The organism is Chryseobacterium sp. G0201, assembly GCF_003815655.1.
GTDB lineage: Bacteria > Bacteroidota > Bacteroidia > Flavobacteriales > Weeksellaceae > Chryseobacterium.
The window spans coordinates 2306857-2364527 of the sequence record NZ_CP033917.1; the positions used below are offsets into that span (position 1 = coordinate 2306857).

The 57671-nt window shown below is 33.9% G+C and carries 49 protein-coding genes (2 of these 49 only partly in view); 34 read left to right on the top strand and 15 right to left on the bottom strand.

The features are described from left to right. The 9 genes from EG348_RS10410 to EG348_RS10450 all read right to left on the bottom strand — a co-directional run. A protein-coding gene (locus tag EG348_RS10410) for a pectinesterase family protein (protein WP_123983058.1) crosses the window boundary here: on the bottom strand, window positions 1-395 show its start. The gene continues 577 nt to the left of window position 1, outside the view; the window shows 395 of its 972 coding nt (coding positions 1-395); it begins with the start codon at window positions 393-395; its stop codon lies off the left edge, out of view. Window positions 396-400: 5 nt separating this feature from the next. Further along, complete coding sequence (locus tag EG348_RS10415) at window positions 401-1315, bottom strand: alpha/beta hydrolase (RefSeq protein ID WP_123983059.1); 915 nt, start codon at window positions 1313-1315, stop codon at window positions 401-403. 21 nt (window positions 1316-1336) lie between these two features. After that, a complete protein-coding gene (locus EG348_RS10420; RefSeq protein WP_123983060.1) occupies window positions 1337-3004 on the bottom strand; it encodes a glycoside hydrolase family 28 protein in 1668 nt (555 codons plus the stop codon). A gap of 87 nt (window positions 3005-3091) precedes the next feature. Next, on the bottom strand, window positions 3092-4732 hold the full coding sequence (locus EG348_RS10425) for a glycoside hydrolase 43 family protein (protein ID WP_123983061.1): 1641 nt from the start codon (window positions 4730-4732) through the stop codon (window positions 3092-3094). Window positions 4733-4777: 45 nt separating this feature from the next. Further along, a complete protein-coding gene (locus EG348_RS10430; protein WP_123983062.1) occupies window positions 4778-6034 on the bottom strand; it encodes a glycoside hydrolase family 105 protein in 1257 nt (418 codons plus the stop codon). A 62-nt stretch (window positions 6035-6096) separates the two neighbouring features. Then, on the bottom strand, window positions 6097-7512 hold the full coding sequence (locus tag EG348_RS10435; protein ID WP_123983063.1) for a polysaccharide lyase family 1 protein: 1416 nt from the start codon (window positions 7510-7512) through the stop codon (window positions 6097-6099). A gap of 42 nt (window positions 7513-7554) precedes the next feature. Then, entirely contained in the window at window positions 7555-8577 is a 1023-nt protein-coding gene (locus EG348_RS10440) for a pectinesterase family protein (RefSeq protein ID WP_123983064.1), read from the bottom strand. Window positions 8578-8671: 94 nt separating this feature from the next. Further along, on the bottom strand, window positions 8672-10486 hold the full coding sequence (locus EG348_RS10445; protein WP_123983065.1) for a RagB/SusD family nutrient uptake outer membrane protein: 1815 nt from the start codon (window positions 10484-10486) through the stop codon (window positions 8672-8674). Between the two features lie 13 nt (window positions 10487-10499). Next, complete coding sequence (locus EG348_RS10450; RefSeq protein WP_123983066.1) at window positions 10500-13520, bottom strand: SusC/RagA family TonB-linked outer membrane protein; 3021 nt, start codon at window positions 13518-13520, stop codon at window positions 10500-10502. An 891-nt stretch (window positions 13521-14411) separates the two neighbouring features. Between EG348_RS10450 and kduI the strand changes: the two genes are divergently transcribed. The 8 genes from kduI (at window position 14412) to EG348_RS10490 (ending at window position 24465) form a co-directional block, all read left to right on the top strand. After that, window positions 14412-15248, top strand: a complete 837-nt coding sequence (gene kduI / locus EG348_RS10455) for a 5-dehydro-4-deoxy-D-glucuronate isomerase (protein WP_123983067.1) — start codon at window positions 14412-14414, stop codon at window positions 15246-15248. 8 nt (window positions 15249-15256) lie between these two features. Continuing rightward, complete coding sequence (locus EG348_RS10460; protein WP_123983068.1) at window positions 15257-16039, top strand: gluconate 5-dehydrogenase; 783 nt, start codon at window positions 15257-15259, stop codon at window positions 16037-16039. 18 nt (window positions 16040-16057) lie between these two features. Then, window positions 16058-17455 carry a glucuronate isomerase gene (gene uxaC, locus EG348_RS10465; protein WP_123983069.1) on the top strand — a complete coding sequence of 466 codons (1398 nt, stop codon included), beginning with the start codon at window positions 16058-16060 and terminating at the stop codon, window positions 17453-17455. Between the two features lie 206 nt (window positions 17456-17661). Next, entirely contained in the window at window positions 17662-18669 is a 1008-nt protein-coding gene (locus tag EG348_RS10470; protein WP_123983070.1) for a sugar kinase, read from the top strand. Window positions 18670-18867: 198 nt separating this feature from the next. Next, a complete protein-coding gene (locus tag EG348_RS10475) occupies window positions 18868-19527 on the top strand; it encodes a bifunctional 4-hydroxy-2-oxoglutarate aldolase/2-dehydro-3-deoxy-phosphogluconate aldolase (protein ID WP_123983071.1) in 660 nt (219 codons plus the stop codon). Window positions 19528-19691: 164 nt separating this feature from the next. Then, window positions 19692-21221, top strand: coding sequence for an MFS transporter (locus EG348_RS10480; protein ID WP_123983072.1), 1530 nt, complete (start codon window positions 19692-19694; stop codon window positions 21219-21221). A gap of 160 nt (window positions 21222-21381) precedes the next feature. After that, window positions 21382-22845 (top strand): tagaturonate reductase, encoded by a 1464-nt coding sequence (locus EG348_RS10485; RefSeq protein WP_123983073.1) that lies wholly within the window; start codon window positions 21382-21384, stop codon window positions 22843-22845. Window positions 22846-22851: 6 nt separating this feature from the next. Continuing rightward, complete coding sequence (locus EG348_RS10490; protein WP_123983074.1) at window positions 22852-24465, top strand: UxaA family hydrolase; 1614 nt, start codon at window positions 22852-22854, stop codon at window positions 24463-24465. Window positions 24466-24584: 119 nt separating this feature from the next. Here EG348_RS10490 and EG348_RS10495 read toward each other — a convergent pair whose 3' ends face one another. The 6 genes from EG348_RS10495 to EG348_RS10520 form a co-directional block, all read right to left on the bottom strand. Beyond that, window positions 24585-25355, bottom strand: coding sequence for a hypothetical protein (locus EG348_RS10495; RefSeq protein ID WP_123983075.1), 771 nt, complete (start codon window positions 25353-25355; stop codon window positions 24585-24587). A 190-nt stretch (window positions 25356-25545) separates the two neighbouring features. After that, complete coding sequence (locus tag EG348_RS10500; protein ID WP_123983076.1) at window positions 25546-26574, bottom strand: LacI family DNA-binding transcriptional regulator; 1029 nt, start codon at window positions 26572-26574, stop codon at window positions 25546-25548. A 346-nt stretch (window positions 26575-26920) separates the two neighbouring features. After that, the gene (gene xylE / locus EG348_RS10505; protein WP_123983077.1) at window positions 26921-28342 is read right to left on the bottom strand and encodes a D-xylose transporter XylE; all 1422 of its coding nucleotides are present in this window, start codon (window positions 28340-28342) and stop codon (window positions 26921-26923) included. 127 nt (window positions 28343-28469) lie between these two features. Further along, window positions 28470-29798 (bottom strand): xylose isomerase, encoded by a 1329-nt coding sequence (gene xylA, locus EG348_RS10510; RefSeq protein WP_123983078.1) that lies wholly within the window; start codon window positions 29796-29798, stop codon window positions 28470-28472. Between the two features lie 510 nt (window positions 29799-30308). Beyond that, complete coding sequence (locus EG348_RS10515; protein ID WP_123983079.1) at window positions 30309-32786, bottom strand: AAA family ATPase; 2478 nt, start codon at window positions 32784-32786, stop codon at window positions 30309-30311. A gap of 66 nt (window positions 32787-32852) precedes the next feature. Next, a complete protein-coding gene (locus EG348_RS10520; RefSeq protein WP_123983080.1) occupies window positions 32853-33917 on the bottom strand; it encodes a PKD domain-containing protein in 1065 nt (354 codons plus the stop codon). A 130-nt stretch (window positions 33918-34047) separates the two neighbouring features. On the opposite strand from EG348_RS10520, the gene EG348_RS10525 reads away from it, so the two are divergent. The 26 genes from EG348_RS10525 to EG348_RS10650 form a co-directional block, all read left to right on the top strand. Then, complete coding sequence (locus tag EG348_RS10525; protein WP_123983081.1) at window positions 34048-34686, top strand: NlpC/P60 family protein; 639 nt, start codon at window positions 34048-34050, stop codon at window positions 34684-34686. A gap of 8 nt (window positions 34687-34694) precedes the next feature. After that, window positions 34695-35630, top strand: coding sequence for a hypothetical protein (locus EG348_RS10530; RefSeq protein WP_123983082.1), 936 nt, complete (start codon window positions 34695-34697; stop codon window positions 35628-35630). Between the two features lie 10 nt (window positions 35631-35640). Then, on the top strand, window positions 35641-36648 hold the full coding sequence (locus EG348_RS10535) for a TssN family type VI secretion system protein (protein WP_123983083.1): 1008 nt from the start codon (window positions 35641-35643) through the stop codon (window positions 36646-36648). 2 nt (window positions 36649-36650) lie between these two features. Further along, window positions 36651-37454 carry a hypothetical protein gene (locus EG348_RS10540; protein WP_123983084.1) on the top strand — a complete coding sequence of 268 codons (804 nt, stop codon included), beginning with the start codon at window positions 36651-36653 and terminating at the stop codon, window positions 37452-37454. 15 nt (window positions 37455-37469) lie between these two features. Then, complete coding sequence (locus EG348_RS10545) at window positions 37470-37952, top strand: DUF4280 domain-containing protein (RefSeq protein ID WP_123983085.1); 483 nt, start codon at window positions 37470-37472, stop codon at window positions 37950-37952. 21 nt (window positions 37953-37973) lie between these two features. After that, window positions 37974-40148: an N-acetylmuramoyl-L-alanine amidase gene (locus EG348_RS10550; protein WP_123983086.1), complete on the top strand. Its 2175-nt coding sequence runs from the start codon at window positions 37974-37976 to the stop codon at window positions 40146-40148. Between the two features lie 5 nt (window positions 40149-40153). After that, on the top strand, window positions 40154-41026 hold the full coding sequence (locus tag EG348_RS10555; RefSeq protein ID WP_123983087.1) for a hypothetical protein: 873 nt from the start codon (window positions 40154-40156) through the stop codon (window positions 41024-41026). Window positions 41027-41062: 36 nt separating this feature from the next. Continuing rightward, window positions 41063-41959, top strand: coding sequence for a hypothetical protein (locus EG348_RS10560; RefSeq protein WP_123983088.1), 897 nt, complete (start codon window positions 41063-41065; stop codon window positions 41957-41959). Window positions 41960-41979: 20 nt separating this feature from the next. Next, window positions 41980-42789 (top strand): hypothetical protein, encoded by an 810-nt coding sequence (locus tag EG348_RS10565; RefSeq protein WP_123983089.1) that lies wholly within the window; start codon window positions 41980-41982, stop codon window positions 42787-42789. After that, window positions 42786-43658, top strand: a complete 873-nt coding sequence (locus tag EG348_RS10570) for a hypothetical protein (RefSeq protein WP_123983090.1) — start codon at window positions 42786-42788, stop codon at window positions 43656-43658. The genes EG348_RS10565 and EG348_RS10570 overlap by 4 nt, the downstream gene beginning before the upstream one ends. 56 nt (window positions 43659-43714) lie before the next feature. Beyond that, entirely contained in the window at window positions 43715-44260 is a 546-nt protein-coding gene (locus tag EG348_RS10575; protein WP_123983091.1) for a hypothetical protein, read from the top strand. A 102-nt stretch (window positions 44261-44362) separates the two neighbouring features. Continuing rightward, the gene (locus EG348_RS10580; RefSeq protein ID WP_123983092.1) at window positions 44363-44743 is read left to right on the top strand and encodes a hypothetical protein; all 381 of its coding nucleotides are present in this window, start codon (window positions 44363-44365) and stop codon (window positions 44741-44743) included. Between the two features lie 157 nt (window positions 44744-44900). Then, window positions 44901-46061 (top strand): hypothetical protein, encoded by a 1161-nt coding sequence (locus EG348_RS10585; RefSeq protein WP_123983093.1) that lies wholly within the window; start codon window positions 44901-44903, stop codon window positions 46059-46061. A gap of 20 nt (window positions 46062-46081) precedes the next feature. Then, a complete protein-coding gene (gene tssO / locus EG348_RS10590) occupies window positions 46082-46594 on the top strand; it encodes a type VI secretion system TssO (protein WP_123983094.1) in 513 nt (170 codons plus the stop codon). Between the two features lie 11 nt (window positions 46595-46605). Then, window positions 46606-47175, top strand: coding sequence for a hypothetical protein (locus EG348_RS10595; RefSeq protein ID WP_123983095.1), 570 nt, complete (start codon window positions 46606-46608; stop codon window positions 47173-47175). Beyond that, the gene (locus tag EG348_RS10600) at window positions 47172-47870 is read left to right on the top strand and encodes a hypothetical protein (RefSeq protein WP_123983096.1); all 699 of its coding nucleotides are present in this window, start codon (window positions 47172-47174) and stop codon (window positions 47868-47870) included. Before EG348_RS10595 ends, EG348_RS10600 begins: the two co-directional genes overlap by 4 nt. Before the next feature lie 21 nt (window positions 47871-47891). Then, a complete protein-coding gene (locus EG348_RS10605) occupies window positions 47892-48320 on the top strand; it encodes a GPW/gp25 family protein (RefSeq protein ID WP_123983097.1) in 429 nt (142 codons plus the stop codon). 4 nt (window positions 48321-48324) lie between these two features. Next, on the top strand, window positions 48325-50151 hold the full coding sequence (locus EG348_RS10610) for a type VI secretion system baseplate subunit TssF (RefSeq protein ID WP_123983098.1): 1827 nt from the start codon (window positions 48325-48327) through the stop codon (window positions 50149-50151). Between the two features lie 25 nt (window positions 50152-50176). Further along, the gene (locus EG348_RS10615) at window positions 50177-50626 is read left to right on the top strand and encodes a hypothetical protein (RefSeq protein WP_123983099.1); all 450 of its coding nucleotides are present in this window, start codon (window positions 50177-50179) and stop codon (window positions 50624-50626) included. Between the two features lie 26 nt (window positions 50627-50652). After that, on the top strand, window positions 50653-52026 hold the full coding sequence (locus EG348_RS10620) for a DUF5458 family protein (RefSeq protein WP_123983100.1): 1374 nt from the start codon (window positions 50653-50655) through the stop codon (window positions 52024-52026). A gap of 166 nt (window positions 52027-52192) precedes the next feature. Beyond that, window positions 52193-52537, top strand: a complete 345-nt coding sequence (tssD, locus tag EG348_RS10625) for a type VI secretion system tube protein TssD (RefSeq protein WP_123983101.1) — start codon at window positions 52193-52195, stop codon at window positions 52535-52537. Between the two features lie 223 nt (window positions 52538-52760). Further along, on the top strand, window positions 52761-53147 hold the full coding sequence (gene tssD, locus EG348_RS10630; protein ID WP_123983102.1) for a type VI secretion system tube protein TssD: 387 nt from the start codon (window positions 52761-52763) through the stop codon (window positions 53145-53147). 227 nt (window positions 53148-53374) lie between these two features. Next, window positions 53375-53764 carry a type VI secretion system tube protein TssD gene (tssD, locus tag EG348_RS10635; RefSeq protein WP_123983103.1) on the top strand — a complete coding sequence of 130 codons (390 nt, stop codon included), beginning with the start codon at window positions 53375-53377 and terminating at the stop codon, window positions 53762-53764. Between the two features lie 110 nt (window positions 53765-53874). Further along, the gene (locus EG348_RS10640; RefSeq protein WP_123983104.1) at window positions 53875-55806 is read left to right on the top strand and encodes a type VI secretion system Vgr family protein; all 1932 of its coding nucleotides are present in this window, start codon (window positions 53875-53877) and stop codon (window positions 55804-55806) included. Between the two features lie 9 nt (window positions 55807-55815). Next, a complete protein-coding gene (locus EG348_RS10645) occupies window positions 55816-57216 on the top strand; it encodes a hypothetical protein (RefSeq protein WP_123983105.1) in 1401 nt (466 codons plus the stop codon). 79 nt (window positions 57217-57295) lie between these two features. Further along, window positions 57296-57671, top strand: partial view of a hypothetical protein gene (locus EG348_RS10650; RefSeq protein WP_228414861.1) — the 5' portion only. Its footprint extends 158 nt past the window's final position; only the first 376 of its 534 coding nucleotides appear in the window; its start codon is at window positions 57296-57298; the stop codon falls past the right edge of the window.

Consider the following 57671-nt stretch of genomic DNA (forward strand, 5'->3'; position numbering starts at 1 on the left):
TTACAAGAACTGTTTTGAATCGTCAGATTACTAATTTTAATATCATCGCCCATTACCAATAAAGTGTAGGAATTGAATGTCGTCATTTTTTCATTAAACGAATCGAGTTTTCCTGAAAAATCATTGTTGGTAATGATAGTATTGTCTTTATTTTCGCCTTCTAGCGTGATTTTATGTTTTGAAGATGTAATAACAACTTTTTCATTATAAGTTCCGGATTTAATGAAAATCAAAGCTTCTGCCGGACCTAAATCTCGAATTGAATTGATCGCTTTCTGAATCGATGTAAAATCTCCGCTTCCGTCTTTGGCTACGGTAATTTTGATGTATGGATTATTTCCTGCTAAGAGAAAATTTGCCATTGAAATGAAGAGAATTAAAAATAATTTTTTCATAAAAGCTATTTTAAAACTTTATTTAAAAAGTCAACCGTTAAATTCAATGTTTCTGTAAACCAGGGTTCTGCAGACCAAAATGAATGTGGAGAATCTTTAATTTCATGAAATTTTGTCGAAATATTATAACTCTTCAGTTTCTTCATCATATCGTCTCTTCCTGCATGAAAACGAGGTTGTGAACTGTTGATGAAAAGAGTAGGAGGTGTATTTTTATCCACATATTCCAAAGGTGAAGCTTCTTTCCAGATTTTCGGATTGTCTTTTTGTGGATAACCCAGCCAATAGGCATCGTAAGTTCCTTCTTTGCCGGATTCTTCATGAATGAAAGAAACAACGCCATCTACATTGACGATTGCCTGCAATTTATTCTTTTTCTTAACCCCAACTAAAGTCGCAATTTGGGCTCCGGCGGATTCACCCAAAACCACCATTTTCTTTTTGTTTAAAGAATATATTGAATGATTTTTCTTTAACCATTGAATTCCCGTTTCAATATCTTCAACTCCTGCAGGATATTTTGCGACATCAGCCAACCGATATCCGATTGCGATGACAACATATCCTTTTGAGGCTAATTCCATTGCCATAAATTTTTCATTCTCCTTACTTCCTGAAACCCAGCCACCACCGTGAACCATAGCAATTCCCGGATACGTTTTTGATTTATCGAGAGGGTAGTAGACATCAGCTTTTAAGGAAAGTCCGTTGATGTTGGTATATTCTACATCTTTATCAACTCCGATGTTTTGCGGAACAGGTCGGTCGATAGGTGTGATGAAAGAATATTTTTTCTTGAATTTTTCATACGTCGCTTCATTGGTGTAAGGAGTAGCATTCGGTCGTGGAACTTGACCGAATGCTAATGTGCCTCCTAACCAAAAAATAGAAATATAAGTAAGTTTTTTGCTAAAATTCATGTTGTCAAATAATTAAAATATTTATTTAACCGCATTTTTAGCTACATCAGTTCCGATAGAAAGTGAATTTTTATCAGACTTGACTTCTTTTGGTAACAGGACTGCTTCTGTTTTATTTCCTAAAACCTTAACGAACGGCTTAGTTGCAGATTCAAATTTTACTGTTGAAAGGTTGATATTTTTACTGTTGTAAACTGTTGCTCCTGTTCCTTCAGAATATTTCAGTTTAACATTTTTTAGTTGAATTCCCTCTGCATCAACGATTGTTAAAGCTTTTTTCGTGTCGAACTGAGAATCTTCAATAACGATATTTTTAAGATTCATTTCAGCTAAACCAAACAAAGTGATCGCTTCATAAGAATTAACAGCATTAATGTTTTTAAAGAAAATATTTCTGAAAATCGGAGTTTCTTCTGTTACCGGATACGCCTTTTCCGGTGCTTTGTTGCCTTCTTGTTTTTGTCCGTCTTCCAAAACCGGAGAAGCTCCTTCATAGAACATATTGAAACCAATTGTCTGTGTCGGAATGTTGATCATATCAATATTTTTAATGTAAATATTTTCAACGATTCCACCTCTTCCACGGGTTGTTTTGAAACGAAGACCAATATCAGTTCCGATGAAAGTACAGTCGGAAACATGGATATTTCTCGCTCCGCCGGACATTTCACTTCCTACCACAAAACCTCCGTGAGCGTGGTAGACCACATTGTTTTTAATGATAACATTTTCAGTTGGCATATTTCTTTTTCTTCCGTCTTCATTTTTCCCTGATTTAATACAAATTGCATCGTCACCAACATCGAAAGTATTATCGTAGATCAAAACATTTTTACAAGATTCCAAGTCTACACCGTCACCGTTTTGAGAAAACCAAGGATTTCTAACCGTAAGATTTCTTAAAATAACATTGGTACACATCAATGGGTGAAGGTTCCAAGCCGGAGAATTCTGGAAAGTTGGGCCGTCTAATAAAACTTTGTCGCATCCAACCAGACTTACCATAACTGGACGAAGGAAATCTTTAACCGTTGTTAGTTCTTCTTTAGAAATTTTATCAGGAACATTGAAGCTTGAACTGCTTTCAAATCCTTTTTTATAGCTTTCTGAAGGATACCAGTTTTTACCATCAGCAGATAGAATTCCGCCAGATTTTACGATTTCTTTCCATTCAGATTCTGCGACTTTGCTTTTTTTGATGGCTCTCCATGCGTCACCGCTTCCGTCAATCACCCCTTTTCCAGTGATAGCAATGTTAGTTGCATTTCTTGCTGAAATTGGAGACTGGCAACGAATGGTATTTAGTCCTTCAAAACTTACATCAACTAAAGGATAATCTGCTTTATCTTTACTGAAAACGATAAAAGCACCTTCTTCCACATGAAGATTAATGTTGCTTTTTAGCTCAATTGGGCCTGTGAGCCACATTCCGCGGGGAACGACTAATTTTCCGCCTCCTTTTTTACTTAAATCCTCGATCGCTTTTTTGAAAGCTTCTGTATTTTTTATATTTCCGCCTGCAACGCCACCATATTGAGTGATTGAAACGGTGTTTGCGGCAAAAGAAGTTTCTGTAACCTGAGGCATTTTAAACTCAATGTTTTTATAAATATCCAGATTCTGAGCATACGTTTGCCCTGAAAACATCATTGCGGCTACTAAACCGATAACTTTGAGAGACTTCTTCATTTTATTTTTTTTGAGTTTTAATTTTTTTAATTGATTTTAAAATTAGCTGGCATAGCTTTTATTTTAAGGATATTCTGTGGGAAATAATTAATTTTTAGTAATTCTAAACCAATCAAAATCGGCATATCCTCCGCGAGAGGCTTTTGCTGTGCTTACGCTGTACAAACCGACTTTAGCTCCAATCCATTTTCCTGGTTTTGCTTGGAAAACGTCGCCTGCTTTTGTGAAATTTTTTCCGTTTTCACTGTAACTGAATTGACATAAACCATTCGGTTCGTTTACATTTACTTTTAAATAAACTTCGTTTCCTTTTAATTTTGTTTCAAATAAAACTTTTTCTTCACCGCCTTTATCTGCTTTTTCAGCTCTTCTCAGTTGTAGATAATATCCGTCGGGTTTGTTGGTAATCACGATTGATTCATGATCTAATCCCATGATCAATAATCCCGCTGTTTTTCCTTCTTTGGCATCTTCGGGTGTTAATTTCACTTTTGTTGAAGCCGCAAAGTTTGGTGCCGGGAATTTTTGGGTTAATAAATTCGGAACGTTCCATAGATTTTTTTCACCTTCAGGAACTTTCATGGAAAATAATCTTAAAAATTTTTGTCCCGGAAGTTTGGATGACCAGACGATATTTTCGTTGGCACTCCATTGCCATTGAATTCCTAATTTTTCACCATCAAATTCATCTGTTTCATTTGGGGTAACGATAGGGTAGGATTGCCCAACGTTTGGTTTTTTATAGGTTAAAACCGGTTCGCCGATTCCGTTTTTATTATTATCGATTCCGATGACAGGCCAGTCTTTTTCCCACTTCATAGGCTGTAAATGAACAATTCTTCCACCCGCATCCACATCCTGAAAATGGTAAAACCAATCTTCACCTGAAGGCGTATCTACCCAAGCTCCCTGATGAGGTCCGTTGATTTTTGTGGAGCCTTGTTCCAACACAACTTTCTCTTCGTAAGGACCGTAAATATTTTTTGATCTTAAAACCAATTGCCAACCTGTGGCAACTCCTCCTGCAGGAGCAAAAATATAGTAATAACCATTTCTTTTATACATTTTAGGACCTTCAACGGTTGGATGTGCATCGTGACCATCAAAAACGTGAACTCCTTTATCCAAAACCTTTGTTCCTTCAGGATTCATTTTATTTAGGCTTAAAATACTTTTCACTCCGGCGCGGCTTCCCGCCCAGCCATGAACTAAATAGGCGTTTCCATCTTCATCCCAAAACGGACAGGAATCGATCAAGCCTTTTCCTTCCATTACCAAAACAGGCTTTTCCCAAGTTCCCAATGGATCTTTGGTTTTAATCATATAAATTCCGAAATCGGGATCTCCCCAATAAATGTAAAATTCACCTTTATGAAATCTGATGCTTGGAGCCCAAACTCCGTCACCTCTTTTTGGGGTAGAGAAATGTTCGCTTGGAAGAACGTCAGTAAGTGCATAATTCACTAATTTCCAGTTCACCATATCTTTTGAATGAAGAATGGGCAATCCCGGAGCTTCATTGAAACTTGAAGCTGTCATATAATAATCGTCACCGACACGAATCACATCCGGATCGGAATAATCTGCATACAAAACAGGATTTCTAAAGTTTTTTCCCTGATCTGCAGTCCAGACTTCGGAAACGTAGTTTTTTTCCTGTGCGTTAAGATATGTTGAAGCAATTGAAAATAGTGTGATTGCTGCTATATTTAAAATTTTTGTCCTCATAAAATCAGATTCATTGTTTAGGTGGTAGGAATTGGATTGTAGGTTTTATTTTTCAAATTCTATACTTGCCAAGATAAATGGTCCTGTTCCTTTTGCATCGTTGGAACGAATTTCTTCGTTTACATAATATTCGTAAGAACCATCTCTGTAAGGTTTTCCTCCTAAACCTGCGACAGCACAGCATTTATTTAAATTAACTACACCATTTTCGTCTACAGAAATAAGGTTTTTGATAATTCCGTCATAGCCTTTTTTGGCGGCAGCTTTATAAGATTTTGGAAGATAACCGTTGTTGACTGATTTAATGATTGTGTAGACAAACATTGATGATGCAGTAGCTTCTGTATAGTTTCCTTTTTCTCCTGCTTTATCCAATACCTGATACCAAAGTCCGTTGTCTTTATCCTGAACTTTTATTATGGCGTCTGTATAAGATTTTAAGTAAGAAATCAATTTTGCTCTTCCCGGATGGTCTTTCGGTAAATAATCCAAGACGTCTACCATTGCCATTCCGTACCAACCCATTGCTCTTCCCCAGAAATTAGGAGAAACTCCGTTTTCTTTATTTGCCCAAGCCTGTTCTTTACTTTCGTCCCAAGCGTGATACAGCAATCCTGTTTTTTTGTCTACCAAATGTTTTTGAATCAAATCAAACTGTAAAACAACATCATTATAAGCTTTTGTTGCATCTGCGCCTTTTGCAAAATCTTTGGTGTAGTGAGCATAAAATGGTTGTCCCATGTATAAACCATCCAGCCACATTTGGCTTGGATAGATCTTTTTGTGCCAGAAACCACCTTCTGATGTTCTTGGTTGTCCGTCAATCTGAGAACGAAGCATTTTCAAAGCTTTTAGATACTTTTCTTTTTTCTCTTTTTCGTAAAGATAAAGAAGTACATTTCCGCTGTTTAGAAGATCTATATTGTATTTATCTAATTCGTAGGTAAGGATACTGCCATCTTCTTTCACCAGTTTTTCTCCAAAGCTGCTGATATATTCGTAATATTCTTTTTTGCCTGTTTTTGCATAAACCTGTTCAGCTCCATCCAAAACAATTGCTGATGGATAAGTCCATTTCGGGCTTTTGCTGAAATCAAGCATCCATGATTCCGGGAAACGGTTGATTTCAGAAAGCAGCATTCTTTCAGACCATTTTAGATTGGTTGGAACTATTTTTCCTGATTTTGAATTTTCTGTTGCAGGTTTTGATGCTACAGATTTAGTTTGGGCACATGCTAAGAACATTCCTGAACCTAAAATTGCGACAGCGTATGCTTTTATCTTATTATTAATGAAATTCATGATTTTAAACTTTAAAGTTGATTATTTTTTTTACCGGATTTAACAAAGAGTTTTCATGGTTATTAGAATTGTCTTTCGGTTATTTTTTTAACAATATCATTAAAATAGACTTCAATATTATCGTAGTTTTTATCTAAATCCTTTCCGTTGGCGTTGGCCACTTTTGGGTTTAATTTATTTTTAATTTCCCATTCATCGGGCATTCCGTCGTTGTCTGAATCGAGTAGAGGTTTCCCTTGTTTCAGGTCAGGGAATCCGCCGACATCTTTTTGAGAATCGATGATTCCGTTGGTACTTCCTTTTGAACCTTTGTAAGTGAAACTTACATTTTTTACATCTTTCAAAACATGCAGATCCACTGCATCTCTCAACAAACTTGCTCCACCGATCTGTAAAATCTTCTCGTAAGCTTCTTTTGCAGACTGCGTTTTTACATTATTCTGAATATCGTGTGGCTGATTGATTTTTATGGAGTTTTTATCTTTATCCGTCAAATTATAAGATGGTTTCATCTGACTGAAAACACCTTCCGTCCAATTGTCTTTTGTGACTTCAGGATTTCCTTCAACAACATTTCCGTTGATGTAATATTTCCCCCAGATGTTGTAAACTTCTGTCTCGGGTTTTTCGTTTTTATCGATGGCAACAATTCGTTGTTTTGTCATTGTTGCAGGGCCGGGTTTGTAGTAATTATTAACAATATTGACGTTCATTCCTTCGCCTCCGTAAACATTGTTGTGTCCCCAATTGTAAATGACATTATTTCTAAAATCGGTAAGATCGGTCAAGGCAAATTTACTTCCCGCATATTCTCCCAATCTTGGATTTCTGCTGTCGTGATGAGCGTAAATATTATGATGAAAAGAGGCAAATTTTCCGCCTGCAATTCCGCCATAGCCGTGAGCACCTTTTTGATGGGCAGAATTTCTCAGACTTTCGGCAATTACACACCATTGGAGTGTTGTATTTTCATTGACATAAATGGAAACCGTTTCGTCTGTAGACCAACTCATCGAGCAATGATCAACCATCAGATTTTTGATGAATCTTGCGCCCAAAGCATCACCTTCAAAGTTTTTCTGATCACCCATTCTGAAACGCATGTAACGTATAACCACATTGTCTGCACCAACGAAAGTTTCGTAATTGGCAACGGTAATTCCGTCTCCAGGAGCGGTTTGTCCGGCAATGGTGACATCACCTTCTTTTATTTTTAATGAAGATTCAAGATAAATTGTTCCACTTGTTTTAAAAGCAATATATCTCGAACCTTTTTGGTCTAAAGCGTATCTCAAAGTACCTTCTGAACCGTCATCTGTCAATTTAGTAACAAAATAAACTTTTCCGCCACGACCACCTGTTGTGTACCTTCCGAAACCTTCAGCTCCAGGAAAACTCAACACCTCCTGAGCATTTACCAGTGAGGAAATACTGCATAAAATTCCTAATGTGAATAGTTTTGTGAAGTGTTTTTTCATGATTGAAAATTCTTTGGTGTTTTTGAGGTTTAGATTAAAAATTTATTTCAAGTTTTTTGTGATGTTCCAGTTGTCGTTTCCTTTGAGAATATTTTCTGGTGTGTATTTTTTCCTTTCTTCTTTGCTTAATTGGTGTGACCATGAAACTCTTTTTGAAATATTGGCTCCAGTACCTTTTGAATCAGATTCTGCATAAAAAGTTGTCTTTTCTGCATCGGGTTTGCTCCAATTATGCCAACCTTCAGGTTTTATGGTTGAATTGATTTCACAATCGATGTAAACAGTTTTAGCAAAAGGTCGCCACGGTCTTCCTAAATAGACTGAATTTTCTTTAGCATTTCCGATGATTTTAGATTTAATAAAAACAAATCCAAACTCGTTTTCCTGTGGAGTAGAAGCGGCTGTTACATAACTTGCTGTTTCTTTGGAGTAAATTGTACAGTTTTCAAAAACGACTGTTCCGGCTCCGAAAATATAATCGGTTGTACCCTCGATGTAGCAGTTTTTGAAATAATTTCTTGAAGGTTTTGTTTTATCCTGTAAATCCTGAGCTCCTTTTAAATATAAAGTGTCTTGGTTTCCTAAGAATTTACAGTTTTCAAAAATGATCCTGTCACCTGAAGTCAAAAGAGCAACGGCTTGTCCGACTCTTCCTGAACTGTTTTCAAAAGAAATATTTTTCGCTGTAAGATCATTTGAATAAATAAAAATCGTTGAAGAACCAGTTGTTCCGATATCTTTTCCTTCCGAATTCTTTTTTGAAGCAAAATCATCGTACGTGATAATTGTGTTTTCGGGATTTTCTCCTTCCATCAAAATTGCTCCTTTTGTTTCGGGAACGGTAATTTTTTCTTTGTAAATTCCTGCTTTAATTAAAATTTTTGTTCTTGCTGAGGTTCCGTTTTCAACAGCGTCAATGGCTTGTTGTATTGTGGTGAAGTTGCCTTTTCCGTCTTTCGAAACCACGATTGTTTTATCATTAGCTTTGAAAGAAAGAAGGCTTAAAATTAATACAGAAAAAACAGAAAACAGAATAAAATTTTTATGAAAAGTGGAAGCTTTCATTGAATTTGATTTTGGATTTTTTTAAAAATACAGACTTAGCTCTTGTTACGGAGTAAGTCTGTATCTAACTTGATATGAATGTATTTTTTATCTCCTAGTAACCGTAATCTTGGGTAAGATTGTAGTTAGACTGGATGATATCGCTATAAATTGGCAATAATTCTCTCTTATTTGGCTGGAAATACTGCGCAAAACCTTTTACCGGATCACTGATGTAAGTTGGTAAAACCGCTGCTCTCCAAGCAATTTTTGTATAACCTGTAGGCGTCGCATCTTGTGAAGCCATGTAAAATACCTGAGATTTGTCTCCGCCAGTGTAATAAATATCGATGTCGTTGATATTTTGCTGTGCCGATTTTGTAGGATCGTAAACCGATTTTTTAAAGTAAAGGTTTAGCGGAACGTTTGCATATTGACCAGTTCCGTTTGCGAAAGCTGTCAGTTTTTGTCTTGTTTCTGTGATTTTAGAACTTAATAAATTCCAACGGATCAAATCGTATTTTCTGATTCCTTCAGAGCCCAATTCTAATAATCTTTCCTGTACAACATAATTGAAGAATCCTGTTTTATCAGTCGGGATTGTTCCTACCTGAGCTAAGTTTCCTGTGTATGCTCTGTTTCTAACTGCTTTCACCGCATTGATTGCATCTGCAGAAGGCGCTCCGTGAATTTCATTATCTGCCTCAGCAAACATCAATAATACATCTGAAAAACGTAGCAAAGGCCAGTCTACCGCAAGGTTTTGAGAAGGTCCTGTGATATTCGTCCAAGATTTTCTGTATTTTGAATCTGTGAAAGAAATTGCAGTCACTAATTCTGCCTGATTGGTGTTGTTTACTTTGAAAATTCCCACGTTCATGTCTCTTCTTAAGTCATATTTAGTAAACTCATAGAAGTAAGTTGGAAGTGCGTTGATTCCACCACCGCCTTTCCAGTTAGAGTTGTCATCATGTTTTAATCCATTATAATAACCAATTTTACTGTCTGTTCTGGCATTACCTCCAAAAGCTCCCACGCAGAAAATAATTTCGTTTGTAGTATCTTGAGAATTGCTGTGTAAAGCTTTGAAAACAGATTCATAACTAGGATTTAAGCTATGTTCTCCTGCATGATTCATGATGTCTTTACACTCGTCTAAAGCAATCTGATAATAAGTTTGAGGATTAGATCCCTGCGCCATTACCTGCGGACTTCTTCTTAAAGAATATCCTGCTCTTGCCAATGCAATTCTTGCTCTAAGACCTTTTACAAAACCTTTTGAAATTCTTGCGTTGGTTGTGCTTCCTTCTGATCTCCATGGAACTAATGCTGAAGCCTGTGCAAGATCCGCAATCATTCTTTCGTAGATGATATCTCTATCTGTTTTTGGAAGATAAAGATCTGCCATATCTGCTGACGGCTTATCCTGAAATGGTACATCTCCCCAGTTTCTGATCAATTCATAATAAAATTGAGCTCTTAAGGTTAATGCTTCACCAAGATAGCGATCCATTAGTTTTTTATCCGCATCAGAACCTGTCTTGTAAACCGGAGAAAGTGGAATATTTTTAATGCAAAGATTTGCTCTTTCAATTCCTGAATATAGTTTTAAGAAAGGTTTATTAAGTTCTGTATTTGTAGTACAAGATCCGAATGTAGCAATTCCTCTTCTGTCGTTACAGTTGTAATCTCCGGAAGTTCTGAAATCGTCGCTTGAGTGAGGATAGATCAATGATAATCTCTGTCCGTATCCATCGTCACCGGCAAGCTGGCTGTAAACACCTACTAAAGCAGAAAATGTATCTGATGTACTATCAAATTGTTGCGCTTCTGCCACACTTGAATAATTTTCTGCATCCAGATAATCATTACATGAATTCAGCGTAGTTAAAGAAAGAATGCAACTTAAAATAATTATTGTCTTTTTCATGTTTAAGTTTTAATTAAAAGGTTATATCAACACCTGTTAAAATAAATCTGCTTCTAGGATATGCAGCATAATCTACCCCCGGAGTCAAAGGATTTTTTCTTGTACTTGCTTCAGGATCGTAACCTTTATAACCTGTAATGGTAAATAGATTATTAACCGTAGCATACAATCTGAAATTCCTGATACCAAGGCTTTCCAGTGAATTTTTTGGAAGGCTGTATCCTATCGTTACATTGTTTAATCTTAAGAAAGATCCATCTTCAATGGCATAAGAATGTAGAATGTAACTTCCCTGTGGAGGTGTCCACATTGTTGTATTGGCATTCAAAGCGGCTAAGGCAGTAGGATCATTCACTTTGACACCGTTATTGTCAAACCATCTCCATCTGTCTGCAACTTCCGCTGCCATGTTGTTGTCTCTGTATAAATATTGAGTGGTAAACTCTATTTTATTAGCATTGTACACTTTATTTCCAACAGAGAAATTAAAGAATAAGCTCATATCCCAGTTTCTGTATCTGAAATTCTGGCTGAAACCTCCGAAAAATTTCGGTTGAGCACTTCCTAATTCTGTCTGGTCTGCTGCTGTGATCTGTCCGTCACCGTTAAGATCTCTTAATTTAAGATCTCCCGGCTGGATTGGCTTTGAACCGTTTGCCACGGCACTGCTACTCGCAACTCCTGCCTTTAAAGTATAGGCTTGTGTTGCAGTATTATAGTCGAAATCACTGATCTCATATCTTCCTTCTGTAACGTAACCGTAATAAGTTCCTACAGGATTCCCAACTTTAGCAACAAAATCAAATAAATTGTTTACCCATCCTGAAGGTACAAGATATTGAGTACTGTTTGGTCCGTTACCGGCACCTAAACTCTTAATAACATTTCTGTTGGCAGAGATATTAAAATCAGTCTTCCATGTAAAGTTTTCTTTATTTACGATAATACCTCCTAATGAAACTTCAACTCCTTTATTCTGAGTTTTCCCTGAATTTTGAAATTGAGAATCATAACCTGAAGTCTGTGGAATTTTAGCTAAAACCAAAAGATCCTTTGTATCGGTAATATATCCGTCTACACTACCGTACAATCTTCCGTTGAACAATCCGAAATCAATACCTAAGTTTTTAGAAACGGTAGCTTCCCATTTAATATTAGGATTCGCTAAAACAGTTCCCGTAGTTGCTCCAGGCGTTACACCGCTTCCGAATGTATATCCGAAATCTGTAGAGGTAGTAAAGAATGTATTGTATAAATAAGGAGTAATTCTGTTGTTTCCGGCTAAACCATATCCAAAACGAAGTTTAAGCTCATCCAGCCATTCTTTGTTTTTAAGGAATTTTTCTTCTTTTATTTTCCATGCTACTGAAACCGCAGGGAATGTTCCCCATCTGTTTTCGTAGTCAAAAATATTGGAAGCATCTGATCTAACGGAAGCCGTTATGATATATTTGTTGTCATAAATATAATTGACTCTACCAAAGAATGAAGCTAGTCTGTCCGGAGGTAATGCGCTCGTTCTTGGTGCATCCTGAATCATTCCTGATGGCGGACTTGCAGCCTGAATATTGGCAAATGCCTCGTTCGGAAGAATAGAAACCGGAAGCCATTTTGTATAAGTACTCGATACTTCACCATCCGTCTGTACCGTTTCCTGACCCAATAATAAATCAAGTTTATGATTTCCGAATTTCTTTGTGTAGTTTAAAGTATTCGTATTGGTGATTCTTCTGGTTTGGTTTCTCGTTAATTGTACAATCGGCTGATTGTTATTGGCTCTGGCATCACTTGTAATGCTTCCCCAAAACTGATTCACAAAATTGTCTTTCTGTACATAACCTATAACACTTCTGAAAGTTAAGTCTTTGGTAATATTATAGTTTAAATAAGCATTTAATAATAAATCATTGGTTCTGGCGTCCTTTATTTCATTGTCATTCAACAATAAAGGGTTAACCAAGTTGGTGTTTGTTGCATAGTTAGGATCAAAATCGTCGATAGGAACATTACTTCCTCCTTCGAAAGGTTGATATCTTACCGCATTTCTCAGTCTGTTTGTTCCCTGAGAACCTGTAGCAGACGTTCCTGCTCCGGAAATTAGCTGTCGGCTGTATCTTGCATTGAATCCAACTTTTAATTTTTTAGAAATATCATAATCATATTTAAAGTTGGCCATACTTCTTCTGAAACCGGAATTTAGCATGATTCCGTCTTCTTCCACATGATTTAATGTTAATGAGAATGCAGATTTATCAGATCCTCCTGTTAGGCTTAAATTATGCGTAAAGTTGAATGCTTCTTGTCCGAAAAGTTCATTTTGCCAATCTCTTTCTTTAATATTTTGATATTTGGTCGCAATTTGGTCATAGGTTCCATATCTTGTATTAAAAGCTGTAATGTCTTCAGCGATACCGTTTTTGTTGTAAAGTTCATACTGATACATTACAAATTCATAAGGATCTAAAACCGGAATGGTATTCATGATTTTTCTAACCCCTGTATAACCGCTGTAGTTAATCGTTGTAAGCGCTTTTTTGCGTCCTCCTTTTGTTGTAATTATAACAACACCGTTTGCACCTCTGGATCCATAGATAGAAGTGGAAGCAGCATCTTTTAATACCTCAATTGATTCAATTTCTTTTGGCGAAATGATAGATAGTGCATTATCCATCTGGATTCCGTCTACGATATATAAGGGTGCGTTACTCTGTGTGATAGAAGTACCACCTCTTACCTTAATTTCAACTTCTGCACCCGGCGAGCCCTCACTTGCAGTGACCTGTACACCGGCAATTCTTCCCTGGATGGCTTCTGCAGCACTATTTACTGGCATATCCTTTACAGCTTCGGCTTTTACAGAACCAACAGCGTTGGTAACGTCTTTTTTAGAAACTCTGGAATATCCTACCAAAACAACTTCGTCGATTTTGGTTTCTTTTTCTGCTTTCGTTTCTTTTTCTTGAGCCATTGCAAGGACGGGAAGTAGAAAGAAAGTTAAATATAACCACTTTACTGATTGTACTCTTTTATCCATTATTGTATCCTTATAGTTTTAATTCTTGGTTGAAAGTTTTTTTTCAAGCTTTGTTGTTTTCTTTTTGTGGATTTAGTAAGTATTCTATTCTTTTTAGTGATTAATATTTTTAAAAATTTTACGCTTTATTCAAGTGCAATCGATTGCGTAATTTTTCGTTATAAATTATCTTGGCTCCTAAACTAATATTATTTTCCATTACGCAAAGAAAAAAATATTATTTTTTCATTAATTTGATTGTTTAAGTTGTTAAATTTAACAGAACATTTGTTCGTTAGTTTGTTTTAATTGATTGATAGTTAAATATTTATTGTTGAATTAAGAAATGTTGAAATATTTTTGAAATACATGAAAATTTTTACTGTTTAATATTCAAAAACTTAAAATTTACTTAAAAAATGCACTAAATTTTGTCCTAAAATTTACCAAAATTGATAGTAGAGGACAGAATTTCGACCAGTTTCCTGATTTTTGTCATCTTTTTGGGTTAATATTTTTAACCAATTTTCTTTAATGGTAATGATTAAACTTAATATACATCATATGTATAGATAAAGAAGGTTATTGTTAACGATTTTACAACTGCTACTTTGGTGCTTTATTTTGGCATGATTTTATTTAAAATTAAAGGTTAGGATTAACTTTTGGTTAATTTTTAACCGTAAAATTTCATGAAAATTTCTTTATTTTTTTTGGAATTTAAAAATTATCAATCTGTTTTTCAGTTGTTTGTAAATTAAAATTAATTTTTTGTTAACTAATTAAAGAATAATTATATATTTATCCCAACAGTAATTCTATCAAATTTTAGTGTAATTTTATGCAATCGATTACGCAAAGTTTAACAGGTTTGAGAAAACCGTAAAAAGAAAAGTATAAAAATCAAGTAGTATGACACAATCAGAATTTCGTTACGCCCACCATCCAGAAGATGCAAAAAAGTATACCACTGAAGATCTTAGGAGGGAGTTTCTAATCAATGATTTATTTAATGAAGATAAGATAAAATTAGTCTATTCTATGTACGACAGGCTTATTGTAGGAGGTATCATGCCTTCAACACAAGCCTTAAAACTGGAACCAACAGACGATTTGAAAGCCGAAAATTTCCTAGACAGGAGAGAGTTGGGGATCATCAATGTTGGCGGTGCCGGAAAAGTAAAGGTAGACGGCGAGGTATATGAGCTTGGAAACAAAGAAGCTTTATATATTGGTAAAGGTGCAAAAGAAGTAGTTTTTGAAAAATCGGGTGATGATCAACCTTATTTTTACATCAACTCAGCTCCGGCGCATCACACTTATCCTACAAAAAAGATCACGAAAAACGAAGCCGAAATTGTAGAATTAGGTGAAGAAAAATACGCCAATAAGCGTACGATCAACAAACTGATTGTAAATTCTGTTCTTGAAACATGTCAATTACAAATGGGAATGACGGAACTTCATCCGGGAAGTGTTTGGAATACAATGCCTTCACATACCCACACCAGAAGAATGGAAGCTTATTTCTATTTCGATTTGGAAGAGGGGCAGACGATCAGTCATTTCTTGGGACAGCCTCAGGAAACGCGTCATATTTTTATGCAAAATCGTCAGGCTGTGCTATCTCCGGAATGGTCTATCCACTCAGGAGTAGGAACTTCTAATTATACTTTTATATGGGGTATGGCCGGGGAAAATATGGACTACGGCGATATGGACGGTATCAAAACTAACGAACTAAAGTAATTTTTCTAATGAATTTATTTGATTTATCCGGTAAAGTAGCCGTTGTAACTGGCGGTACTCACGGATTAGGAATGGCAATGGCAGAAGGTCTTGCCGCTGCAGGTGCTGAACTGGCGATCACAAGTACGACACCGTCAAAATTAGAGGAAGCTTTAAACTATTATCACGATAAAGGGTACAAAGCAACCGGTTATCTTTTTGATGTGACGGACGAACTGGAAGCCGCTCAGAAAGTAGCGCTTATGGAAGCTACTCATGGAAAAATAGACATCCTTGTCAACAACGCAGGAATCATCAAACGTGTTCCCGCTATTGAGATGGAAGTAGAAGACTTTAGAAAAGTAATTGATGTGGATCTTACAGGACCTTTTATCATGTCGAAATTAATCGGCAAACATATGATCAAAAGAAAATCCGGGAAGATCATCAACATCTGCTCAATGATGAGCGAGTTGGGACGTGACAATGTAGTGGCGTATGCTTCTGCAAAGGGCGGTCTGAAAATGCTTACCAAAAATCTGGCGACAGAATGGGCAAAACATAATATTCAGGTGAACGGAATCGGTCCCGGATATTTTGCAACTTCTCAGACAGAACCAATCCGAGTGGATGGACATCCTTTTAACGATTTTATCATTAGCAGAACTCCGGAAGGAAGATGGGGAAACCCTGAAGACCTTGCTGGAACGGCTATCTTCCTTGCTTCGGATGCAAGCAGATTCATCAACGGACAAATTATTTACGTGGATGGAGGGATTTTAGCGACGATCGGGAAACCGGCTAATGAATAACAACAGAATTAGATTAGAATGAAACCTTTTATTACAGATAATTTTTTATTACAAAATAAATACGCTGAAGAATTATACTTCAAGTATGCAGAAAAGCAACCGATCATTGATTATCATAATCATTTGATTCCCAAAGATATTGCAGAAGACACCGTTTTCGAAAATATTTCAAAGGTTTGGATTGCAGGCGACCATTACAAATGGAGAGCAATGCGTACCATGGGCGTGAACGAAAAATTCATCACGGGAGATGCTTCAGATAAAGAAAAATTTGAAGCTTGGGCTAAAACGGTTCCTTATACATTGAGAAATCCTCTATATCACTGGACGCATTTAGAATTAAAAAGATATTTCGGAATTGATGAATTGTTAAATGAAAGCAATGCATCAGAAATTTACGATAATATCACCGCTCAGCTTCAGACTCCTGAAAAATCGACAAGAGGTTTATTGAAAATGATGAATGTAGAATCTCTGTGCACAACGGAAGATCCTACAGATCTATTGAATTATCATCAAGATTTGGCGAAAAGCGATTTCAGCATTAAAGTAAGTACCGCTTTCCGTCCTGATAAAGCGATTTTAATTGAAAATCACAACTTTGCAGATTATATTTCAAAACTAGGCGAATCAGCTGGAATTGAAATTAATTCTTACCAGACCTTGTGTGATGCTTTAATTAAAAGAATTGAATATTTCCACGAAAACGGATGCAGACTGTGCGACCATGGATTGAACAATATTTCTTTCGAAGAGGCTTCAGAATCTGAAGTTAGTGCAATTTTCAATGATAAATTATCAGGAAAAGTAATCGCTGAAAAGCAGGTGAATCAATTCAAAACGGCGATTTTATTATTCTTAGGCGAAGCATATCACAAATTTGGATGGGTTCAGCAATTCCACTTGGGAGCGTTGAGAAATAATAACGAAAGAATGCACAGAATTCTAGGTCCGGATACGGGTTGGGATTCTATCGGTGACTTCGTTCAGGCTGAAACTTTGTCTAAATTATTAAACACTTTAGACGGAAAAGATAAATTAACAAAGACGATTTTATATAACTTAAATCCTGCCGACAACGAGATTTTCGCTACAATGATCGGGAATTTCAACGATGGAAGCATCAAAGGAAAAGTACAGTTCGGCTCAGGATGGTGGTTCCTTGATCAGAAAGACGGAATGATCAAGCAGATGAATGCCCTTTCAAACATGGGATTGATCAGCTGTTTCGTTGGAATGTTGACGGATTCCAGAAGTTTCCTTTCTTACCCAAGACACGAATATTTCAGAAGAGTATTGTGTAATCTTTTCGGTGAAGAGATGAAAAATGGTGAATTACCTGACGATATCGAACTGATTGGTAAAACAATTTCTGATATTTGTTATCATAATGCTAAAAATTATTTTGATTTTTAAAATTTCAAGTAAAAAGAATAATTAAATCAACAAATTATTTAAATTTTTAAATAGCCTTGCTAACATTATAAACCTTTGAGGTCTTAACTAAGTGAAACGCCTTTGCGAACTTAAAAACACTTAGTAGTTGAAAAAAATCTTTGCGCACTTTGCGTTTAAATAAAAAAAGATATTTTAAAAATTTAAGTAGATTATTAATTAAAACAATGAGCAGCAAAATAGTCACATTCGGAGAAGTCATCATGCGACTTTCGCCACCCGGAAACAGAGCGATGAAGCAAAGCCACGAAATGGAATTTTTTTTCGGCGGAACAGAGCTTAATGTAGCATCTTCATTGGCAACAATGGGTTGTGACGTGAGACATATCAGTAGTGTTTCTGATGATTTTGTGGGTGAATCGGCGGTTTCTTTCATTAAAAGTTTTGGCATTGATACGACTTTTATCAACAAAAATGAACATCCTTTAGGTTTGTATTTTTTAGAAGTTGGTTCATCAGTTCGTGCCAGCAGAATTGCGTATAATAGATTGAACGGTTCTTTTGCCAACATTAAATCTGAAGAAATTGACTGGAAAAAAGCCCTTGAAGGCTGCAACTATTTCCATTGGACTGGCATTAGCCCCGGAATTTCCAAATCGGCTTATGAAAGTTTAAAAGAAGGTTTACAAACAGCCCGTGAACTGGGAATTGAAGTGACTTCAGACCCGGCTTACCGCTCAAACCTTTGGAAATACGGCAAAAACGGGAATGAAGTTTTGAAAGAATTGGTTTCATATTCAACGATTTTCATCGGTGGAGTGAATGAAATTAATGAAATTCTCGGAACTCAGTTTTCATCAGATAAAGAAGGTTTCATTGAAGCCTGTAAAGAATTAAAACTACAAATTCCTTCTATTCATAAGATTTTCGACAAGATAAGAATTGGCGTTACAGCAAGTTCTCAGCAAACGCAGGGAAGAGCTTTGGTTGATGGAAATTATTTTGAAACGGAGCTTTTAGAAGTTAATCCTGTAGTCGACAGAATTGGAACAGGAGATGCTTTTGCAGCAGGTTTAATTTATGGTTTGATCAATTTTGATGACGAAAAAGCATTAAAATTTGCCAACGCAGCATGCGCGATAAAACACACCATTTTAGGTGATATTAATTACAGCAGCGCAGAAGATATTCTGGAAGTGATGAACGGAGATTCCGGTGGACGCATCAAGAGATAATTAAAATTAGAACATTGTGGACTTGGTTGAGTGAAACGCCTTTGCGAACTTAAAAATATACATCAAGTTTTTAAAAAGAAAATCTTTGCGCTCTTTGCGTTAAAAACAAAGATTCAAAAAAAGTCTTGCAAGTACAGCATACTAAAGGATGGATTTAATTCCGTCAAAGATTATTTTCAAATAAAATAATTAACTAAAATGACAAAAATTCAATCAGTTACAAATACGATCATCAAGCAAGGGGTTTTGCCTCTATATTACAATGCTGATGAGACAGTAACTTTAGAAATATTGAGAGCACTTTACAAAGCAGGAATCCGTGCGGTAGAATATACAAGCCGTGGTGAAGCTGCATTGAGTAACTTCACGAAGATGGTAGAAATCCGTAATGCTGAAATGCCGGAAATGCTTTTGGGAATAGGAACAATAAAGAATGTACAGCAGGCTGAAGAATATTATAAAGTAGGCGCAGATTTCTTTATCAGTCCGGGTTTTGTGGCGGAAGTTGCAGAATTTTTAATTCCAAAAGATTTGCTGTACAGTCCGGGTTGTATGACTCCGACGGAAATTATTGCAGCTGAAACTGCAGGCGTAACTTTCATTAAATTATTCCCAGGTAACTCTTTAGGAACTGGATTTATGAGTGCCATTAAAGATGTTTTCCCTAATCTGAAATTCATGCCGACCGGTGGTGTTGATACCACAAAAGAAAGCATTGAAAGCTGGTTCAAAGCAGGTGTTTCTGCCGTGGGAATGGGAAGCAAATTGGTAAGCAAAGAATTGATGCTTGCTAAAGATTATACAACCATTGAAAACGAAACTAAAAAAGTGCTGGAAATTATTCAGACTTTAAAATAATAATGATTAAATAAACTAAAACACTTTGTGGTCTTAGTTAAGTGAAACGCCTTTGCGAACTTAAAATAAGTAATACAGTTGGCAAAAAAAAACTTTGCGGACTTTGCGTTAAAAACAAACATCATTATTAAAACAAACAAAAAGCGAACTAATTCTAAATTAATATGAGTTCAGTTAAATCTCTTAAGCCGACTACCTACAGATGGACGATATGTCTCCTGTTATTTCTTGCAACTACGATCAATTATTTGGATCGTCAGGTATTGTCATTAACATGGAAAGATTTTATCGCACCCGAATTTCACTGGAATAACAACGATTACGGAAACATCACTGCATTATTTTCTATATTTTATGCGGTTGGGATGCTTTTCGCAGGAAAGTTTGTGGATTGGATGGATACGAAAAAAGGTTTTCTTTGGGCAATCGGTATTTGGTCTATTGGTGCGGTTTTACATGCATTTTGTGGGATTGCCACATCAGGAATTCTTACCGGAAACTGGCTAGCTGGTTTTCATGGTTCAAAAGAACTGATTTCTACGGTTTCCAATACCTCTGCGATCATCAGTACGAGTGTTACGCTGTTCATTTTTGCACGTTTTGTACTGGCAATTGGTGAAGCAGGAAATTTTCCGGCAGCAATTAAAACTACGGCGGAATATTTCCCTAAAAAAGACAGAGCATTTTCTACAAGTATCTGGAATGCAGGAGCAACAGTCGGAGCTTTAGCAGCACCACTTACGATCCCTTTTATTGCAAAATCAATGGGTTGGGAATGGGCATTTATCATTATTGGTGCTTTAGGATTTGTATGGATGGGACTTTGGGTATTTGTTTACAAAAAACCGCATTTACACAAGAGAGTTAACGAACATGAATTAACCTATATTAATCAGGATCAGGACGATCTTCCCAATGAAGACACTTCTGTTCCGGAAAAAGTATTTACATTCAAAGAATGTTTCAGTTATAGACAGACTTGGGCGTTTGCATTTGGAAAATTTATGACAGACGGCGTTTGGTGGTTCTTTTTATTCTGGACACCGGCTTATTTAAGTTCAGTGTATGGGATGGATTCCACACAAAGTGCATTGCCATTATTCGTTCTTTATATGATCACTTTATTGTCGATCATCGGTGGTTGGCTTCCAAAATATTTTGTTGAAAAGAAAGGAATGAACGCTTACACAGGAAGAATGAAAGCGATGTTGATTTTCGCATTTTTCCCTTTGTTAGCACTTTTAGCACAACCATTGGGTACTGCAACCTATTGGATTCCTGTTTTAATTATTGGAATCGCAGGAGCAGCACATCAGGCTTGGTCAGCAAATATCTTCTCAACAGTAGGAGATATGTTCCCGAAAAAAGCAATTGCAACCATCACAGGAATTGGCGGAATGGCAGGAGGAATTGGTTCATTTATCATTAATAAATCTTCAGGAGTATTATTCGATCATGCTCATAAAGCTTGGTCAACAGTGGACGGAGTTCCTTTGTTGGAAAAATATCCTCAGTACATCAACGATCGTTTACCGGATGGTTTCTTTGAGCAGTTAAAAAAGTCCGGAGCAGTAGTTTCAGACGGAATTGATAAAGGATATATGATCATTTTTTCAATCTGCGCGGTTGCTTACCTGATCGCATGGGTTGTAATGAAAACATTGGTTCCTAAATATAAAGTGATAAGTAAATAAATTAACCTTAATGGTTTAAATAAAATAAATAGATTAGGAAGTAAGTGTTGTAATGCCCTTAGCTGAGTGAAACGCCTTTGCGAACGAAAAATAAACGGCATTTCAAGCAAAAAAAAAACTTTGCGGACTTTGCGTTAAAAATAAAATCATCAATAGAAAGATGGAAAATCAGACAAAACAAAAATTAAATCGTGAATTACATGGTTATCAGGAAAAACTTCCAATCAAAATTGTACAGTTTGGAGGTGGGAATTTCATGAGAGGATTCACAGATTATGTGATTGATAAATTAAATAAAGAAGCAGGATTTAATGCAGGAATCGTAAACGTTCAGCCAACAGCAGGCGGTTCGGTTCATAAACTGGAAGAGCAGGATAATCTATACACGCTTTTTTCAAGAGGAATTAAAAAAGGGGAGATCATCGATATAAAACAGGTGATTTCTGCGATTCAGAAGTCGATCAATCCTTATACAAATTACGATGAATTCTTAGCGTTGGCGAAAGAAGAAGAATTAGAATTTATCTTTTCCAATACAACAGAAACAGGAATTGCTTATGATGAATCAGAAAATGATTACGCTGGTCCGCACAAGAATTTTCCTGCGAAACTAACGGTTTTATTACATGAAAGATTCAAATATTTCAATGGAGCAGAAGATAAAGGGTTGAGAATTATTCCTTGTGAATTAATTGAAGACAATGCATTTGCTTTAAAAGAAATTATCTTAAAATATGCCCAACTTTGGAATTTAGAAGCTAACTTTGCGCAATGGATTGAACAAAATAATTATTTCCATAATACGTTGGTAGACAGGATTGTTCCAGGTTATCCAAAAGATGATTCAGGTACGTACGAAGACCAATTGGATTATGAAGATAAAATGATGGTCGTTTCTGAAACTTTCTTGCTTTTTGTGATTCAGGATGCGGCAAATTTAAAGGAAAGAATCCCTTTCGATAAAATTGACGAACAGATTTTGGTTGTTGATGATATTCAGCCGTATCGTTTAAGAAAAGTAAGAATTTTGAATGGCGGTCACACATTAATGTTGGCTCCGGCGATTTTATCAGGAAAAGAAACGGTAAAAGAATCTATCGATAATCAATTTTTAGGTAAATTTTTAAATGAAACGATTTTTAATGAAGTAAATCCTACTTTAGGTTTAGATGAAAATGAATTGAAAGATTTTACTGAAGAAGTTTTTGACAGATTCAGAAATCCATTCATTAAGCATTATCAGGCAAGTATCGCGTTGTATTTTGTTTCTAAATTTAAAGTGAGAATTCTTCCGAGTTTGTTAAAATATGTTGAAATTAACCATAAATTACCGCTTAATTTAACCTTCTCATTGGCAAGTTTAATCAGATTCTATCAAGGGAATTTTGGTGAAAAATCTCTACCGATAAATGATGAAGAAGCGATAGTAAACAGATTCAAGGAAATCTGGGCAAACGAAGATTACGAGAAAGTCGCAGAATTGGCGTTAAGCGAAACCATTTTCTGGGACACAGACCTTACAAAGGTTAACGGTTTGAAATCTGCAGTAGCAAAAGCATTGTGGGAAATTGATCACAACGATATCGAAACTGCATATCACAACTTTATACAATTTTATTCTTAAAAAATTATGCAAAAGAAAGTACTGAAAGTAAATCCCAAAGATAATGTAGCAGTGGCATTGGTTGATCTGACGCAGGGGGAAACTGTTACTTTGGGTAAACTTACTTATGACATTATAAAAGACACGAAGGCGAAACACAAATTCGTGACCGAAGATCTTGCGATTGGAGATGAGATCATTATGTACGGTGTTTTGGTGGGAAAAGCGAGTCAGCCGATCCAGAAAGGAGAGGTTATAACGACTGAAAACGTTAAGCATCAAAGTGCAAAAGTAGAAGGCAAAACAGAAACAACGGCTTGGACAGCTCCGAATGTTGAAAAATGGAAAGATAAAACTTTCATGGGTTATCACAGAGAAGACGGGCAGGTTGGAACAGAAAACGTTTGGTTATTTTTTCCATTGGTTTTTTGTGAAAACAGAAATGTTGAGATTTTAAAAGATGTTTTTGAAAAGGAATTGTTATTCGAAAAAGCAACAAAGCATCAATTATTACTAAGATCATTAATCAATAATTCTGAAGCGGAAACTGTCGTTGAAGAAGATCAAAACTCTAGAGTTTTTAAAAATATTGAAGTTAAATTCATCACGCACCAAGGCGGTTGTGGCGGAATTCGTCAGGACGCGGAAGCATTGGGAAGGTTATTGGCAGGTTATGTGAATAATCCGAATGTAGCCGGAGCAACGGTTTTGAGCTTAGGATGTCAGAATTTACAGGTTCAGATTTTTACAGATGCATTGCAAAAAATAAGTCCGGATAATAAAAAACCGATCATCGTTTACGAGCAGCAAAAATCGGGAACAGTTGATGAAATGCTGAACGGAATCATTAAAGATTCTTACGAAGCCATCAAGCAAGCCAATGAAATCGAAAGAAAACCAGCTCCAATTTCAAAACTCGTTTTAGGATTGGAATGTGGTGGTTCAGACGGTTTTTCAGGAATTTCTGCTAATCCGGTTTTAGGACAATTATCAGATTTAATGGCGGGAATCGGAGGTTCAACTATTCTTTCTGAATTTCCGGAATTATGTGGAGTAGAGCAGGAATTGGTGAATCGTTGCGTGAATGAAGATGATGCAGAAAGATTTTTACAGCTAATGAAAGATTTTGAAGAATCAGTCATTGCTGCAGGATCAGGCTTTGATATGAATCCATCGCCGGGGAATATTAAAGATGGACTAATAACCGACGCCATGAAATCTGCAGGAGCGGCTAAAAAAGGCGGTTCATCACCAATAAATGATGTGCTTGATTTTACGGAATATATCAAAGAACCGGGCTTAAATTTATTATGCACACCCGGGAATGACGTGGAATGTACAACTGCTTTGGTTGGTTCAGGCTCAAACGTAGTTTTATTCACGACAGGTTTGGGTACTCCAACTGGAAATCCGGTTGTTCCCGTTGTAAAAATTTCGTCAAACACTTCTTTGTCACAAAGAATGCCCGACATCATTGATTTCAACACAGGAGACGTGATCACAGGCGAAAAAACAATCGACGAAAAGGCAGAAGAGCTTTTAGAATTTATCATCGAAGTCGCAAGCGGAGAGGTAAAAACAAAAGCCGCAATTTTGAATCAAAACGATTTTATTCCTTGGAGACGGGGAGTAAGTTTATAATTGTTTTAATTATATAAATATTAGGGTTGAAAATGCTTTCTACATTTGTGGGAGGCATTTTCTTTTGGCTAATATTTTAATTACTTTCAATTTTGATCACTGATTGAATAGGCTATTGATTATAATTGCTCTTTTTTAAGTAGAAACGGTTTTCCATCATTATAAAGGGATAATACTTTTATAATATCATTTTTGCATGGTTCAATTACAGTTTGTGGAATTGCCCCTAATAGCATTTTTTTCTTTTCATTATGTCTTTTTTTTATTCTTTCATACTGCTCGGGGGTTAAATTTATCAGTTCTAAACTATCATAATCGGTTGGAAATCTTTTTGATAAATTTATTGGAAGTTGTTTGCAAATATAATCTACTCTAGCATAAATTTGAAGTATGTCTTCAAAATTAGAGTAAAAAATATTGAACAGATCTGAATGTTTAATACTTTTAAATATATTATCATTAAAGGTGGAATGTAGATCCAACGTGATTAACTGATCTTGTTCAGTTTGGAATATATATTCAATCATTTCATCTTCAATTAATTGTAATCTAGGTAATATATTTTTCTCTAAATCATGAATAATGATATATTTAATCTCGCTTAGTCTTCTAATTTCTTTTGCTTTCTCTTGATCGAGTTGATTTTGTAGAATTTTATTTGCATTAAGCTGTTCTGTGAATGCAAGATAAATTAAAAATGCGTTCAATATATTTATAAAAGGAGCAGTTATACCTCCAATTGTATCGCCAATCTGTCCAGTCTCTCTAAAATTAAGCCAATTAAACAATGAATTTCGAGTAAATAACCAAGGAGCAAGAATTGTAAGGATAATATTTATTAGAACAATTAATAATGCATTTTTTTTTATGAAATCAAAAAAATTACTCATGTTTTGTTATTAGTTTTCTATTTAAAAATATAATAATTTTATTTTTTTTAACAATACTTTTGCCATCACTTTAATTCTTACACGAAATAGTTATAAATTAGCTTGAAATTCTATAGTAATTAGCAGGCTCCTTTAGCGGAAGTTTCCAAGTCTTGAATTTTTGTATCTTTTGTTTCATTACAAAAGAAATTTATTTCCTTTTCGAAGACTTCCTAATATAAAGCTGCGGCGCCAATACCACTTTTTTCTCAATAGAAACACCGGAACCATTTTCCTTTACGCTTTCAATAAACACCTGTCCGGCCATTTTCCCCATGATAACGGGAGTTTGATCCACAGAACTCATCGAAAGCTCCATAAATTGGGTAAAAGGTTCGTTGGAGAAACCAATAACTGCTACTTCCTGAGGTATTTTAATCTTACGTTTTTTTAGTTCCTGACAAGCGCCCAACGCTGCAAAATCACTTGAAGAAAATATTGCATCCGGAACAGATTTTCCGTCCCAAAGTTTTTTGATGGCATCAATTCCTTCATCGATCGAACTTCCTGTGATGATGATATTGTCTTCTTTTACTTGAAAATTATGGTCAATTAATGCCTGTTTGTAGCCGTTAAGACGGTTTTGATAGATCTCAAGATTAAGATCTCCTGCAAAATGACAAATATTTTTATAACCTTCTTTAATTAAATGCTCGGTAGCCATATAACCACCTCGGTAATCATCAATAACGATCGTACTGATGCCTGGAATATCCTTTTTTCTGTCAAAAAAGATGATCGGCGTATTGGTTGTATCTAAAATACTCTGAATATGCTCTGTATCAATTGTCGTTCTTGAAACGGACATAAAAATCCCGTCAACCTGAGCGTTCAGCAACGTATTTAAATGTCTTTTTTCAATATTAACATCTTCGTGACTCTGACAAATAATAACATGATAACCGTGCGGAGAAAGTTCTTCTTCGATTCCACGGATGACGGAGGAGAAGAAGTTGGTATTCACAAAAGGAACGATAATTCCTACGTTTTTTGTTTCACCACTTTTTAGGGCTTTGGCAAGATTATTCTGCTTATAGTTCATTTCTTTGGCGGTTTTCTTCACCAAATCTTTCGTTGCCTGACTTATCCTCGGATGATCATTAAGCGCCCTGGAAACAGTAGCCACACTCACATTAATTTTCTTTGAAATATCGTATATGGTGGCACTTTTCTTATTCATAAATGAGTTTTTCTAGCTGTTTTGTGTATGTCAAAATGATATACGTTGTTGAGGTAAATTTAATCAAATTATAACTATCAGAAAGGAAATATTATGTATTTTATATCAGGTTATGGTTGGTTATGATTAAATTAAAGATAAAATGTATTTAAATGCTTAGTTATCTTTGTTTTAAGACTGTTTTCTGTATGAGATAAAAAGCTGTAATTGCATATAATCAATGGTGCTTATCATAAAAAATGTCATTAAATGATGAATTTAAACACCAAAAATGTGTGGTTAATTTAACCAAAATAGGACACCGAAAAATCGATGTCCTATTTTACTAACTGATATAAAAAATACTTTACTTTTTCCAGATTTTTTCAATGTCTTCCAATGATCTTCCTTTTGTTTCCGGAACCATTTTCCAGACAAAGATTAATGATAAAACGCTCATTAGCCCATAAAATCCATAAGTGAAAGCTCCACTGAATTCCATCATAAAAGGATAGGTTGAAGAAATCAGATAATTGGCTGCCCATTGTGCGGCAACCGCAATAGCAATAGCACTTCCTCTAATCTTATTTGGGAAGATTTCTGAGATTAAAACCCAACAAATCGGTCCCCAAGACATCATAAAAGAAGCGGTATAAACGATGATGAAAACCAACGTTGCAATCCCGATAATATGATAATACGAGAAAATAGCGATTGCAAACATTCCGATCGCCATTCCAATGGAACCAACGATCAATAAAGGTTTTCTGCCCCATTTATCAACCGTAAAAATTGCGACGACAGTGAAAACTACGTTTACCAATCCCATCACAACAGTTTGCAGCATTGATGCATCTTTATGAACACCCATGCTTTCAAAAATCCTTGGAGCGTAATACAACGCAACATTAATTCCTACAAATTGCTGAAAAACGGATAATAAAATTCCAATGATAATCACTGTTTTACCGAACGCGAAAATTTCACTTTTATGTTCTGCAACGGTTCCTTTTATTTCAGAAAATATCTCTTTTGCTCTTGCTTCACCGTTTATTTTGGTTAAAATTTTCAATGCTTCATCATCTTGTTTAATCAAAGTAAGATAACGTGGCGTTTCCGGGACGAAAAATAACAAAACTCCAAACAACACTGCAGGAATTGTTAATGATAAAAACATATAACGCCAACCGATTTCGTTGATCCATTCGATACTTTTTCCGTCGGCGATTCCCCAATTGACAAAATACACGACCAACATTCCGAAAATAATAGCAAATTGATTTAAAGAAACCAATCTTCCACGGACTTCGGCAGGAGCAATTTCCCCAATGTACATCGGACAAACCGCAGAGGCAAGTCCAACGCCGATACCGCCGATAATTCGATAAAAATTAAAAGCCAGCAAAACACCCATTGAATGTTCACCGTGCTTAAAAAATAAAAATTCAGGATATGCAGCTCCCAAAGCACTGATAAAAAACAAAAATGCAGCAAGCATCAAGGATTTTTTTCTTCCTAATTTGGATGAAAAGTATCCTGAAACCGCACCTCCAATGATGCAACCGATCAATGCACTGGAAATTGTTGCTCCATGCGCTAATGAACTTAATCCCAACGGAATGATCAAATATTCCTGAATTGATTTTTCGGCTCCGGAAATTACTGCGGTGTCATATCCGAACAAAAGTCCGCCCAAAGTTGCTACCAATGTCAATACGGTAACGTACATCATATTGATTTGCGCTTTTGTGCCTGAGGAATATTTCGGCCCCGAATCTATAATTTGCATAGTTTCATAGTTTTAATGATGATTTGAATTGTTGTTTAAACACAAATAGCACAGATTTTTCACGAATTTCACAAATGGCTTGTTCGTGTTATTTGTGAAATTTATTAGTGTTATTCGTGTTTAATAACTATAAATATTGATTAATCAAGCTTTCCAGATACTCCTGTTTACCGCTTTCTTGGCCGACTTCTCCAAGGCCTTCTGCATGAGAAGCCAGATCGGTTAATGATAATTTCTCTTCTTCGAAATCTTTTCCTTTTCCGCCGTCGAAAGAAGAATATCTGTTCGTTCTGATTTCAGAATATTTTGATTTTTCTAAAATAGCATCAGCGGCTAGGAAAGCTCTTGCAAAATTGTCCATTCCGCTTACATGAGCGATGAAAATATCTTCCAAATCTGTTGAATTTCTCCTGATTTTTGCATCAAAATTCACCCCGCCACCTTGGAAACCTCCGGCTTGGATGATCACCAACATCGCCTGAGTCATTTCATAAAGATCAACAGGAAATTGATCTGTATCCCAACCATTTTGATAGTCTCCACGATTGGCATCAATGCTTCCTAACACGTTATTATCGGCAGCAACCTGCAATTCATGTTCAAAAGTATGTTGAGCAAGAGTCGCGTGATTAACCTCAAGGTTAAGCTTAAAATCATCCAATAAATCATATTGACGAAGGAAGTTTAAGCAAGTTGCCGCATCAAAATCATATTGATGTTTTGTTGGTTCCATTGGTTTTGGTTCAATGAAAAATGTTCCCTTGAAACCTTGAGCACGTGCATAATCTTTTGCCATATGTAAAAACTTTGCCATATGTTCAAGCTCACGCTTCATATTGGTGTTTAATAAAGACATATAGCCTTCACGACCACCCCAGAAAACGTAATTTTCTCCGCCTAGTTTGATGGTTGCATCCAGTGCATTTTTCACTTGTCCGCCTGCGTAAGCCAACACGTCAAAAGATGGGTTGGTTGCCGCACCGTTCATGAATCTTGGATTTGAGAAACAGTTTGAAGTTCCCCACAATAATTTTACCCCAGAAGCAGCTTGCTTTTCTTTGGCGTAATCTGTAATAAATTCTAATCTCTTTGTTGATTCTTTGAAATTATCTGCTTCATCAATTAAATCATAATCATGGAAACAGTAGTAAGGAACACCCAATTTTGTGAAAAACTCAAATGCAGCATCCATTTTTTCTGTTGCTCTTTGTTTGGAATCTGTAGCTGTTAACCAATCGAAATGCTGAGTTCCCACTCCGAACGGATCTCCTCCTGTTGCGCAGAATGTATGCCAGTAAGCCGTTGCAAACTTGAAATATTCTTTCATCGTTTTTCCACGAACGACTTTATTTTCATCATAAAATTTGAATGCCAAAGGATTATCAGATTCTCTACCTTCAAATTCAATTTTTCCGATTCCTTTAAAATACTCTTTGTTACCTGTGATAATTGCCATTATATTTTGTTTAGTTGTAATTTTAATTAATGATTTTTATTAAATCTTATGTTTTAAATTTAAAAAATGTAATCGATTGCATTAATTGTGATTAAAATTTATAAATCTTTAAAACTTTAGAACTAAATAATTATCATGGCTTTAAATGTAATAATTTTATATAATATGCGGTAATTTTTTGAGAATTTGCAAATTGTTATGGAAAGCTTTTTCTTTGCTGTTTATTTTCAGTGGTTTAAGAATTTATCTTATTGTGTAATTTATGATAAGTGTTTAAAATTAAGCATAATTTCATTGGACTTTTTCTCCTAAAGTCATATCTGAAGTTTGAATTTGGTTGATTGATTTTATAAGTTTGAAAATTGAATTTACAAACATGTACACATCCAGTTTGTCATTCCGCAGAAATCTCAATTATATATTTTAAAACTAAACTTAGTTTTCCCCGGAATGACAAACTATGGATGATTTTTATAAAGTAATTTTTTTGATTAAACATACAATTTAAGTCTAACTAATTTTCTTCCAAATCAGATCGTTATTTTCCAGAGAAACTTCTACTTTATCGCCTTCTTTATATTCGTCTGCAACAATTTTTTTGGCTAAAGGTCTTCTTAATCGCCCTCTGATAATACCTTTTAATGGTCTTGCTCCGTATTTAATATCATAACCTTCCATTGATAAAAACTCTTTGGCTTCCTGAGTAATATTTAATTCAATATTTAGATTTTTTACAAGATCTAATAATTCTTTTTTAAGATGAATTTCGAAAATTTTCAAGGCATTTTCTCTGCTGATGGGAGCAAAAGGAATCGTTTCCGTTAATCTTCCCAAAAATTCCGGACGGAAAAAACGGCTCATCATTTCCATTAATTTTGAAGAGGGCGGAATTTCTCCTTTTCCAAATGATTCTACAATAAATTCTGAACCAATGTTTGATGTAAAAAGAATAATGGCATTCGAAAAATCTCCTTCTTTACCCAATCTGTCGTGAAGTTTTCCTTCATCCATAATTTGTAAGAAAACATCAAAAACTGATGCGTGTGCTTTTTCAATTTCATCAAAAAGAACAATGGAGTAGGGCTTTTGCCTGATTTTATTCACTAAAAGTCCGCCTTCTTCATATCCAACATATCCAGGAGGAGCTCCATAAAGCAACGCTGCAGAATGTTCTTCTTTAAATTCAGACATATCAAAACGGATGATGGCATTTTCGTCCTGAAATAAGAATTCTGCCAACGATTTTGCAAGTTCTGTTTTTCCGGTTCCTGTTGGTCCTAAAAAGAAGAAAGATCCGATAGGCTGTCCGGCTTTACTTAGCCCTGAACGGGTTTCCAACACGGCTTCCGAAACGATGGAAATGGCATGGTCTTGCCCGACAACACGTTTAGCCAACACATTTTCCATATCATTTAGCCTTTGTTTTTCTTCTTCTTTTAGTTTTCCGATCGGGATGTTGGTTTTTTGAGAAATTATTAACGCTAAATCCAGTTCTGTAATATGCGTTCTTTTTTGCTGGGCTATTTTTTCAACACTTTCAATTAATTCTCTTGAATATTTTAAAATCTCATCTGAGTTTTCAAATTCCGGAATTTGATCTTCTTCTTCTTTATAGGTATCTGAAGTGCTGATGAGATATTTCGTTTTTTCAATCAAATCTTTTAACTGCCACTCGGAGTGTATTTTTCGTTCAGAATCATTATAGTTACTGGTATTATCTTCAAGATGAATGATCTTGGTTAATAAATGATTTTTTTCTTTTAAAAAGGATTCTCCTGCAGTTTTTAAAACCGACATGGTATGATCGATTAAGTCAATGGCAGAAGCGGGAAGACTTTTTTCTTTCATATATCGTTTGGAAAGGCGAATGGCTTCCTTCATAGTTTCGTCATCCACCTTGATTTTGTGGTGAATCTGATAATCTTCTAATGTCTGTTTCAGCATTCTCAGATGGGTTTCATCTTCTGTTTCTTCCAGTTTTAGAAGCTCAAACATCCCTGCAAGGCCTTGTTCTTTTTCTATTTTCTTCGTGTATTCTTCAATGGTTGAGGTTGCAATGATTGTTAAACCATTAGATATTTCACTTTTCAAAAGATTTACGATTCCGGAATCTGAGCCTTGATTTCCAAAAAGTGAGTGAAATTCTTCAATAATTAAAACAGATTTTGGAAACGCTTTCAACTCCTGAGCAATGCTTTTAATTCTATCCTCAATTTCTCCTTTGTAAGAAGCTCCGGCAACCAACGCGCCCATATCCAACTCAAAAATTTGAAGCCCGGAAAGAAGATCCGGAGTTTGTTTTGCAATGTTTTTTTGAACAAAACCTTCTATTAATGCGGTTTTTCCAACACCGTGATCACCAATTATCAATACATTTTGCTTACTGAAACGACAAAGAATTTCTGTAATCTTATTAATTTCCGTGTTTCGGCCTACTAAAAGTTCTTTTTTGTTTTTGCTTTTTACCTGATCATTTTTATTGATGTAATATTTTTTAATAAAAGTATTACTTGTTTTTTTAGATATTTTGGGTTCATTTTCTGTTTTTAAATAAAATGAGTTAATGTCTTTCAATAATTCATCTCTTGTAGTAGGAAAAGTTTTCATATGATCAAAACTGAAGGCTACTCCCGGAGAACTGATCGCAGTTATCACAGCAAATAAAGATATTTCCTCTTCGTTCAGAATTTCTCTTATTGAATCGGCTTCTGCAAAAATCTCATCAATAATTTCATCAGGCTCACAAGAATAGATATTTGTTGAAGATTTAGGACTTTCTTCAATCCTCACTTCTGCCCATTCTTCAAGGTAAAAAACATCAATTCCTAGATTTTCTAAATTTTTCAAAAGACTAAGATCTCTATTGAGCATAGCTTTAAGCAAATGCGCGCCGCTGAAATATTTATTAAGGTTTTCTTTTCCTATTTCTTGTGCGATATTCAGAGCTTTTGTAACCTCTTGGCTGTAGGTTATTTCATTTTGATTCATGAGAGTTTGTGTTTTTACTTTAATAATAATTTTATTCCCTAACTAGTCAATTGATTGGTTTTTTAATTAATCTTTTACCCAAAGCATCAATTTTTTAACTTTATATTGAATATTAATGTTTTGGATGCAGTTTTTGGAATCTTTATTCAATCTAAGCGCTGTAATTTTTATTTTTTTGCCCATAATATTCTGGCAGAATTGCCCGAACGGCATCAGTTTTTTATCATTAATGACAACCGGAATTTCAAAATTTCCACATAGATAATCTTTAAAATCATCTTTTGTTTTTGCCTGTGCCGCTACCTGATTAAGAAGTAGTTGGAACTGTTCATTAGAAATTTCAGGAGCTTTTTTCTCAGCGATAATTGAGTCTTTTTTCGACTTAGATTTTGGAGATACTGGAATGTATTGAAGCATATCTACCAATGGATCTTTCTGAGCCGCTCCTCTTGGCAATGAAAAAGCAACGGCTTGTTTTTCAAATTCATAAGACTGAATGTCTATTTTTTGCTTTGCCTTAATCGCTTTTGGAGCTACATAAATCGTTTTTACGGCAGTATGTTCCACATCTCCATTCACGATTAGAGTAATTTTTTTCTCACCGACAGATTTGAATTTATAACTTGGATTTTTTCCTAAAGCATCAGTTCTTGAAGTTTCACCAAAACTCCATTCCCAAGATTCTCCACCTGTTTTATCTGCATCGAATTGAATGTTTTCGCCCACTGTTACTACATTTGGAGAAATGATAATTGGTAAATAACCGGTTTCTTGGCTGATACTGGTTATTGTTAACATTTTTTCATGGGTACAATTACCATTGATTTTTAATCTGACAATGTATTCGCCAGGCTTTTTATATTTATGAAATGTAATCTGTCTTCTATCTATAGCTGTGCTGTCTCCAAAATCCCATTCCCAGCTTTTTGCTCCTTTTGTATTATCCTGATATTCGAAAACACGATTAATTACATATTCATCCGCATGAATAAAAAACTTCGCATCATCGCAGTCAACATGTCTTGTATATTGATATAAAAGAAAAGAAAGGCTTACCAGAAGTAAGATCCCAAGGCTAATATAGATTCTATAATCTACATTTGGGAATAATGTTTGATTACTCTTTTTCATTGAAATGATTTGTGTTTTTGACAAATATATTTAGTATTTTGATTATGTACAACTCTTTTTTTTAAATAAATGAGAATTATTTTTTTCGTCACATAAAAAAAATATATATATTTGTTGAAACACAAAATAGATGAAATTCATTAACAATTACATTTACGTACTTGTTGTGCTCTCTTTCATTACGTCCTGCGGGGGTAAAAAATATATAAAAGAGATTCCCTACAATTACTCTTCTGATAGTTATCTTAAAGATAAAGATCAGCAGCACAATTTGTCTACAAGCAATTACTCTGTAGTAGATGATAATTCCGAAGGTTTAAACGATGATACTTTAAGGATAAAAGAGAAATACTCTATTCTTATGGGGGTAATGCCTAAAGATATTAAAGATTACAAACTGTATTCTTATGTCGATGGCTGGCTGAGCACCCCGTATAGAAAACAAATGCTTGAAAAAAATGTTGGTGTTGATGCTTCCTATTTTGTGCAAGCCCTTTTCAGTGATGTTTATGGTGAAACATTTTCTAAAACGCCGGACGGTATTTTCAGATCTAAAGACATTCAGCTTTTTACAGGAAGATCTTTCCTCCAAGAAGGAGATATATTGTTTTTCCGTTATGATAAGAGCCATCCCATCTCTGATGTTGGTATTTATCTTCATAATGACAGGATTGTAGCATGTACCACAAATGGTCTTAATATCTACAATTTCAATGATGAATATTTTCAATTAAGATACGTTGCTGCAGGACGTTTAAAGCAAAAATAAATAGAACCATGAGAAACTTAGACCATCTTACTAAGCAGATCAATGCTTTAAAACATGATATAAGAGCTGAGGTTGTTGTTAATGATTTGTTGAGAAATAATGAGATTGATGAAAACCAATATGTGATACAAAAAGAAGGTCAGTTTTCCCGTGCTTATCGGTTTGACATTTTACAGTCTGAAGTTACAGATTATGACTACGACAGTAAGCAAATACTGAAACTGAATCTTTCCAGAGACAGCATGTATGATATGCTTCCTGAGAATCTTACCCATCAAACTCAAAATGATACTCCGGATAAGGATGTTGATCTAATGATCAGAGAGTATCAAACTCAGAAAAAACAACAGAAAGCTGCCCGAACTTTTTTTCAACCTTTTGAAAATGAGATGTTCAGCTATGGTGTAAATGTAGAAAATCTGGAGAACGATTTTTTATTTGAATTAAACAGTTATCTGGCTCCGGAAATGTTTTATGATTTTTGGAGGATCGACAAAGATTTTCCGCCATTATTGATCTCAAAATTTATCAGATTACTACCTTTTGCTTACAAAATTGTAGGAAATATTGAGGAAGCATGTCACATTCTTTCCATTTTACTGGAAGAAAACGTGAGTGTAACCTATAAAGGGCATCATGAGTATTCGGATGAAAGTCAAAATATTGAATTGGGAATGAACAGGCTAGGATTGGATCTTATTGCAGGGACTACTTATGATGATTACTCATGTCATTTGGATTTGCAAATCGGACCACTAAAAGGCTCTTCTTTTATCGATTATATTCATGAAGGGAAGAAGAAACAATTTATTGAAATGTTTTATGACCACTTTTTCCCTATTGAAGTGGAAATAAATACCATTGTTCTCCTGCCGAAAGAAAAACAGGATTTTGAATTTAATACCACAGAAATTCCTGTTTTAGGATATAATACAATGATATAACACAAATGATATGACACAGATAAGCATAAAAAAATATTTTATTAATCTCTTAGACCCAAAACTTTTGGTGATGTTATTCATCGTTTTGGCTTTATGTATAATCCTGACCATGGTTTTTGGTCAGAAAGTACCCTCATTCAAACAAAAATATAAAGGTAAATTTTACACCTATCTGTTTTCTTTTGCTTTTGTATATGCTACTGTGGCGCTGCTTGGGTATAATAAACTTTTTTCTAATGATAATTTATATGAATTTATTTTTTATCAGTTCTCTTCATTAATTATGGGGATTATCCATTGTATTCTTTACAGAGATATTTTCAACAAATTTGATTCTCAAAAGATAGGAACAGAATATCTTTTTGCTATGATAGCTGTTTTGTACGCCCTGATTCCGTTTTCATTAATATATACTTTCCTGAATTCATCGGATTTTGTTTATCTGATGCTTGGGCACTTTATTATATTCTTTATTCCGACATTTTTGAATGATACATTCAACAGAGCGATGTCTATCCCTCCAAAAATTTATAAAACTTGGAAATTTCCACAAAATTATATGGATGATAACGGGCTTAGTGATGAAGAAATGAGAGATATGGTCGTATTTACATTTTTAATGGATAAAGATAAAAATGCAAAAAAATACAGTGTTTATCGAGCAAAAGGACCGACACGAGTAGACTTCGGAAGGCTTTTCTATAATTTCGTTTTAGATTATAATGATAAACATCCGGGAGGTCAGATTCAGATTGAAGATCAAAACGGATTGTTTAATTGGGTATTTTTTCTGCAGCCAAAATGGTATGAAGCTACCAAATATGTTGACCCTGATCTTACTCTTTACATGAACGGAATTGAAGAAAACAGCGTTGTTTTTTGTCTGAGAACAGAACAGGTAATGGCTGATGAAGGAGAAAAAATTAAAGAAACTGACTACGAATTTACAAGGGAAGATGAAAGAAAAAGAAATGCTAAGAAAGAAGAAGAGGTAGAAGTAATAGATCAAAATCAATAAGAATGGTTCAGCAAATTTTAGAGAAAAAATATCCTTTCCGTAAAGAATATGGTATTGTGCAGACACTTTTTGAAGATGATTTTGAGAAAAGTAAAATCACCTTTGTTACTGAAATTGAAAGACTTGAACCTTTTGAGTATTCTATTAGACGAAAGAATATATTGATCAATGATAAAGCTCCGGATCTTGTTATAGAACAGATTTCAGAAAAAATTGGAAATATATTTTTTCCGTTGGAAGTGGAAACTTTGGAAAACGGTAATTTGAAGCATATCAGTAATTTGGATGAAATTAGAAAACGTTGGAAAAGTCTGAAACCGAAGCTTGTAGAATATTATAAAGGAAAATTAGCACAAGGACTTATAAAAAATATAGAAGATGAATTAGAATCAAAAAATATAATACAAAACAGGATTCTGAATAGTTTTTTTTATCGCCTTTATTTTTTGCCGTTTCGGGATTATATAAAGGAAGAAAACACTGATTTTGATTTGTATCTGCCCGTTTTTCCTTTTAAAAATAAAGTAAAATACAATATTCAGATTATTGATTCTAATCTATCTGAAGAAGGAAAAGTAATGATGAAAATTTCAGGAAAATGTATCGATCCGAGAAGTTTTGAGCAAATTATCAATAATAGAAAAATTGCAGAATCAGATGAAGAGAACTTCATCGGAAAAGTAGAATTAACCTATCAATTTAATAAAGAGGATGGTTCTATTTTCTCAATACATGCGGAAATCAGCTTACAAAGTAAAGATGAAAAAAAGGTAAGGTTGATCAATTTTGAACTGTATCAATTATAAAAAATACAAAATAAGATGAGCGAAAAACATTTAGTATGTCAGGGAGCAACCTGCAAATGTAAGTTCGGAACTGCGCCGGACAAGCTGAAGGTGAAAACCCAAAGCAAACGCTATATCAATGACAAATATGGAAAAGAAAAATTAACGGCTACCCACAAAGACATCGGGAAAACCTTTGAAAAAAATACTTTCGGAAGCTGTGCAAAAATGAATAATAATCCTTGTCAGGCTGTAGTAACAGAGTGGAGCGGATATTACGAAAAGATAGTAATAGAAGATAATAAAGGAAAAGTTTTGCTGGAAGACAGCAAGGCTACTTGTCCCATAGGTGGAAAAGATTGTATAGACATCATTAACCACGGACAGACAAGTGAGGTCACTTCTCAGAATTTCAAAAATGCAGACAATGATGTTTTGGTAGAAATATGTCCGTTTTTTGATTTTAAAGAGATGGCAGATGATATGGAAATGGAAGAAGAGGAAGCAGATTATATGTAAATCTTACAACACAAAAACACGATGAGCAAAAAAGGTATTTCGAAGATAAAAGGTCCTTCCGAGATTCGTCTTGGTGAGACGGCTTATTATGAAGTAAGCCGAATATACGATCTTGATGATAAAAAGAAAGTAGACGCCGCAAGATGGAAATTGTATGCTTTAGATTTTAAGCATCATGGTAATTGGCGCGAACTGACACCCAAAGCCGGAACTCCTCCCAAAATAGGGTACCGCGTTCCGGTTATAGTAACCAATCAATCGTTGGTTGGGAGTGAACTGATGTTGGAAGCTTATATTTATGAGCCCGAAAAGCGTATTCCACCGGGATTAAGGATCAAAGTTCTGCCAGGGATTGAGAAGAAAATCACACGCGTGGATCTTTTCAAAGTAGATGATACTCCTATCAAGGACGATACGGTTATGAAGTATGGTCAGACCATAAAAGTGAAAGTCTACACCCAGAATATGCAGAATGAAATGATGAAGTTAAGTCTCTACGAAGATGATGCTCAGGGTGGTGGAGACAGTCCAAAGAATAAAAACAATAGGGTAGCCTACATCAAAAAACTTCTGAATAAAAAAGGTTTTCTAGTGCATGAGTTTAAACTGAATATTGATTTTGCTAAAATTGCCAATGCCGTTATGGATGGCAGCCACGACAAGCTCCATGAATATTATGTAGTCGTGGAAACCGCCGAACATAAATCGGTAAGTAAAAATGTAGATGTACAAAATCCTGATTATGTGAAAGTACAGACGGTAAGCAGTGGTGTTGATACCGAAAAAATTTATGAGGGGATTGTGATTGAAGAGGTTGTTATTATAGGAAAATACAAGAAGCAACCGGGAACAAATCCTCCTGTGAATACTGGGGAGAAAGTGGCAACGGTTGCTAAACCTGATGAGAAGAAGAAAGAAAATAAAGAATGTGAATGTTTTTGTAATAAAGAAATTACACCCGAAACTTTAAGAGAAATGGTAATTGCAATGAGAAAAGCAACCTATGATGATGCGGGTGAAAATTTTTACAAATGGAATAAAGATTTACTTTTCACAGGAGGACATGAAAAATTTAATGATAAATCCTATGCTAAATTTGCAGAAGTATTAAAAAGTACGTTCGAAAAATATGAGATAACATCTTGTATTAGAAAAATCCACTTTCTTGCACAATGTTATCATGAAACAGGCGCTTTTATGAGAAGTGTGGAAGGAGGTAAGGATGATAAATTTTGGTATGATCCATACAGAGGAAGAGGATTTATCCATCTAACGTTGAAAGGAAACTACCAAAAATTTAAAGAAGATTCAAAATTTGACGTTGTAAATAACCCAGAACTGGTTTCTACAAATATTGAAATTGCGGCTAAATCTAGTGGATGGTATTGGAGATATAATGATAAAGGAAATATAAATCCATTTGCTGATAAAGATAGTGTTTTTGATACTTCAAGATTAGTTAATAAACCTAATGCGACAAAATCATCCTCTATAAATGGATATAATCAAAGAGTCAACGCAGTTAATGCATTAAAGGTTGTTTTTAAGTATCCTCAAAATTGTTGTAGTTTAAATGAAAAAGAAACCCCAAATGAAAATAATTTATGTCCAAGTGGTTCAGATGATTGTATATGTACTACCGCATTTAAGTTTGAAGATGGCTTTATAAATCATTCAAAGGTTATAAAAGATCATATTAGTATTATTGAACATGGTTTATTCAAAGATCCAAAAACAAGTATTCAAAAAATAGTTTTACATAGGACAGCAGGAGGTACAACACAAGCTTGTAAAAATGCTTTTAAGAATGGAAGAAAAAACAAGAGTGGAGGGATTGATCATTATGGAACACATTTTATAGTAGGCAAAGATGGAGTTATAACTCAAACTGCAAATTTAACAAAAGTTACATGGCATTGTGCAGGATGGAACTCAAAATCTGTAGGAATTGAGGTCGTTGGTTTTGCAATTGATAAAGATGGTAAACCAACATTAGGCTTGAAAGGCCAAAACCCAGTTGCCGGATGGGAAAATTTAACTGAAAAGCAAGCGAAATCAGTTGCATGTCTTGTTAAGGCGTTATTAAATTATTATAGTCTAGATATAAGCAAAATTGATTGTCATGAACATTTAGCTCCCAAAGAAAAAGGAGAGGGACAAATTGTTTTCGATGCAATTAAAGAGTATTTAAAATAAAATTTATGAAAAATATAATTTTAATCTTATTAATGCCATTATACATTTTTAGTTCATGTAAAGGGCAGGATAAAGAAGAAAAGCAAAAGCCTGAGGTTTATAAAGCTAAATGTGAAGGAGAATATTCCACAGGTCAGAAAACAACTGAAAGAGAAAAAAAATGGTCTTTAACAAAAAGCGATATTTTATCAATAATTAGTTTCTCTAAAGAAATTGATGCTCAGGAAGTACATTATGCCTATCCTGTAATTCCTTGTAATATTGATGTTAAGGGTTTTAATCTAAAAGGAAAGAAAGTTAATTTATTTATAAATGGTGGTTCTCATTTACAGATTACAGATGGTTCAAAAATTACAATTTTAGGTTGTGATGATCCTAAATGCAAAAAATATTTTTTACTTCCAAAAGAAGATATGAATGACGAAGCAGAAATTGTCAATGATTCAAATTATAAAGTAAAAAATACATATAAAGTTGATTTTGATAATGATAAAATAAGTGATTCTATAATTATTAAACAGAACACTGAACAACAACAAGAGTTTAAAATGGAAATGTATAAAAATGGAAATTTATTTTTCAGCAAACTATTCTATTGCGACTCTATGTTACTAGATCTACAAGTCAAATATGGGCAAATATTTAATATTAAAATTGAAAATAAAGATCAATATGATAATGTTTTTAGAAAAGTTACTATTCCTGTTTTATTTAAAAACAAAGAATTTTATATTGAAAAACTATTTGTTGCAAACTTTGGAATAAGTGCAAAAACAGGATATAATGAATGGACTACAAAAGAAATTTCAAATAAGACAAATCTTGAAAATCTTGATATAGATGCTTTAGAGTCTAAGAATAATGGTGACTATAAGTAGACTATAAAGCCGAAGATTATATGAAAACAAAATTTGATGAAAATGGGAATGCGATTAAATAAAATAGTCTATCTAATAATTTCATGCATGTTTATTTTTTACAATTGTAAAGATAATCCTGTAAAACCAAGTGTTGAAAAACAAAAGTTAATTACTTCAGATACGATTATTAGCAATATTAAAAAAGATTGTGATGTCAATATCGAGCATAATATTTATGACTATTTATTATGTACGACATGGAAGGATTTGGATGAAAAAAGTATAAAAAAAATATTACATTATGCCAAAGAAGGAAAATATTCTGAGTTCAGAAATACTATTGAGCCTGAAACTCCATTTTGGATTAATTCAGACTTAAAAATAAATGGAAAATCTTATGAATTGAAAATAAATGGAATGTCCTATTTATATTTAATAGATAAAGCTGAAAATAGAAAATTTCTAACTTTTAATTCTCAAGAAACCTCAAAAGTAGAATCATACTTTATTAGAAACTTGACAGAAGATGATGATGAAAATTATAATACGAAACTAAATCAAATAAAGGCTAATTTAAAAAATAAAAAAGTTGATATTTCAAAATGGTTAGGAACATTTACATTTGACAATAATAATTATGAACAACAATACAAAAAATACACTTTAAGCATTAATAATAATAAAATCACTTTTTATCAAGGAGAATTACCTGGCTGTGAAATATATTGTAGTCCTTATATATTTAATAATGACCTTTACTTATATTACAATGCTGAAAATACAAACTGTGATGGATTCGACACAGAATTAATTGATAAACTTCGTGATGGTGATTTAATACTTAAATTATCTAATCAAAAAGGGAAGAAATTTATCCAATCTCCTATAGTAAACGTTTGGGACGATAATACGTCTAGTTTTAAACTGGATATTCCAATAAAACTGCAATAGAAATAAATTTTTCAAATTATATGAAAAATACAATCAATAGTATATGTTTGCTTGCTTTAATTCTCATTTCGCTTTCATGTAAGAAAAACAACAGACTTAAACAAGCAGTATTCAACTCAAATACAGATGAAATTAGGACAGATTCGATAAAACTGATAAAAGATACTATCCTTTTTGTAAACTCTTCTGAAGGTGAAGATGTTAAATTTTCAATAAATAATACTACACAAGATTCTATAATAGAAAGTGAGGTATTAGGGGAAACGGGTAAATCAACATATAAATTTATTTTTAACAAAAAACTAAAAACAGGAGAGTGTAATACATATAGATATAATGAACCTATTTATGTTAATCCAAATCCCAAAATCAAATCACACACAAAAGAAACCCTTTTTACATCATCTAAAACAAAAGAAAGATTACAAAAAATATTTAATAGTTATACTACAGTTTTATTTAAAACTACTTTAAGGAAATCCAATATTTGGAATGGAGTTTATTCATTTTCTATAAACGAAGATTCAGATGATTGGAGAAATATCCACGAAATAAAATTGACTATTTCAAAGGATTCAATCACGTATTTGGCTGAGGGTTTTCAATTATATGAATACTATATGTTATCATCTAAAAACAATAAAAAAACGATAACTCTAAATTTTTTAAAAGCATTAGACAATACAGAAAATGAAATTCATTTACAAAAAACTAAAGATTTTGGAATCATTGGTTTTGATGGAAAAGACTATGTTTTGCAAAGCCCATATATTGACATCAATTTAAATGATGAAAAAAAACAAAAGTATAAGCTAAAAAAAATAAAATGAGAAAATTAATGAAACATATAATTTTTCTTTTAACGCTTATTAGTTTGCAAGATTGCAAAGGGCAAAATGACAAAAAAATAAAAGAATTAAATAAATTTTATAGCCTTTATTTTTCTGCAATGGAAAACGTAGATAATACAAGTGAAAATGATCTTGATTTAATTAAGCGAAAATATATGACAAGTCAGCTATATGAAAAACTTAAAAAAATAAATATGGATTATGATCCAGTCATAAATGCTCAAGATGTAGATTCCAACTGGCAGAAGTCAATTGATATTAATCATGTTAAAGATGATTTATTTAAAATGTGCATTAAAAATAGTTATGATAAATCACTAAACTGTACTTATTTAAAAGTAGAAGAAAATTTTAAAATATATGATATACAAGTTAATGATATAGCAAGTATTTTAAATTATATAAACGAAGATGAAACATATATTGAGGCTCAAAATAATATTATAAATAAAGATTCAGTCAATGCTAAAATAATTTCAGGTAATTATCAATATGGTAAATGTTCCGAGTCAAAACCTAGTTATTATTTTATAGATGATGAAGGACAATTTAATTTTTATACTCCTAAAAATAAATGGGTATCTATTTCTACAACTTCTAAAAAAAACGGAAATATTTACGGGATACAATATAATTTTCTTACCGGAGTATCAGGTGAAAATAAGGATTTAGATTGGAATAATTTTTCAATGAAAGATGAAATTGCTGAAATTAAAGTAATTGATAACAATCATTTAGAATTTAAATGGTTAGGGTTTTATAATCTAAAGAAAAAACAAAAGGATTTCTTAGAAAATCCTTTCAATAAAGATAAAAATCCAATTGTATTAGAAAGATGTAATAAATAAAATAAAAGATGAGAGGAATTTGTTTTAAAAGCTATTCATTAATATTTTAAATAAAAATGAAAAAAATAATATTCTTAGTAATTGTTCTACTTATCTCAATAAGTTGCAATAAAAATTTAGAAACTAGTAATAAAGTAAATCTAGATACTATAAGTGTTAAAAATAGTACAACAAATGAAATTAAAACAATAAAAGAAAATAATTGTGATGATGGTGATGAGGTTAGTAACTCAATAGATTATTCTGTAAATGGTCGGTGGAAAATGAGCTGTGGAGAGGGGGTTGGTAGTCTGACTGTTCAGAATAAAAATGCATCATTGGTTGTCCTCTCAAATCAAATATATATTGAAATGACCGAAACAAAAAGATATGATTTTGAAAAAGGAATTGCTTATAAACTAAAACAAATACCTGAAGATTTGGGAACTTATGGAATTAAACTAGATTGGAAGCAGTATTTAAATGATAAACCTATTGCTTATATAAAAGTCATTGATGACAATACGATAAATTTTATTGGTATGGCTTCTATAATAATAAAACTAATAAAAGAGAAATGGCGGAATGTGAATTTAATCAAGAAAGCAGTGATAAAGATTTAATGTTGAAAAAATGTAATGATTAAAGTCTTAATAATCATAGTGTCAATTCTCCTTACAAATTACAAAGGACAAGATAAGGATGTTGAGATAAGAAACATAAAAGTGAAAGAAGTAAATCTTAAAAATATAACATTTTTAGGAGTAAATAAAACTGATAGTATATATACCGTTTATAACAGATGTGATGAAGGATATCCTAGTATTCACTTTAAACAAAATGAATTTTATTTTTATGATCCACAAGAAGGAGCAAATTATATAATTAAAGATATTAAGAATGGTAATAATAGATATGTTATAAATACGACTGGTTATTATTTTATAGAAGGTGAAAATATAATAAAGCAAAATGATACTTGGTTTTTAGAAAAAAAAGATGATTTATTATGGACTTTCCAAAATAAAAAATGGAAAAAAAAGATCATACTTTCTGACAGTATAAATCTAAATAAGAAGAAAATTGCATATAAAAACAGGAGATAATGAATGGACTACAAAAGAAGTTTCGAATAAAGCATATCTTAAAAATTTAAATCTAGATAATGTGTATCGAGGAGATGATAATTGGGATTATGAATGAAATATTTGATATAAAAAGTGAAAATCAGCAAAATTAAACGCCAATAAATAAAACAAAACAATGATAGAAAAATTAAACCACTTCCCCGTAAATTGGATCGATGGGATGAAGATTAATAAAACGCATTTCAATGCGGTTCAGGATTTTATAAGTGATTCTGTAAGAGACTCGGTAGGGATTCACACATCAATGATCAACTACGGGTTGTTGCCTGTAAATGATTCCATAAAAATGAATTTGATCATTGATAATCATAAATTATTAAGAATAAGAGTAGAGCAGTGTTATGCCATTACTCCCAACGGATCAAGGATTGATATCGGAAGTGGAACAGCAGATTCTATTTCCCTTTCATTACCTTATCCTGAGGCGGCTTATGAGATAAAAGACAATGAAATCTTGGTTCTTTTTGCTTGTCTTTCGGTCAATAATTTTAAAAGAACGCCTTTCGGAGAGCCGGATCCGGATGAAAATCCGCCAAGATATCCTTACACACAGCCGGAATATTCACTGAATTTGATTCAGGAGGCAGAACTTAAAAATATTTCAGGTTTCGGAACCAATTATCTTACAATCGGAAAAATCCTTGTCAATGCCAATGAATCAAGGATCGATGAAAATTATATTCCGCCTTCCGTGTATGTTGCCAGCCATAAAAAACTGCAGGAATTGTATTTGGAGATTGATCGTTTTTATGGACAGATCGAATTGTATTCGGTTCAGATTGCTCAAAAGATTTATGGCAAAAAACAGTCTAACGCATTAGCCTTAATGATGGAATTAATGACAGACAAAACGCTGAATTATTTAGGCAAAGAAATCAACAGATTCAGATGGATGTCTCCACATACAGAACCTGCCAATATGTTTTTATCTGTTGTAGCATTGGCAAGAACGTTGAAAAATTTTATAGACGCAAGATCTGGAGCTGGAAAAGAAGAATTGCTGAATTATTTTGCAGAATGGTGCAACGTAAGTCAGGGAAATTTTGAAATGATTTTTTCTGATGTCATCAACGCAGAATATAATCACAACCAGATGGATATTACAATTGCCAAGATTGAACGATTTATGAAAACACTGGAAGAGTTGTATTCAGTTCTCAGCAGACTTGATTACATCGGTAAAAAACGTGACGGAAGTATCTTCGTTTCAGAAAATACGGATGACAGAGATTCTGTAATTCATGCAAAACGTAGTAGAACTTTCTTGGCAGATTAATTTAATTAAAACACAAATTTATGGAGGTCCTTAATAAAAGAGAGCGTTCAAAGGCTTTTTCACTATTCATATTATTCTTTATCATCACGGTTGTTGTGTTGATAACGGCGATACTTTTTAATGCTTATTTCCCTTTTAAAGAAAATAGTTTATTAAAATCCGAAAATGCCAAAATGAAAAAAGAAATGGAAATTCAGGATAGTTTTTCCTTTCAGTTAGAAAAAGTAAAGGCAGCAACAGATTCAATCGGAGTGCCGAAGCAGAATGATTTTTTCAATGAAAAACTGGCACTCTCAATGCTTGCGGAAATGTATAGCAAACTTCCCAAAGATACATTGAAGAATAAAGTTCTATACAATAATACCATCATTGGGTATAAAGATTTGATTGATGCTAAAAAACAGATCAAGCAACTCTCAGGAAATCAGATGACAATGGATAGTCTAAGCTCGATCAACAAAACACTGAAAGATGAATATGATAAAATGAAAACCGACTTGGAAGTCTGCAGACAGCTTTATCAGGCACAATAACAAGATTTGTTATGAAAATATATAAAATCATTTTTCTAAGTCTGCTGTTTTCGGTGTTTTTCTCAAAGGCACAGAAAGCTTCTTCTGATTCTGCATACGTAAGTTTCGATTGCGAGATCGTGCAGACCAAACAAAAACTGGACAAGAAATTTTTTGCAAGCACATCGGCTTTGCATTTGAGAGCAAATAATGAAGAATACAGTTACAGTACGTTACAGCTAGGGAAAAGAAACAATAAAATATTTATGTATATCCATATTTTGGCTAATAATGTCTGCATCAAGAAAGATAAAAATGTGGATATCTATTTTAAATCCGGTGAAGTAATTACCCTTAAAAATGAATATCCTCTGAATTGTGAAGGCTTTTTTGCAAAGCAATTAAAAAAGAAAGAGTTAGAGAAATTAAAAGCAAATGAAATCACTCTAATTAAAGTATATACCTACGAAAAGAATTATGAATATTATGTAAGCGATATTGATAATTATAATATTGATAATCAGACTGATTGCCTGTCTTCCTATAAAGTTAAAAAGACAGATGAGGTAAAAATTAAAAAACAAAAGAATACGAAAGAATGAGTCCTCTTCCTGAACTTAATCTGAATTTAGGAATCGTAAAAGATTCTCATTCATCATCCTATGCAAAAGGTGATGGAGAAATTATTGTGAGAACAGATTCTGAGCTCAGAAAATATAAGATTACAATAATAATTTCGGATCAGGAAGTTGGGAAAATTCAGTTGAAAATAGGAAATAAAGAAGTTGAGATTCCTACCTACAAATTAACAATTACAGATGATAAAACCAATGAAACAGAAGCTTATCAGGTTACACGTGATACGTTAAGTTTTGTAACATCAAAAACCAAAAAGAGTTTTCTATCCTTTTTCGGATTTAAAAGATTTGATAAAACGTCTTTTTTATATGAAAATATTCCTTTTGAACCCAATTTGGAGAGTATAGAAAAGTTTGATCTTTCAAGGTACAGAAGTTTATCTGAAGAAAATCTTACTTACAAATTATCAGGAAACGGAAAAAATGTAATGCTGCATGCCGGAAAGATTAATGAATTTGAAAAGCCGGAAGATATTTTACAATATTTTATAATTGTTGATAATCACGATGGAATGAGCTTCATTGGAAATATTTTATACAGAGAAAAATTATTGAAACTCACTCCAAAAGTTGAGCTTCAAATCATAAAAAGGAAGAAAATTCCGAAGAATTTTGAATTTGATGAAAAAGGAAATGTAAGCAGGTTGATATATTTATAAACAAACACAAATTGCGCAAGTATGAAAGGGATTTATTATAAAATACCAATTGATTTTGGAGCTTTAGTAGAAAAAAAAGACACAGAAAAAATATCGATCGACAATTCTATTGCTCAACAGATATTTCTTATTGCCACAACATCTTTGGGTGAATGTAAGTTCGATGAATCATTCGGTTCGGAGATTTGGGAAATGGATTTCGACCTTCTGAAAAGTGACAATATATTAAAGGAATTCATCGGGAATTCTTTGAAAAAAGCAATTGCGATGCACGAAAAAAGACTTGAACTAAGAGATGTTGAAATATATATCGATGACCATAATATTGGTGGATTAGGAAAAAAAAGAATGAAAAAACGTGTTAACATTGGCGTTAAAGGCCTTGTCTTGGAAACAAACCGTCCTTTTTTATTTCAGAATTCTTTTTTCGTAGGACCATTATCATATTAAATTTATGAATCAGGAACGTATAAAAGACAGAATATTACGGCGTGCTGCCAGACTTTGGGGCTATAATGAACTCGAAGCAGAAACTTCATTCGACCCGATTGTAAGTTTGCTGCTATCGGCTTGTGCATCCGAATTGGAGAAACTAGGTTTTGAGCTTGAAAGTTCGAGATCAAGAATTATTGAACGCGTTTTGGAAATCATGTTTCCGGAAGAGGTTTCAGGCGTAATTCCGGCAAGGACATTACTGCAGGTGACACCTCTGGAAAATAATGTCAAAGTATCACTTTATAATCATTTTAAAACCTCCAAAAGGATTCATAATGTGTATAATCCGACTGAAAGCCTTAGTAAAGATGTATATTTTACACCCACTTTAGAAGCTACTTTAACAACAGCAAAAGCAGAATATATTGCTTACGGAAATACACTGAACCATATTGAAAGTTTCTTTTTCAGTGATACCATTGCGAAAAGTGAAACCCATCTTCCGCCCGGAGAATTATGGTTTGGAATTCGATGCCCCAATAAGGAAGATCTTGATCAGCTTATGCTCTATATTGATATCAATAATAATTATCAGAAAGAGCTGTTTTTCTATTATTTAAAGCAGGTAAAAGTATATTTCGGAGATCAGGAAATTAGCCTGCAGGAGGGATATAATGTAGACAATCAAAATCTTAATCTGGATAATATTATTACAAAGAATTATTCGGATCTCGAGCAGATTTATACAGACGTAAATCAGTATTATTTTTCCAATTATTTTACATTAAAAGATAATTTGAAGCATGATGAAAAGCCGGAAAATGTAGAATTATTTACCCGCTATTTTAAAAATACAAAACTGGGTGAAGATGATAATTTGATTTGGTTGAAATTCAAATTTTCGGAAGCGATTGTTGGAGATATTTTAGAGAATGTTCACATTTCTCTGAACTGTATTCCGGCTGTTAATATGAATAATTCCAGATCGTTTCACAGAGTGACGGGAAGGCTTAATATTATCCCGATCATTTCAGAAAACAGCTTTTTGGATCTGGACTTTGTGACGGATGAGACAGGACGAAGATTTGATGTTAAAAATTATAATGCAGAATCTGAAAATATTTCTGCCGTTCTAAGAAAAGGCGGAATTTCAAGATTTGATCAAAGAAGTGCTTCCGAACTTTTGCAGTATATGTTGGAGTTAATTAAAGATGAAACTGCAGCTTTCGCAGGAATTGGCGGTGATTCTGCGAAGGAAACTTTACGACAGATCAGTCAGAATATTGCGGCACTGCATCAATTAGCCAAGGAAAAAAGTTTTTCTCAAACCAATAATCCCTATCTGATTATTAATGCTGATTCTCAGGAAAAGGAAATTGCCTGTGCCATTTCGTATTGGCTTACGTTGGCAGAAGAAGGAAACGACATTAAACCTGGAACCGTACTTTCTGTTGAAGAATCTGAAAATTCAGTTTTAGATAAATCGGCAATTATGATCAAAGCTTCCGTTGGCGGTAGAAAAAGTTTGTCATCACAAGATAAGATTTTAGAATATAGAAATTCCCTTCTGACAAGAGGAAGAATTGTCACGGTTGCCGATATCAGAGCTTTTGGGATGAGTCATTTTAAAAGTACAATTAAAGATATTGAGGTAAAAAAAGGAACTAAAAAAGAAGTTTCATTAAAAGGAGGATTTAGCAGAACGATAGATGTTTATCTGGTTCGGAATAGTGAAGCTATAAAAAATATTGCACCATCCGAATGGGAATATTTATGTGAAAGTTTCCTGCTGAAACTGAAAGAAAAATCAGCAAATATATATCCATACAGAATTTTCGAAAAATAATTATAAACAATTTAAAACACATTTTATGTTATCAAACAAAGGAATTGGTGGAAATGAAGTTCCACGCGACGCAAATGAGGCCATCGCCGAGATCCCTCAAAACAGAACGATAATCGCTCACAAACTTACAGCAGATGATCCTGTAAAACCTGAGCTTGTAGAAGGTCTTAGTACGATTGACAAAGTATTTGAACATTTTAAACCCGAATTTAAGGTAGATTTTGAAGATGCCGACGGAGCGGTAAAAATGGAAAATCTTAGATTCAAGAATTTAGGAGACTTCGGAACGAAAGGAATTACCGAGCAGAGTAATTTTCTTTCAGGTTTGGAAACTGAAAAAGATCAGTATCAAAAAATTATTAAGCAGTTGAAATCAAATAAAATTTTAAAAGCTGCACTAGAAGATGCTGATGCAAAGAAAGCATTATATGATACTTTACAGTCTTTGATCAGTGAATTAGAAGAAAATAAATAAAAAACACAAAAAAAACGAAAAAAATTATGTCAAACAAACCACAAGCACAAAACGCTGAAAATCCGGTATTGGAACAGCAAAAAGTACAGACAGGAAAAGTTTCTGTAGAAAAAAGTTTAGAAAAATTAGTAAGATACGGAGGTTTCGATCTTTTGGAAACTTCTATTGAAGGAGTACAGAACATTAATCCGGACAGAAAAGCAAGAAGAAAAATTTTCTTAACAGAAAAAAGCAAGGAAAAGGAAAGAGATACGCTGAAAAAGACGCTTCAGCTTTGGGCAGAAGTAATCAGCAAGAGCGAATCTTTAACAGATATGGTGGCGGACTGTGAAGATCAGAGAAAAAAAGCTGAGGAATTATTAACCAAAAACCTTTCTAAAGCAGTTGATGTTACCAGAGAATTGGAGGCCAACTATAGAACGGTAGGAATGTTCTATAAAAATACAGAAGCTGAAAAAGTTAAAAATATAACAATTGTCAACGCTAATCTTGAGCAGTTGAAAGATCTTGATAATACAAGATTTATTGATTCTATTCATGCAGAGCTTTCTGATAACTATGATAGATTAGACCTTAAAAATAATTATGGAATTCTTGTAATTCCTGGATATTTGGGATCTAATAAAGTTGTTGAAAAATGGGCTAAAATTGCGCACGAAAATAAAGTGATGTTGGTGACAGATTTCGAACATTTGGATGAACCGGATGATGTTATGGAAATGTTTGATCAGGCATATCTTACAGGTGGCGAAATCTACAGATCCAATGTCTTAATGACTTGTAATTGGTTAGTTGGAAGAGGAAGATTTGAAGAAATTCATGAAAGTGAAGATCTGTTCATTCCACCTTCAGGAGCTTTGGCCGGTAAAATTTACAAAACGTTGATGTCTCAGGTGACTGCGGGTAAAAAATTCGGCGGAATTAATGAAATCGACGGAGTAAAATTCGATCTTAAAAAAAGTGAAATCGCGAATCTTGAAAACCTTGGATTGATCCCTATGGTCAACGAATACGGAAAAGTGATGGCATTCTCTGGAAAGACTTTATTCAACGGAGATAACTTAGGCCTTCAGACGTATTCTGTGGTAAGAGTTTTCGATTATGTAACTAAAGTGTTGATGGATTTCTTAAACAGAAGAGCTTTCGAAAACTTTACGGCAGTTACGAGAAAAGAAATCATGGGGCAGATGGTTCGTTTTCTTGATGCAATCACAGGTCCCGGAAAGCTGATCGAAAATTTTGAAGTGAAAAGATTTGAACAAGATCCTGTACAGAAAGACAGAATCCATTTGGATATCCATATGAAACCTTATTTCCCTGCTAAAAACTTCCTTATTAAAATGGATGGCCACAAGGGTGATGACGGTAACGAATGGGATACTGAATACGAGCAAAAATAATTTGCTTGTAAGTATGACTAATAGAGGTTTTTATTTGTAACTCTCTGTTAGTCATGTTAGAAAAATACATAGGAAAGTTGCACGGTGGGAAATTATTTATATCTTAGCGACAGATATATTTCCATATTTGGTATTATTTATTCTTAAAATTAAAAATATATTTATTATGTCATTTAAAACAAAACTAAAAGTTGCGGGGAAGGACCGCAATGTATTGTCGATTAATTACGACTTACTACAAGAAACAGATCCTACAGGAAGACCATCTTCCGTTACCAGAGGTGGGAAAATCGAGATCACGGTAGAAGGAACGGGCGAAACCGATCTATTCGAATGGATGACCAATTCATTTGAAAGAAAGGATGGAAGCGTTGTATTCTACAAACGTGACGGAGATGCTACATTGAAAGAACTCAAATTCAAAGAAGCTTACATTGTTAATTATCGTGAGAATTTCGATTCCAGCGGAGATAATCCTTTAACAGAAACGTTCACGCTTTCGGCTAAATAGATTCAGCTAGGGACTGGGAAACATGTTAATGAATGGGTGTAATATCACTTTAATATTAACCTTTATTTACGCATACAACCAAAATACTTGAGGGCGGTTTTCTTATGTTTTCCAGCGATTCGGAATATCAAGGGAATATATTGATGATGGAAAAAGATTACCAAAACCAAGAGAAAAAAGCACAATTTAACAAACAAATTTTAATACAAAAAAACAATTCATTATGTCATTTAAAGCAAAATTAAAAGTAGCAGGAAAAGAATACAATGTTCTCAATGTAAGCTACGGATTATTCCAGGAAACAGATGCAACTGGAAGACCTTCTACAGTAACGAGAGGTGGTAAAATTGAAGTTGTCATCGAAGGTACAGGATCTACAGACCTTTTCGAATGGATGACAAATTCTTTTGAAAGAAAAGACGGAAGTGTAGTATTTATAAAACGTGACAGCGATGCAACATTGAAAGAACTGAAATTCACTGAAGGATATTTGGTTAAGCATAGAGAAAACTTCGATTCTACAGGAGCTAACCCACTTACAGAAAGTTTTACGATTTCTGCAAGAAAGATCGAATTAGGCTCGGGAGCTTATGAAAACGAATGGGTATAATTCATGAATAATAAGTAATGGGTAATTTCTTGTTACCCATTCCTTGTTTTTATAAATGATTAATGATAATTGATCAATGATTTAATTATTGAGAATATTTTTCTTAATTAATAATTAAATGGTTAGTATTAGCTTGTCATGCTGAGCAAATTCTAAGCATCTATTATTGATCAATTATCATTCATCACTTATCATTTATAATTTCAACTCATAACAAAAAAACACATATGTCATTTTTATCAAAATTAGAATTAGACGGAAATACGTATAATGTTCTTGAATGTCATTATAGTTTTACGCAACAGACCGACGGAACGGGAAAACCGCAGGGAATGCCCCAAGGAGGTGAGATCACCATCAGAATAGAAAGTACGGGAAATCCTGAATTACTGGGCTGGATGCTGGATCATCATCAGACCAAAAACGGAAAAATAATCTATTACAGAAGAGATGCGATGAGCAAACTTCAGGAATTGAGTTTTGAGAAAGCATACTGTATAAAATTTTCAGAACATTTTGAATCTAAAAATACGGAGCCTTTACAAATAGAACTTCATCTTATCGCAAAAAAGTTTGATTTGAATGGAGCAATTCACGAAAAAACATGGAGAGAATAATTTTATAAGTAAAAGGTAATCAGTGATAAAAATAAAACGTTTTTCCAAATTACTCATTACCCATTACTTATTATTCATCAATAAAGCTCATCACTAAAAAACAAAATGCAATGGAAGAAAATAACAGCCAGTACTTAAGTTCTCAGGGCGGTAGACTGAATCATCCCGACGATTTAAAGAAATATTTTTCATCAAAAACCTTTAAAGATCATCTTTTAGAAAAAACAAACCCGTTGGTTTACTGTACGCTGACAATGGAGGGCAAAGATTTTCTTGAAAAGTCGAGTTATTCTGTGGAGCTTCACCAGAAAACCAATGATCATGACGGTTTTACCATTATCGTTCCTGATGATTCTCTGGATAGTTTTGAAGGCTATGTCATGGAGAATTCCAAAAATATTTTAGGAAAACGACTTACCTTAAATCTTCACCGTTTCGGGGAAGTGAAACAGTTATTTACGGGCATCATTGCCAACGTAAAAAATAAAAAAGAAAATGGCTACGGTAAGCTGTACATCAGCGGTTATGCTCCAAGTATTTTATTAGAAAACGGACAGGACTGCCAAAGCTACGAAGAAAAAACACTGGAGCAGATCATCGAATCTGTAACGTCAGAATATCCTGAAGACTGCAAAGTTCAGATCGAAAATCCAAACACGAAATACCAGCTTCCTTATACAGTACAATACAAAGAATCGGATTATCAGTTTATTAAAAGACTGGCCACACGATACGGAGAATATTTCTACTATAATGGTCAGAATCTAATATTCGGAAATAAAGTACAGCCCATCGTTACGTTAGAAGAAAACATTGATTTAATTGATGTTGAATTTGAATTAAAAATTAAACCTCAGGAATTCAATTATATCTCCTACGATGCTGAAAATGGAAGTAAAATAGAAAAAGATTCGTCATCTGCACAGATACAATATAAAGAAAACCCTTTTCAGGCGGTTGCCATTAATGCTTCAAAAAATGTCTACAAAAAGAAACCGGAAATGCTGTTTAACCACACCGGAATTTCTTCAGGCTCAGACAAAGAATTAAAAGAAGCAGTAAGAAAAGAAAGGGAAAAACGTGAAAACCTGATCTTAGTTCGTGGAAAAAGTAAAGATCCCGAACTTAAAATAGGCGGAAGAGCCAAGCTCAGCGATATCAATGGCAAAGCCATGGAAACGTACCGCATCATTGAGATCAAACATTTCCATGACGGAAATACGTATTATAATGAATTTGTAGGGATTCCGGATTTGTTTACAGCACCTTATCAGGATGATGAAGCCTTACCGTTGGGCGAAAAACAGTCTGCCAGAGTCATTGATAATAACGACCCGATGGGAATGGGAAGAGTAAAAGTTCAGTTCCCGTGGCAGGAAAAGAAGAGCGGGAAAACGCCTTGGCTGAGGCTGATACAGCCGCACTCGGGAAGTGGAAAAGGTTTTCATTTCATCCCTGAAATCGGCGAAGAAGTCTTAGTTGGTTTTGAATCCCAGAATGCTGAAAAACCTTTTGTGATGGGGGCTCATTACAATGGAAGTGAGACAAGTTCTTATCACACGAGTGGAAATGATAAAAAAGTAATTCATACTCGCTCTGGAACTAAGATTATTTTGAATGATGCGGAAGGCTCTGTCTTTATAGAAGATCCGAGTGGAAATACGTATTTGATGGATGGAGCGGGAAATATTAATGTTAATGCGCCAAATGACATCACTTTTACTGCCGGAAAAAATATGAATATCAATGTTGGTCAAAACATGACTACCACCGTGGGAATGAATAAATCAAGCAGCATTGGTATGAATAATACTCAAACTGTGGGAATGATGAAAATGACCTCTGTGACCGGGGATGCAAGTATGTTTGTTACAGGCAAGCTTACGGAAATGATTGAGGGCGATGTGCATAGTGAGACAAAAAAAGGGAAAACTGTGGTAAACAATGATGCCGGAATCGAAACCTCAAGTAATGCATCCATCACAAAGCATGCACAAACTGAGATTCAGAATAATAGTGGTGAAAAAAGCAAATCTCATTAAGTTTTTATTATGAGTAGAACAAGAATCATTAAAGGAAGATTAACCGAAATAATAGAAGGAGATTATGATATGTACTCTTCTTCTAATATTATATATAATTCTTCTGTTGAGATTAGAGAAGCTGGGGTAGAAAGAGGCATCACTTATGGAAGCCCCCAATATCCACCATTGGCACCACAGCCAATAAAACTCATCGTACACTTCCGTCCTCATAAAAATTGGAAAGGTGAGTTTGGTTTTGACTGGTTTAGATTAGGTGATACCATGCTTTATCGCGATGTAGCATTTAAAGATGTAGTGGCTTATCAGTATTCAGATTATCAGCTTACGAAACTTGTAGATAATTCAGTTAATGAAAATGTAAATAAAAAAAATGGTTATTTTAAGGTTGATGAAGAAATGCTGAATGAGTTGAAAAAGCTCTATAAGCCATTCACAATCCCATGGAAACAGACAAAAAATCCTGCAGGTAAAATGGTTGCTGAAGAATACTTTGTTCCCTGGCTGTCTTTGCTGAAAGATAAAGAAGCAAAAATTACTTTTTTGGCAGATATAAAACAGGAAGCAGATTATTTAGAATTTCCACCGTCAGATTATTTTACCTTTACTCCTAATACAATAGATATTAAAGGAAAGAAAAAAATATCTTTAAACGATTTTGATATCATCATAAAATGCATTAAAGAATTTGAAATTGACCAGACCATAGAATTAAAAGCTTTTAAAAAGACAGAAAAAGGAAACTTGGAAACGGTAGTAGGAAAATTGAATGTTTGGGCGAATGATGTTTCTAAGCAAAAAGAGAAAAATGTAGTTTTTGTGAAAGTATTTGTTCAAAATTTATCCGGTGGTATAAAGCCAAAACCTATTATTATTGATAATGAAAAGGAAAGAATTAATCAATATCTACAACAAGTTTATATTAAGTTATCAGATCAATCTGATATAATAGATTTAGATTTAACAAATGATAAAGATTTTCTCAATTTTATAACTGATAATGCTGTAGATTATAAGAAAACATTTGGTTATAGAAGCCTCGATGATTATTTAAAAATGAAATTGGAAAAAGATTATCCTAAAAAATACAGCAATCACTTCAAAGCATTTTATTTTGCGGAAAAAGGATATGGCGGACCTATGTCAAATCTTAATGGATATTCAGCTACTAATGCTGATTTTGTTGTTGCTTTTAGTACCAAGGACGATCAAACAGTTGTGCATGAATTTTTGCATTCAATGGGATTGGCACATACATTTACCAATAAATATACTGACAAGAATGCATTATTTACTTATGATTACGAAAGAACTGATAATTTAATGGATTATGTATCAGATACAGAAAAAAATAAACGAAACTCGCTTTACTATTGGCAGTGGAAAATTGCTAACGAATCTATAAAATAGGCAAATGAAAAAAATATTAATATTTCTTTGGCTGAGCATTTTTATGCAATGTCAAACACAAAATAAATTTGAAAAAATTATGGATAATAAATTTGAAAAAATAAATATTGATGAATATAAAAAAAATCAAAAAAATAATACGCTTATTCTAAATCAGGAGAATAAAAAAATAATTATTTTTCATCTGGAAAATAATTATTTTTCAGATGTTTATGAAAATAACAACCCTTTTAAAATTGAAAAAATTTTTTTTATCAACGGAAATATTAAAGAGAAAGCACTTGCATTTAATAATGGTGCATCAGTCGGTACTTGGTATCATTTTGACGAGACAGGAAGATTGATTAAAGAAGAAAATACTGATGAGGGTTACGATTTCAAACCAGAAGATGTAGTAAAATATTGCGAAAGTCACAAAATAAAACTTCCAAAAGGATATCAAGATTCCGGCTATA

Excerpts from the sequence above, each read along its gene's own strand:
- EG348_RS10415 (WP_123983059.1), bottom strand. The coding sequence starts at position 1,315 with ATGAATTTTAGCAAAAAACTTACTTATATTTCTATTTTTTGGTTAGGA.
- EG348_RS10420 (WP_123983060.1), bottom strand. The coding sequence starts at position 3,004 with ATGAAGAAGTCTCTCAAAGTTATCGGTTTAGTAGCCGCAATGATGTTT.
- EG348_RS10425 (WP_123983061.1), bottom strand. The coding sequence starts at position 4,732 with ATGAGGACAAAAATTTTAAATATAGCAGCAATCACACTATTTTCAATT.
- EG348_RS10430 (WP_123983062.1), bottom strand. The coding sequence starts at position 6,034 with ATGAATTTCATTAATAATAAGATAAAAGCATACGCTGTCGCAATTTTA.
- EG348_RS10435 (WP_123983063.1), bottom strand. The coding sequence starts at position 7,512 with ATGAAAAAACACTTCACAAAACTATTCACATTAGGAATTTTATGCAGT.
- EG348_RS10440 (WP_123983064.1), bottom strand. The coding sequence starts at position 8,577 with ATGAAAGCTTCCACTTTTCATAAAAATTTTATTCTGTTTTCTGTTTTT.
- EG348_RS10445 (WP_123983065.1), bottom strand. The coding sequence starts at position 10,486 with ATGAAAAAGACAATAATTATTTTAAGTTGCATTCTTTCTTTAACTACG.
- EG348_RS10450 (WP_123983066.1), bottom strand. The coding sequence starts at position 13,520 with ATGGATAAAAGAGTACAATCAGTAAAGTGGTTATATTTAACTTTCTTT.
- kduI (WP_123983067.1), top strand. The coding sequence starts at position 14,412 with ATGACACAATCAGAATTTCGTTACGCCCACCATCCAGAAGATGCAAAA.
- EG348_RS10460 (WP_123983068.1), top strand. The coding sequence starts at position 15,257 with ATGAATTTATTTGATTTATCCGGTAAAGTAGCCGTTGTAACTGGCGGT.
- uxaC (WP_123983069.1), top strand. The coding sequence starts at position 16,058 with ATGAAACCTTTTATTACAGATAATTTTTTATTACAAAATAAATACGCT.
- EG348_RS10470 (WP_123983070.1), top strand. The coding sequence starts at position 17,662 with ATGAGCAGCAAAATAGTCACATTCGGAGAAGTCATCATGCGACTTTCG.
- EG348_RS10475 (WP_123983071.1), top strand. The coding sequence starts at position 18,868 with ATGACAAAAATTCAATCAGTTACAAATACGATCATCAAGCAAGGGGTT.
- EG348_RS10480 (WP_123983072.1), top strand. The coding sequence starts at position 19,692 with ATGAGTTCAGTTAAATCTCTTAAGCCGACTACCTACAGATGGACGATA.
- EG348_RS10485 (WP_123983073.1), top strand. The coding sequence starts at position 21,382 with ATGGAAAATCAGACAAAACAAAAATTAAATCGTGAATTACATGGTTAT.
- EG348_RS10490 (WP_123983074.1), top strand. The coding sequence starts at position 22,852 with ATGCAAAAGAAAGTACTGAAAGTAAATCCCAAAGATAATGTAGCAGTG.
- EG348_RS10495 (WP_123983075.1), bottom strand. The coding sequence starts at position 25,355 with ATGAGTAATTTTTTTGATTTCATAAAAAAAAATGCATTATTAATTGTT.
- EG348_RS10500 (WP_123983076.1), bottom strand. The coding sequence starts at position 26,574 with ATGAATAAGAAAAGTGCCACCATATACGATATTTCAAAGAAAATTAAT.
- xylE (WP_123983077.1), bottom strand. The coding sequence starts at position 28,342 with ATGCAAATTATAGATTCGGGGCCGAAATATTCCTCAGGCACAAAAGCG.
- xylA (WP_123983078.1), bottom strand. The coding sequence starts at position 29,798 with ATGGCAATTATCACAGGTAACAAAGAGTATTTTAAAGGAATCGGAAAA.
- EG348_RS10515 (WP_123983079.1), bottom strand. The coding sequence starts at position 32,786 with ATGAATCAAAATGAAATAACCTACAGCCAAGAGGTTACAAAAGCTCTG.
- EG348_RS10520 (WP_123983080.1), bottom strand. The coding sequence starts at position 33,917 with ATGAAAAAGAGTAATCAAACATTATTCCCAAATGTAGATTATAGAATC.
- EG348_RS10525 (WP_123983081.1), top strand. The coding sequence starts at position 34,048 with ATGAAATTCATTAACAATTACATTTACGTACTTGTTGTGCTCTCTTTC.
- EG348_RS10530 (WP_123983082.1), top strand. The coding sequence starts at position 34,695 with ATGAGAAACTTAGACCATCTTACTAAGCAGATCAATGCTTTAAAACAT.
- EG348_RS10535 (WP_123983083.1), top strand. The coding sequence starts at position 35,641 with ATGACACAGATAAGCATAAAAAAATATTTTATTAATCTCTTAGACCCA.
- EG348_RS10540 (WP_123983084.1), top strand. The coding sequence starts at position 36,651 with ATGGTTCAGCAAATTTTAGAGAAAAAATATCCTTTCCGTAAAGAATAT.
- EG348_RS10545 (WP_123983085.1), top strand. The coding sequence starts at position 37,470 with ATGAGCGAAAAACATTTAGTATGTCAGGGAGCAACCTGCAAATGTAAG.
- EG348_RS10550 (WP_123983086.1), top strand. The coding sequence starts at position 37,974 with ATGAGCAAAAAAGGTATTTCGAAGATAAAAGGTCCTTCCGAGATTCGT.
- EG348_RS10555 (WP_123983087.1), top strand. The coding sequence starts at position 40,154 with ATGAAAAATATAATTTTAATCTTATTAATGCCATTATACATTTTTAGT.
- EG348_RS10560 (WP_123983088.1), top strand. The coding sequence starts at position 41,063 with ATGAAAATGGGAATGCGATTAAATAAAATAGTCTATCTAATAATTTCA.
- EG348_RS10565 (WP_123983089.1), top strand. The coding sequence starts at position 41,980 with ATGAAAAATACAATCAATAGTATATGTTTGCTTGCTTTAATTCTCATT.
- EG348_RS10570 (WP_123983090.1), top strand. The coding sequence starts at position 42,786 with ATGAGAAAATTAATGAAACATATAATTTTTCTTTTAACGCTTATTAGT.
- EG348_RS10575 (WP_123983091.1), top strand. The coding sequence starts at position 43,715 with ATGAAAAAAATAATATTCTTAGTAATTGTTCTACTTATCTCAATAAGT.
- EG348_RS10585 (WP_123983093.1), top strand. The coding sequence starts at position 44,901 with ATGATAGAAAAATTAAACCACTTCCCCGTAAATTGGATCGATGGGATG.
- tssO (WP_123983094.1), top strand. The coding sequence starts at position 46,082 with ATGGAGGTCCTTAATAAAAGAGAGCGTTCAAAGGCTTTTTCACTATTC.
- EG348_RS10595 (WP_123983095.1), top strand. The coding sequence starts at position 46,606 with ATGAAAATATATAAAATCATTTTTCTAAGTCTGCTGTTTTCGGTGTTT.
- EG348_RS10600 (WP_123983096.1), top strand. The coding sequence starts at position 47,172 with ATGAGTCCTCTTCCTGAACTTAATCTGAATTTAGGAATCGTAAAAGAT.
- EG348_RS10605 (WP_123983097.1), top strand. The coding sequence starts at position 47,892 with ATGAAAGGGATTTATTATAAAATACCAATTGATTTTGGAGCTTTAGTA.
- EG348_RS10610 (WP_123983098.1), top strand. The coding sequence starts at position 48,325 with ATGAATCAGGAACGTATAAAAGACAGAATATTACGGCGTGCTGCCAGA.
- EG348_RS10615 (WP_123983099.1), top strand. The coding sequence starts at position 50,177 with ATGTTATCAAACAAAGGAATTGGTGGAAATGAAGTTCCACGCGACGCA.
- EG348_RS10620 (WP_123983100.1), top strand. The coding sequence starts at position 50,653 with ATGTCAAACAAACCACAAGCACAAAACGCTGAAAATCCGGTATTGGAA.
- tssD (WP_123983101.1), top strand. The coding sequence starts at position 52,193 with ATGTCATTTAAAACAAAACTAAAAGTTGCGGGGAAGGACCGCAATGTA.
- tssD (WP_123983102.1), top strand. The coding sequence starts at position 52,761 with ATGTCATTTAAAGCAAAATTAAAAGTAGCAGGAAAAGAATACAATGTT.
- tssD (WP_123983103.1), top strand. The coding sequence starts at position 53,375 with ATGTCATTTTTATCAAAATTAGAATTAGACGGAAATACGTATAATGTT.
- EG348_RS10640 (WP_123983104.1), top strand. The coding sequence starts at position 53,875 with ATGGAAGAAAATAACAGCCAGTACTTAAGTTCTCAGGGCGGTAGACTG.
- EG348_RS10645 (WP_123983105.1), top strand. The coding sequence starts at position 55,816 with ATGAGTAGAACAAGAATCATTAAAGGAAGATTAACCGAAATAATAGAA.